The following is a 57,464-nucleotide window of genomic DNA, read 5'->3' as shown; positions in this document are numbered from 1 at the left end:
CGCCCGCTCCGGTGCCGGGGGGGCCGGTGGTGTTCACCGCGCTTCAGGACCGCATCTGGGTCAAGTTCTACGATGGCGCGGGCAAGCAGCTGGTCCAGAAGCTTCTGGCCAAGGGCGAGACCTGGACGGTGCCTGCCGACGCGGTCGATCCCAAGCTGTGGACGGGCCGCCCTGACGCGCTCGGGATCACCATCGGTGGCCAGGCCGTGCCGCGCATTGCCGACAAACAAGGCATCGTGAAGGACGTTCCGGTGAGCGCGGCGGCGCTGCTGGCCCGCCCGGCACCGGGGGGGGCGCCGGCTCCTGCATCTTCTGCCCCTGCTGCTGCTCCGGTGGCCATGGCCAATACCCCGGCGCGGGCGCCCCGGCTTCACCGCCTGTCGCATCGCGCGGCACCGGCCCCTGTCGCGCAGCAGGCTGGCCAGACCGACGGCGCGGCGGCACCCGCCGCGGCGCCGGTTCAGTAAAGCCGGTTCGGCACGTGCTGCCATGGGGGCGATGATCGCGGGCAGATGATGTTTCAGACGGGAGTTATGATGAAAACCAAGTTCCGCATGACCGCATCGGGCACTGGCTCGGGCATTGGCGCGGCTGTTGCGCTGGCCCTTGCCGTGGCGGTCGTTGCTCCGGTGGCGGTGCCCGTGGCCCATGCCCAGCAGGCCGATGGCGCGAGCGAGGCCCGGTTGCGCAAGATCGAGGCCGAAATCCGCGCGCTGCAACGCAAAGTCTTCCCCGATGGCGCGGGCCGCACGTTCGGGCCCGAGATCACCGCCACGCCGCAGCCCAGCGCCCCCGCCGCGCCTGCCGAAGCGACCACGCCGCTGACCGATGTGCTCGCCCGTCTCGATACGGTCGAATCGCAGTTGCGCCAGATCACCGCCTCGACCGAGGAAAACCAGAACCACCTGAGCAAGCTCGACACCCGCGTCAGCGCGCTCGAAAGCGCCGCCGCGCCACAGGCCCCCGCCGATGGCGCGCAGGGCGCAGGGGCGCCTCTGGCCGGCCCGGCGGCTCCGGCCCGTGTCACGAGCACAGCCCAGGCGCCCGCACGCAGCGGCGCGGCCCCGGCTGCCACCCGTCCGGCCCCCGCCGCGGCCACCCCGGCGGCCCGCACGGCCGCTTCGGCCGACCGCGTGGCCGCCGTCGCCGCGATCGAGAAGCCCTCGACCGGCGACAAGGCCGAAGACGAATACAGCTATGGCTTCCGCCTCTATGACGCCAAGTTCTATCCCGAGGCGCAGGCCCAGTTGACGAAGTTCGTCCAGGCCTATCCCAAGTCCAGCCGCATCAGCTACGCGCGCAACCTGCTGGGCCGCGCCTATCTCGACGATGGCAAGCCGGGCACGGCCGCACAGTGGTTCCTCCAGAACTATCTGGGCGACAAGCAGGGCGCCCGCGCCAGCGAGAGCCTGCTCAACCTTGGCGTGGCGATGACCCGCATCAAGGACACCAAGCGCGCCTGCGGCGCCTTTGGCGAGCTGCGCGATACCTATCCAGACGATGTGGCGGGCCGTCTCAAGGGCCAGTACGAGGCCGCGATCAAAGGGGTGAAGTGCAATTGACGCCGTGCTGGCGCGCTTCGCGGACGTTTTCGCCCGCGACTGGAGCGCGCTGAACCAGCCTGACACCGGCCCTGTCGCCCTTGCCGTATCGGGCGGGCCCGACAGTTGCGCGCTGCTGGCGCTGGGCGCCCTCGCGCTGCCGGGTCGGGTGATCGCCGCCACGGTCGATCATGGCCTGCGCCCCGAAAGCGCGGACGAGGCGCGGCAGGTGGCCACGCTGTGTGCTGCGCGCGGGGTGCCCCATGCCACGGTGCGCTTGCAGATGGCCGCAGGCAGCGGGGTTCAGGCGCGCGCGCGCGCGGCGCGCTATGCCGCGCTGGCCGATTGGGCGCGGGCCCATGGTGCCGGGGTTCTGGCCACGGCCCACCATGCCGACGATCAGGCCGAAACGATGATCATGCGGCTCAATCGCGGGGCAGGGGTGCGGGGCCTTGCGGGCATGCGGCCTCTGGGGCAGGTGCCCGGCGATCCGACCCTGCCGCTCGCGCGCCCGCTGCTCGGCTGGCGCCGCGCCGATCTGGCCGCCGTGGCGCAGGCGGCGGGGATGGTGGTGGTCCACGATCCGTCCAATCGCGATTCCCGGTTCGAGCGCGTGCGCGTGCGGCAGGGGCTGGCCGAGGCGGTCGACTGGCTCGACCCCGAGGGGCTGGCGGCCAGCGCGGCCCATCTGGCCGATGCCGATGCCGCGCTCGAATGGATGGCGCAAGGCGCCATGGCGCGCCAGTGGCAGCCGGGCACTGATGGCGAGAGCGGCCTGCTGACCGTGCCGCCGGGCCTGCCGCGCGCGCTTGGCCTGCGCCTGCTCGAACGGGTGCTGGAGGCGCTGGGCGCCGATTGGGCCGCTCCGCGCGGGACGGAGATGGCCCGCTGGTTCCACACCCTCGATGCGGGCGGGATCGCCACGCTGGCGGGGGTGCGCGGGCAGGGGCAGGCCCGCAGCGGGGATCAGGCCCGCACTTGGCGCTTCCGCAAGGCCCCCGCCCACCGCACCTGACGCGCGGGTATGTGGGGGGGGGGCGGGGTTGTTACCGTCCCGCCATGGCCTTGGCCTTGGCCAGATAGGTCCGTCCGATCCGCAGCATCGTGCCGTCGGCCAGTTCGGCGGACCAGACCCCCAGCCCATCATGGCGCAGGCCCTGAATCCGGTCGCGCCGGACGATGGTGGAGCGGTGGAGGCGGATGAAGCGCGCCGGGTCGAGCCGGTCTTCGAGCCGCTGGATGGTGTGCAGCATCAGGTAGCTGCGCTGGCCGACATGGAGCCGCACATAGTCGCGCTCGGCATCGATGCGGTCGATGTCGGTGGCAGCCACGCGGACCAGTTCGCTGCGATGGGGCACCCAGAATTCCTCGATCCACGGCGAGGGGGCGGCAGGCATGTCGGCGGGCGACGGGGCGGGCGACGGGGCAGGCGGGGTCGTGGCCGGGGCACCCGTGTCGCCGTCGCTGCCAGAGGTCTTGCGGGCCAGCGCGCGTTCGACCGCGCGTTCGAGCCGGTCCTGTGCAACGGGCTTGAGTACATAGTCGACCGCCTCGCAATCGAAGGCCTCGACCGCGAAATGGTCGTGCGCGGTCACGAAGATCACTGCCGGGCGCGGGGTCTGGCGGGCGAGCGCGCGGGCCACGCCCAGCCCGTCCAGCTCGGGCATGGTCATGTCGAGCATGACGAGGTCGGGGGCGAGCGCCTCGACCAGACGCAGCGCGGCGGCGCCATCGGCGGCGGTGCCGACCACTTGCAGGGCCGGGATGCGCGCGCACAGGATCTGCATGCGCTCGATGGCCAGGGGTTCATCATCGACGATCAGGGTGCGCATGAGGCTCTTTCAACCGTTATGGGGGGAACCGGCATTGGTGAGGATGGGCAAGGTCAATACGCTGGCATAGCCCCCGGCGGGAAGGGGGCCGCTTTCCACCCGCGCCTGCGCGCCGAAGCGCGCGGCCAGACGGCTGCGGACATTGGCCAGCCCGATTCCGGTGCCGCCTGCCGTGCGGTGGTCGCCCGGCGGCAGGCCGGGGCCATCGTCAGCCACGCTGAGCACCAGCAGATCGCCCACCGCCTGGGCACGGATGCGGATGGTGACCGGGCGCGTGGTGGCCGAGACGGCATATTTGATCGAGTTTTCGACCAGCGGCTGGAGGATCATGCCCGGCACGCAGGCCTGTTCGACATTGGCGGGGACATCGAATTCGACGCGCAGCCGCTCGGGGAAGCGCACCCCCTCGATCGCCAGATAGTGCCGCTGGAGCGCGATCTCGTCGACGAGCGGGACATCGGCGGTGGGATCGGTGGTCAGCGAGTGGCGATAGAAGCTGGAGATCGTCTGGATCATCCGCTCGGCTTCTTCGGCCCGGCCCACCATGACCAGCGCGGAGAGTGAATTGAGCGTGTTGAACAGGAAATGCGGATTGACCTGATAGCGCAGCGAGCGCAGCTCGGCGGCCTTGGCGGCGCGGCGATATTCGGCCTCGCGCCATTCGGCGGCGCGGCGCTGCTGGGCATTGCCGAGCGCGAGATAGAGCGCGGCCCAGGCGATCAGCAGGAAATAGCGGCCCAGCGCGATGTCGGTCAGCTCCTGCCAGAACAGTTGCTGGTCGTCGTGCATGGTCTGGAGCGAGGAGGAATCCGGCGCCTGGCCATGAGGCTGCTTCATGGCCTTGCGGCTGATGATGTGTACGTCCCCGGTGGTGATCTCGGTCACGCCGTTCTCATGGCGCTCGATCCGCACGCCCGAAGAGGGGGGCGTGGGCGGGGTGGGCGGCGATGAAGCCGAAGGCGCAGGCGGAACAGTCGGCGAGGGAGGGGGCGGGGGAGGGGCCACGTCGATCAGGACATTGCCGCCCATGCTCTGGGCCGCCGAGTCGCCGCGCTGGGTCTTGTCCTGCTGGATCTTGGCCTGCCAGGTCTTGTCCCAGTGATCGACGAGCGGGGCAAAGGCTTTCTGGTTGATCGCGGCGAGGAGCACGGCGGCGGGCAGCATGATCACCAGCGCCAGCCCGATCCGCATCCCCATCGGGCGGTCGTCGAAGCGGCGCAGGATCGGCCAGACCATCACCGTCACCGTCACCCCGGCCAGCGTCACCAGCCCGCGACGGCCCAGCAGTTCGAGCCAGATGCCCAGATCGGTTTCCGCAGGGCCGACGACAGCCCAGCGCACCGAGGCGAGCACGTAATAGCACAGCCACAGCGCACTGGCCGACAGCACGACCTGCCGCGCGGTGACCTTCCCGTCATCGGGAGCGGCCAGATCCTCGTCGAAAGAGGGCGGGGGGGAGGGAGTGGCGGACGATGCCCGCGATGAAGAGGCCATGGTGCCCTGCTAGGGCAGGGTGGCCTGTCATGCCAGTGCGGCCAGTCGGACGCGATGGCGTGTTGGTCGATTGAAATGGGGCGGCAGGCAAAAGGAAACCCGGACCGCGTCGGATGCGGTCCGGGTTCCTGTGGGCCCCGGTGAAGGGGCTGCCAAAATCAGATCGTCAGATTCAGGCCGCCAAAATCAGGCCGCCAGAATCAGGCCGAAAGCAGGCCTTCGTCGGCGATCTTCTTCTTCCACACCAGCGGGGCGATCTGGTGGACATTCTGGCCCTCGGAATCGACGGCCACGGTCACCGGCATGTCCTCGACGGTGAATTCGTAGATCGCTTCCATGCCCAGATCGGCAAAGCCCACGACCTTCGATTCCTTGATCGCGCGGGCCACCAGATAGGCAGCGCCCCCCACGGCCATCAGATAGGCCGACTTGTGGTTGGCGATCGACTGGGTGGCCGCCGGGCCGCGCTCGGCCTTGCCCACGCAGGCCAGCAGGCCCTGGTCGAGCATCATGTCCATGAACTTGTCCATGCGCGTGGCGGTGGTGGGGCCCGCCGGGCCGACCACTTCGTCGCGCACCGGATCGACCGGGCCGACGTAGTAGATCACGCGGCCCTTGAACTCGACCGGCAGTTCCTCGCCCTTGGCCAGCATGTCCTGGATGCGCTTGTGCGCGGCGTCACGGCCGGTGAGCATCTTGCCGTTGAGCAGCAGGCGGTCGCCCTGCTTCCAGCTCTGGACTTCCTCGGGGGTGAGGGTGTCGAGGTTGACGCGCTTGGCCGAGGCGTCGGGCGCCCAGTGGACTTGCGGCCATTCGTCGAGCTTGGGGCGTTCGAGATAGCTCGGCCCGCTGCCGTCGAGGGTGAAGTGGGCGTGGCGGGTGGCCGCGCAGTTGGGGATCATGGCGACAGGCTTGCCCGCCGCGTGGCAGGGGGCGTCCATGATCTTGACGTCGAGGATGGTCGACAGACCGCCCAACCCTTGCGCGCCGATGCCCAGCGCGTTGACCTTGTCGAAGATCTCGATGCGCAGGCGCTCGATATCGGTCTGGGGGCCGCGCTGCTTGAGCTGGGCCATGTCGATCGGCTCCATCAGGGCCTTCTTGGCGAGCAGCACGCAGTGTTCGGCGGTGCCGCCGATGCCGATGCCCAGCATGCCCGGCGGGCACCAGCCGGCGCCCATCTGGGGCAGCATTTCCAGAACCCAGTCGACGATCGAGTCGCTCGGGTTCATCATCTTGAACTTCGACTTGTTTTCGCTGCCGCCGCCCTTGGCCGCCACGTCGACGGAGATTTTGTTGCCCTTGACCATGTCGACATGGAGCACGCAGGGCGTGTTGTCGCGGGTGTTGCGGCGGGTGAAGGCCGGATCGGCCAGGACCGAGGCGCGCAGCTTGTTGTCGGCATTGAGATAGGCGCGACGAACGCCTTCATCGACGACCTCTTGCAACGACTTGTCGGATTCGAGTCGGCAATCCTGGCCCCACTCGATGAACACGTTGACGATGCCCGTGTCCTGGCACAGCGGGCGGTGGCCCTCCGCGCACATGCGGCTGTTGGTCAGGATCTGGGCGATGGCATCCTTGGCGGCGGGGCCTTGCTCGGCCTTGTAGGCCTCGCCCAGCGCACGGATGTAATCCATCGGGTGAAAGTAGCTGATGTATTGCAGCGCATCGGCCACACTATCGATAAGATCCGCTTCCCGGATCGTCACCATTTCCGCCATCGCAATTTTGCTCCTGCTACAGCATTCTGCCAATGCCCCTTACGCTCCGACGGACAGCATGCAAGACGCTTGGCGCAAGCTGCTCAATATTCTAGAGAGCTGACGACAGAATGGACGACCGGGGCATGACCATCCGCCAAGGCCGTCTCCGTACCCGACTGATGAGGGAAGAGCGATGAGCGTGGCAGTAGCTGAAGCAGCCGATTTGGTCCGCGAACGCAAGGCAATGATCGACAGTCAGCTCCGTGTGAGCGGCGTGAACGATCCGGCCATTCTGGCCGCCTTTGCTGCCGTGGCGCGTGAGGATTTCGTTCCCGCGGCCCGTCATGGCCTTGCCTATGTCGACCGCGCCGTGCCGCTGGGCGATGGCACCGTGCTCGCCCCCGCGCTTACCCATGGCCAGATGCTGATCGCCGCCGCCCCCCAGGCCGGTGAACGCGCGCTGGTGATCGGCAAGCCGGGCGCCTATCTGGCCGCGCTGCTGCGCGAACTGGGCCTGGTGGTCACGGTCGCCGCGCCGTCGGACGATCTGGCGAAGCTGGGCACGTTCGCCCTCGTGCTGGTCGATGGCGCCATCGGCGCTGTCACGCCCGCGCTGGCGGCCACGGTCGATGTGTCGGGCCGCCTCGTGACCGGCCTGATCGAGCGCCGCGTCGCCCGTCTGGCGCTGGGCCGCAAGGTCGGTTCGGACATCGCCTTCACCACGCTGGGTGAAGCCGATTTCGCCCCGATTCCCGAATTCGCCGCCACCAAGACCTGGAGCTTCTGAGCCCCATGCGCCTTCGCCAGCCCGGTGGGCTGGTCGTGCGGCGCGGTCTGTCGGTGTTGAGCCTGTGTCTGGCGCTCCAACCTGTTGGAGCGCTGGCCGACGACTTGCGCGCTGCGCTGACCGCTGCCTATCAGACCAATCCCGACCTCCTCGCCGCACGCGACAACTTGCGCGCAACCGATGAAAACGTGCCGCTCGCGCGCGCCTCGGCGCTGCCTTCGCTGGCGGGCAGCGTCAACTACAACAACTATATCGAAAAGGGCGGCAGCTCTTACGCGTTCACCAATCCTGACAGGATGCTGTCCGCGACCGTCAACCTGAGCGTGCCGCTCTACAGCGGCGGCTCGGTCAAGAACGGGTTGCGCGCGGCCAAGACCCGTGTCGAGGCTGGCCGGGCGAGCCTGCGCGGCACCGAGTCGAGCGTGTTTACCAACACCGTCACTGCCTACATGGACGTGATCCGCGACGCGGCGATCGTGGGCCTGCAAAAGAACAACGTGCAGGTGCTCGAAATCAACCTCCAGGCCACCAGCGACCGTTTCGAGATCGGCAACGTGACCCGGACCGACGTGGCCCAGTCGCGTTCGCGCCTCGCGCTGGCCCGCGCCAGCCTCCGTCAGGCCGAGGCCAACCTGGTGGCCAGCCGCGAGACCTATGTGCGGGTGGTCGGCCATGCCCCCGGCCTGCTGGAACAGCCCCCGCCGCTGGCGGGCATGCCCGGCGACGTTGACGGGGCCGTCGACTATGCGCTCGACAACAACCCCGACCTGGCCGCCGCGCGCGAGCAGAGCAAGGCCGCCGGCTTCGACGTCAAGGTCGCCGCAGCCAGCCGCAAGCCGAAGGTCTCGGCGGTCACGACCTCGCAGAACGTCAACTATCTGGGCAGTTCAATGGGCGGTGGCCCGAATGCCATCGGAACCCTGGTCAGCGGCGTGACCGCCTCGATTCCCCTGTTCCAGGGCGGCGCTCCGGCTGCACGCGTGCGTCAGGCCGAGGCCACGCAGAGCGCGACGATGGAGCAGGAAATCGGCGCCGAGCGACAGGTGATCGCCACCGTGCGCTCGGCCTGGTCGTCCTGGCTGGCCGCGCGGGAAGTGATCGGCCTGAACCAGACGGCGGTCGATGCCGCCGCGCTCAGCCTCGAAGGCGTGCGTGCGGAAAACACCGTAGGGAATCGCACGATCCTCAACATCCTCGATGCCGAGCAGGAACTGCTCAACGCGCAGGTCCAGTTGGTGACGGCCCAGCGCAACGAATATGTGGCTGGTTTTGCACTGCTTTCGGCCATGGGCAAGGCGCAGGCCCGTGATCTCGGGCTCGATGGTGGCGCGCTTTACGACCCGGCCTCGAACTACGAGCGCGTGCATCACCGCATCTGGGACTGGGACAGCGACCCCGCGCCAAAGGCCCAGGCCACCGCCACGGTTGACACCCCGGCCCAGGATGCGACAATCCCCGACCAGCCATTGCCCTGACCCCGCGCGCATCGCCGCTGTGGGGGGAAGGCGCGGTGTCCAGTCTTTATTGTCATGCGAATCGGGGGTTTCAAAAGATGCGTCAGGCCGGTGAGCCTTCGGTCGAGGACATCCTCGCCTCGATCAAGAAGGTGATCGCCCGCGACAGCCGCGGCGCGGGTCACGAGGCCGCGCGCGCACCGATGTCGCCCGCCGCCGCTGCCGCCGCGATCGCCCCCGCCCTGAATGGGGGGGCAGGGCACGGGGGGCCGCGTTCTCCTGATCCGCGCGGCTATGAGCCCCGCATGCCCGAGCGCCCGGTGGACATCACCGACGTGCTCGACCTGTCCGACATGGCCGCCCAGATCATGGGCGAACATTATGCTCCGGCCGCGCCGCATCACAGCGCCCACAGCGCCGACGACGAGGATGATGGCCTGCTCCCGCAGGAAACCACCGCCTCGATGCGCGATTCACTGGCCGCGCTGGCGATGCTGGCCCAGCCCGGCGCGGCGCCCCAGATCGTCCGCTCGGGCGAGACCTCGCTCGAAGGCATGGTGCGCGAGATGCTTCGCCCGATGCTGGCCGAATGGCTCGAACGCAACCTGCCGGGCATGGTCGAAAAGATGGTCGCCGCCGAAATCGCACGCATCGCGGGCAAGCGCGGCTGACTTTGCAAACTGCGAAGCAACCATGAGCGCCTCGCCTGCCGAGATCACCCGCGCCGAACAGACCCTGTCCAGGCTGGGCGGCTTCGCGCCGCAGCGGCACATCTTCCTGTGCGCCGATTCCGGCAAGGACGAATGTTGCCCCAAGGAAGCCAGCGATGAAGCCTGGTCGTTCCTCAAGAAGCGGCTGGGCGAACTGAAACTGGGCGGCACACGCGGCGTCCTGCGCAGCAAGGTCGGTTGCCTGCGCGTCTGCGTGGCCGGCCCTATCGCCGTCGTCTACCCCGAGGGCATCTGGTACCACTCCTGCACCCCCGCCGTCCTCGAACGCATCCTCCAGGAACACGTCATCGGCGGCACCCCGGTCGAAGCCTTCCGCCTCCACCCCCCCGCGGCCTGAATGACGGAGAAAACTCTATCTTGCGGGTTGGTTGCATGCGCTATGCGCATGGGACAGATCTTGTTGGTTCCTGCTTATCCAGAGCGACGAGGTGGGCATTGCAATATGATGCCGCTCCGCAGAGAGGTTCTCAGAGCCCGATCCGAAACTAAGTTGAGTGGTATCAGTGAGTTAGCTTGACACTAGCCCAAGTCGTTGATTCAGGTAGTTTTGCGAAGACTACCGGAGATCAACGATGTGGACCGCCACCACTCGAGCGGAGTATGCCCGTGCAGACTTGGCTTTGCCAAGTGATTTGACCGACGCCGAATGGGCGCTGCTTGAGCCGTTTTTGCCGCCGCCGTCGCATGTGGGCCGTCCGCGCAAGTGGCCGCTCAGGCGGATTGTCGAGGCGATCCTGTATTTGTTGCGCGGCGGTCTGCCGTGGCGGATGCTGCCACCGTGCTTTCCGCCGGTCTCGACAGTGCGGCGCTGGTTCTACCTGTGGCGGGACAACCGGCTCTGGCTATCGCTCAATCATGCCCTATTGCTGATCGGGCGCGATGCCTCGCCCAGTGCCGGGATCATCGACAGCCAAAGCGTCAAGACCACCGAATCCGGCGGTCCTCGCGCCTATGCTGGCGACAAACTCCGGCAGGCGCTACGCCGGATCGGCAAATGGACCCTCCAGATCGTCAAACGGTCCGATACTGCCAAGGGTTTCGTGGTCCTTCCACGCCGTTGGGTCGTAGAGCGGACGCTGGCATGGCTGAATCGGAACCGGCGCCTCGCCAAGGACTTCGCGCAAACCATCGCATCAGCAACCGCATGGCTGTTCATCGCCTCCATCCAGCTCTTCGCCTGCCGCATCGCAAGGCTATGAATTTGCAAAGGATAATTTCAAATCAGGCTCTAAGAGCGAACGTTCTAGACACATCGCGCAATCCCACATTACAGTGGACACTTGGCGTGATTGGAAGGGAGACCCCGTGTCGTCGATAAATCGCATCTTTGGCTGACCTGCCCCCCGAAAGAACCCTCATTCTGATGTAGAGTCTGCCCACCGGAAGGAGCAGGCGCATGAGGAAGAGCCGTTTCACCGAGGCGCATATTATCGGGATGATCAAGGAGCAGGAGGCAGGTCTGCCGACTGTGGAGGTTTGCCGCAAGCATGGGCTGAGCACGGCCACGTTCTACAAGATGAGGGCCAAGTACGGCGGGTTGGAGGTTTCCGACGCCCGTCGTCTGCGCCTACTGGCGGACAGCATGCTCGACAACGCGATCCTGAAGGACTTGCTGGGAAAAGTCTGACGACACCGAACCAGCGGCGGGACGCGGTGCTGCGGGTGTTGCGCGATTACGAGATCTCGCAACGCCGGGCCTGTGGGCTGATTGGTGTCGATCCCAAAACGGTTCGGCGTGAACGCCCGCCGGACCACAGCGCCATCCGTGACGCCATGAAGGACGTCGCGGGCAAGCGTCGTCGCTTCGGCTACCGGCGGATCGGTATCATGCTCGAGCGCCAGGGGATGATCATGAATCACAAGAAGCTCTACCGGCTTTATCGAGAGGAAGGCTTGTCGGTGCGTCGGCGCCGTGACCGCAAACGGGCGCGCGGCAGCCGCACACCGATGCCTGTGCCGCTGGCGCCGGGGGCACGCTGGTCGATGGACTCCATGTCCGACATCTTCGGCGCCTCGCGCAAGTTCAGGATTCTGGCCATCAATGATGATTGCTGCCGAGAAAACCAGTGCCTGGTGGCCGACACCAGCATCTCGGGCGCCCGCGTGGCGCGCGAACTCGACACGCTGGTGCGTCTCTAAGGCAAACCGAGCTGCATTGTCAGCGATAACAGGACCGAATTTACCAGTCGGGCTATCCTCGAATGGGCGGCCAAAAATCAAATAGAATGGCACTATATCGATCCCGGCAAGCCCCAGCAGAACGGGTTCATCGAGTCCTTCAACGGCTCGTTGCGCGATGGACTGCCCAACGAGGAACTGTTCGACAGCCTGGCCGATGCGCGCCGGAAACTGGCTATCTGGCGCTACGATTACAACCATGCTCGGCCCCACTCGTCTTTGGGAAATCGGACGCCTGCACAAGCGCGTCGTGCGTTCGAGCAGGACGGAGCCATCACGCCCGACGCGCTTGTGCAGGCGCAGGGGCCATCGTATTTAACCGCTAGACTCTCGTTATGACTGAGGGACTGACGGGGGGGCAGGTCAGCATCAGTCGTAACCCAGCGCTGATAGCGGCGGAACACGCTGTTCCACTTGCCATATTCGTCCGGCAGGTGGCGCCATTGCGAGCCGGTCCGCGCTATCCACATCATGCCCTCGAAATAGAGGCGGTTATCCTGCGCCGGTCGGCAGCCGCGACCATGCTCAGACGGCAGAAGCGCGCCGATGATAGCCCACTCGTCGTCCGACAGACCAATCCGCTCGCCTAACGCTGCCTCCAAAAGACAGCTTTGAATCAAGGCGCGAGTCCACTGTCAGCCTTTGTCCACGAAACCTAACAAAGCGGGGCGGATAGACATTTATGCTAACCAGAATTCGCAAAGGCCGTTCAGCGGGCAAAGCGCACACCATGATCAAACATTCACTGCCGCCGCAATCTCGTCGACGAAAGCAGCATTGTTGAATGCCAGGCAATACTTGTAGCCGGCGACGCACGTGTCAAAGTGATACCGCTCCTGATAATTGCACGGCGCGCATGCTGGGTGATGTGCGACAATCACGGGATTGGCGCCTGGGTGCACGATGTTCTCACGCATATCCCGGCTCAGAACCAAAACGAAATCATCGCGCATGAACTGTGCCAGATGCGAGGTAAAGCTGTCTGTCGTCAACAGACTGTCCGCATAGCGAACCAGCCGGAACGTATCCATCAGGTCGCCGATATGCTGCGGCTCAAGCCCGCCTTTCTCGAAGTCGCTGTGCCAAGCGCTGTCATTCTGGACATAGCACGCGAACGTGTCGGCGCCCAAACGTGCATTGACCTGCGCAAGAACATTCGGCGGAATGGTCTGAAACGACTTGCCAGCCGGAAACGCGGCGCGGTGGCGGAATGCCTCGCGATCGGCCTCAGGCGTCGCATTGTCGACATAATCGCCGAAAATGTGACGGACAGCCCCCAGTGACCGCTTCATCTGCGTCATAAATTGCAGCGGATAGACTTTGTGATGCACAGCGAGCGGCAGCCAGACGCGATAGCCAATATACGATGGCGTCGCCTGGACCCAACTGTCACGGCGGAAAAGCACATATTCGGAGACCCGCAGCCTGACGCGCTTGGCGAAAGTCAAGTCTGCCCCATCGCGCGGAAATGTTTTCTGGCGATCGAGGGCCTCCACCCAGTTCATGCGCCAGTCGCGGCCGATATAAGTATCGCGCCATTCGCGCCAATTCTCCGGCGGCAGAGGTGAGTAAATGGGACCAACCGGTTCGTGAGGCGCGCCACGGCGCACTTCGAGGCCGAAGCGACCGAACAGACGCTCCGCCAACTCGGCAAGAATCGGTTGAACATGAATTGCACAGGCCGGCGCGCAGACATCCACACCCATGTCGAGCAGCGTGAATAGGCCAGCCCAGATCATTAGATTGTCGCCCAACCCGACATTCGACAAGTCAATCGTTCTTAGCCGCCGCTCGGGGATCAGGCGTGCCGAAGTCACTTTCTTGGCTAGATAGTATGGCGCTGCAATCGCATGGGCTACCTTCACTGCTATGCGGGTGCGCCTTTTCCGAGGCGGTTGCACCGGGACTGCGCTGGGCAATACGGGTAAGCGCGGCTCGGGAAAGTTCGGTCTGTGGAGGCTCAAAAGGCGATGTCCCAGGAGATCGATCAGGATCTTCATGCTACCGACGTCGGTTGACAACGTTTCCGGCTTTACAGGCCGGCCAGTTTCGATTTCGGCAAAAAGGCGGCCCCAGGCAATGTCCAAATTATCGGCAATAATGTCGCTGACCACTTCACGAGCCTCGGAGCCCAACTTGCGGCGTCGTGCGTGGTTCAGGAGAAGGCCCGCAACCGCATCGGCCATCTCGGCAATCTCGCCTTGCCGGACAACGATATGTCCTTTGCCAGTGCGCAAATATTCTAGTTGCGGCAGATCAAAAAGGACACTTGGAACGCCGTGCGACCACACTTCGCCGAGAACCATCGGATAGCCTTCAAAATCCGAAGTCATCACATGGACCGAGGCCTGTTTGATGTAACGCTCTACCTCGGTCGTGTAGCCGACAAAATGTACCCGTGACCGGATATTGAGCGAATCGGCATACTCCCGCGCCCATTGCAAATCCGGACCACCGCCCACGACAAGCAGTTTGGCGTCCGGAACCTGCTCGAGTAGCAAGGGAAACATTTTCAACAACAGATCCACACGCTTCTGGTGGCGCTCGACGCGAGCGATCCAGACAATGGTGTTGTCAGTCAATGCGGCAGATGTTGCCGGCAAGCTATCGAACGTCAGCGGATTGTGAATCATGCGTGCAGTGATGCCCCAGCGCTCGAACCATACCCGATCAACCTGACTGAGAACCACCATGGCATCTGCATGCTTGTACGACAGAAATCGCAAATACGAAACCGCCAGATCATCAACGCCGTGAATACCGGCATCGAAGCAATTATGCCAGCCGATTACACTGGGAATGCCCAGGCTTTTGGCCACCAGAACATCCCAAATGGTCGACAATTCGTACCACTGATTGGTAACAAAAAGATCCACTTGTTCGCGCACCAGCACATCGGCCAGCGCGCGACCACGCGGCGGGTAGTAATTGTTGAACATCATTCGCTCGGGCAGTACGAAGCGCTGGATGTCTTCGCCATACTCGTAATCGTTGATCGGATCGGGTTCCTGATCAGTCAGCAATATGACGCGATAACCCATCGCGCTCCACATCTGGACCTGTCGAGCGGTTACGCGCTCGGTACCGCCGTTGTTCATCCGCCAATAGTAGATGCCGATTGTACGGATCTTGCGCGGGGCCGGCGCGGGGAATAAGCTGACATCCAGCCGCTGGAAGAAATCGATGTCGTTGAAATATTTTTCACTTGATTTTATTATAAAGTCGAGATCTTTAATAGCCTTCTTTTTGGCAACACGCGCCGCTGCTGCGATCGATCCTGCGGCCTCCATCGGCGGTGCGATGCGGGCCCTGTATTCGGCCGAATTCTGGATTTCGGCCAGTACCCAGACAGGGCTCGCCCCCTTGCGCAGGGCCGCAACGTAGCCGCGTGCTCCCTCGGGATCGGGTTCGCGCCCAAGCATTGAACGGTAAAGACCCGCGACGTAGTCATCGGGCGAGAATTTGATGTTGGCGGACTTCATGAACATTTGCCTCGTTTAATCTCGCCGATGTGTTCCACTAGCGGCCATCGCTTCGGTTTCAGGTACGCGGTTACCCGCCAGAATTTCGGCGACCAGCAAATCCAATCGGTCGCCCGCAAACAAGTGCCCGGCAATGCCCATCGCTGCCGCCGCATCGAGATCGCTGCGACGGTCGCCGACCAGAAAGCTGGCCATCATGTCGGTCGGAAAGCGCATGATTGCTTTGTGCAGCATGCCGGGGCGGGGCTTGCGATCCTCGTGGTCTGCGCGATAGCGTGCGACCGCGGCATGAGCATGATAAGGGCAATAATAAAAGGCATCGATATACCCACCGGCCTGCTCGACTTGGGCGGCCATCCAGATGTGCAGTGCCAGGACATCGGCTTCTTCATAAAGGCCGCGGGCTACGCCGGATTGGTTCGTGACGACTACGGTGCGATAACCTCGGGCCTTGACCAGAGCCAATGCAGCTAACGCGCCGTCAATCCATTCGATCTGCTCGGGGCGATGGGCATAGCCGATATCGCGGTTGAGCACCCCGTCGCGATCGAACAGTGCCATGGGGCGGATTGCATCATCAGACATGATCGGCGGTTTCCGCCATCCGCTCGATCAGTCGCGACGACGATTGACCCGGCGTCAGGTCGGCGAGCAGCACACGACCGCCACGGGCGATCACACAATCAGCGCCGACGACAGTGTCCACGGTATAGTCTGCGCCTTTGATCAGGACATCGGGCTCCAATGCCTTGATCAGGTCCTGCGGTGTATCCTCGTCGAACAGCACCACCAGATCGACTCCCTTGAATGCCCCAATCACCTGCGCTCGGGCAACTTCGTCCTGTACGGGCCGGGTTGCTCCCTTCAGTCGACGGACCGAGGCATCGCTGTTGAGAGCCATTACCAATCGGTCACAGGCGGCGCTGGCCTGATGGATCAGCGAGATATGACCGGGGTGAACCAGATCGAAGCAACCATTCGCGAATCCCACCTTCAGTCCTTGCGCCTGCCACCGACGACACGCCTCCACCGCCGTTGCGCGCGCCACCAACGCACCGTCACGGCCGGGATGAGCGTGTGCGAGAGCATTTGCCTCCATAACTTCGGAAACCGACACCGTGGCGGTCCCCACTTTGCCCACCACCAACCCCGCGGCATCGTTGGCGAAGCAAATCGCATCATCAACCGTCGCGCCGCAAGCCAACATGACCGCCAAGGCGGCCACCACTGTGTCGCCCGCCCCGGACACATCGAAAACCTCGCGCGCGCGCGCCGGCACGTGTAGGATGTCGCCTTCGACAGGATAGTACGACATGCCCTTTTCAGACCGGGTCAACAGCACCGCCGCACCCGACGCCGCTTGTACTGCGGCGACCGCATGATGGGCTTGCGCGTCCGATTCGCAAGGTAGGCCGGTCGCGGCAACCACTTCGGCACGGTTGGGCGTCAGCACGCTCGCCCCGCGATAGGCCGACAGATCACGGCGCTTGGGATCGACTATGACCGGCTTGCCTTCGGCATTGGCGCAAGCAATCACCGCCGACAGCACGGCATCGTTGAGCACGCCCTTGCCGTAGTCGGAGAGCACTAAAATATCAGCGCCCGCCACGGCAGCGCAAGCCCGCGCAATCACCTCCTGCTCAATAGCTGCGTCGAGGGGGTGTAGATCCTCGAAATCAATGCGGACGACTTGTTGGCCAGCCATGATGCGCTGCTTGCGGATTGTGCGGCGCGACGGGTCGACTACAAGGCCCGTCTGGTCCGTAAGACCTCGTGAACGGAGCGCTTCGCGCAGATCATCGCCGTCGGCGCCAATGACGCCAACCACCGCCACTTCCGCTCCGAATGCAAGTACGTTGGCCACAACGTTAGCGCCGCCGCCGGGAACGTGTCGTTCATCGCGGGCGCGGACAACTGGAACTGGCGCTTCGGGAGAAATGCGCTCGATGGCACCGGTGAGGTAGACGTCAAGCATCAGATCACCGACAATCGCAACGCGCGCGCCGGAGATCAGGTCGAAATTTACATCAAGCATGCGCCAGCCACCTTATTACCCGCACAAGAAGTCTCCGTCCCGATCACCGGAGCTAGCGCCGATACGATGTGATAGAGCGAGCTGGCGGGCACGGATTCATTAGAAAACTGGCCCGATCTAGCATCACAGCGCTCGTGCCACAGCCCCTTGACTGGCACGTCGGTAAACCGTCTCAGTTGGGCAAACGCGTGTTTTGCCGAACCACAACCACTTGCTGGCTCATCGAGGCAAGCGCGGAGCCACTCCGTGACCACCCAAATGCGGCACGTCCCGTCAGCCACGCTGCCATCGGCGCGAACCGTGCCAAATGGCAAGCCAGTCTCCTGGGCAAAGCCAAAGGCCTGTGCCGTGGCAGCCAAGGCGCGCGCGACCTCCAGCCCTGCCCCCGACACATCAAGACCTGATCGACGCGCCTTCCCTAACAGCCAGACCCACTCAAAATGATGGCCTGGCTCAAAAACCCGCGTATCCGCATCGTGATGCAGAGATAAGTCATCTTCAAAAAACTCGAACAGCATGAAGCTTGACTTGTCCAAAAATTTGCGCGCGAACAGACCAATCAACTCATGTGCAACACGCGAGAAATGCGAGTTATCAACGCGGGTGAGCCACGCCAAACAAGCCTCGAGCAGATGCATGTGCGGATTTTGTCGTCGGGGCTGCTGCGGCGGCAACCCTTCGGCATAGCCCCCCGCAGGATGCGCCATGCGGTCCTCGATCAGATCGAGGACCGCACAAGCCTCGGTCAGCATCCCGCCATCGCCCGTCAATCGATCAGCCGCTGCCAAAGCGAAGATGACGAAAGCGTGATCATAAAGATCGCGGGTGGTATCGAGCGGTGCGCCAGTGAGCGTCGTCGAGCGAATGAAGCCGCCATCTGGATGGCGCAGACGTCCGAACAAAAAATCAAGCCCGTGCAAAACAGCCTCGCGCGCACCCGTCACACCTGCTTCCGCAAGCTGTGAAAATACGAAAATTTGCCGTGCACATACACGCAATCGCTTGAAATCAGATGAATTTTTCGCACTGTCAAATGTTAACTGATCGAAATATCCACCTGCGGTGCGATCAACGCCACGCTCCAGCCAAAGCGACGCCGCTGGCCCTAGCAGCCATGTCCGGAAAGCCTCCCCATCTGCTTGATCCCAAGTCCGTTCGGCCATAGGCGCCATGAAGTTGCTTCCTGTCATCGACAATGTTTACCCAGCAATCATCTGGACTCCGGCTTTAGGCCATCGCCCTGTGGTGTTGCAAGCCGCGATCATAGCCGTCCGGCCTTGGTCGTGTTGCCAGGTTGATGGGGCATCGCGATGAATGAGCCTTAGAGCCCGATCCGAAAGTTGTTGAGTGATGCCAGTATATTGTGATTCACACCGTCTTTGCGACGAGATGGTGTGAACAATGGCATGGACTGATATCGCTCGGCGCGAACATAGCCGGGCGGGGCTGTGATATCCATCGGATATGATGGACCGGGAATGGGAATTGGTGGCGCGGTTTGTGCCGCCAGCCAAGCATGGCGGCCGGCGCCGGACGACCGACATGCGCGAGGTGATCAACGCGATCCTCTACATCGCAGCGAGTGGAGGCGCGTGGCGAAGATCGTGTCCCACGGGGTGGTGTAGCTGGGGCGTCCCCCGCTCAATTCGGCATCAGTCTGAGCCGGTCATGTGCCGGTCACAGCCGAGAGCATGACGATGGGATTGTCGCTCACCGGCGCCATTGTTTCAAGCGTCATGTAGCGGGCACGCTGGACGGCCCATTCGTCGGACTGCTCCATGAGGATGGCACCGATCAGGCGAGTGATGGCGGCCTCGTTGGGAAAGATGCCGACAACCTCGGTCCTGCGCTTGATCTCTCCATTCAGCCGCTCGATGGGGTTGGTGCTGTGCAGTTTGGCGCGGTGTTCTCTGGGGAAGGTCATGTAGGCCAGCACGTCGGGCTTGGCATCGTCCATCAGGGTCGCCAGCTTGGGCAGTTTGGGGCGCACCTGATCGGCCACGGAGCGCCACTGCCGGCTTGCTGCTTCAGGCGTCTCCTGGGCAAACGCGGTGGCGATGAATGCGGAGACGACGCGCCGGCCGCTCTTGCCGGCATGGGCCAGCGCGTTGCGCATGAAGTGGACGCGGCAGCGTCGCCATGTGGCGCACAGTAGTTTGGAGACGGCCGCCTTGATGCCTTCGTGCGCATCGGAGATGACCAGCTTCACGCCGCGCAGCCCCCGGCGTGTCAGCTTGCGCAGGAAGGCGGTCCAGAAGGGTTCTGCCTCCGAGGGGCCGATGTCCATGCCGAGGACTTCACGGCGGCCGTCGCTGTTGACGCCGACCGCCACGATCACCGCCACCGACACGATCCGCCCGTTCTGGCGCACCTTCACGTAGGTGGCGTTGATCCACAGGTAGGGCCAGTCGCCCTCGATCGGGCGATCGAGGAAGGTGTGGACGCGCTCGTCGATCTCCTCGCACAGCCGGCTGACTTGGCTCTTGGAGATGCCATCCATCCCCAGCGCCTTGACCAGATCATCGACCGAGCGCGTCGAGATGCCCTGGATATAGGCTTCCTGGATCACCGCGGTCAGCGCCCGTTCCGCCATCCGACGGGGTTCCAGGAAGCCGGGGAAATAGCTGCCTTTGCGCAGCTTCGGGATACGCAGTTCGACCGTGCCGGCGCGGGTCTGCCAGTCACGCTCACGGTGGCCGTTGCGCTGGACTTCTCACCATAGCCAGCGCCGGTCAGGTTGCCCACTTCCATCTCCATCAGCCGCTCGGCGGCAAACGAGATCATGTCCCGCAAAATATCCGCGTCAGGGCTCTTCTCGACCAGCGAACGCAGGTCCATCATCGGATCGGTCATCGTGGTTCCTTCCGTCAGGTTCGAGCTTCGCAACCCAAACCTATCCGAAAATCACGGTGACCACCTCAAACCCAGCTACACCACCCCGTGGGACACGATCGGCGCATCAGATCATGGGGTGCATGCCCCCCATGATCTGATGACCAAACTCGCGGCATGACGACACCGGTTTCAGCTTAATTTTGCCGCAAACCTGTCCAAGGAAGCGGGACCACCTCAATGCCCCGATTTATTGCGTTGCAGCGGCAGTTGTGGCAGCGGGAAGAATTGTTGAGTATATGACGTTCACGAACTTCTGAAAATCGGCCAAAGGTGCGTTCGAAACGTAGAGAACGTCCTTGTTATGAATCTGGAAGTTCTGGGCGATGAAGAATGTGGCTGGATCCTTCATGTTTACGCGATATACAACCGGCACTTTGCCATCAGGGGTCAGTTTTGCCGTGGAACGTAGTTCAGGTAAAAGTGCCGCCGGATCTTCAAATCGGAATATGAAGACACCTCGCACATCGGCACGGGAATCCTGCAGACCGGCTACGCGCCCCAAAGCCTGCGTCAGATTGACACCGGTGGCTTCCAGCGGGATTTCCTCATTCTTGCCTGTCGCGCCCAGCGCTACGAAACTGAAGGGCTGGAATAGCACTGTCATCACGTCATCGGGTTGCAGGATCACGTTCTGGCGAGGGGCGCGGATCACTGTTTCGAGGGGCATTGATGAAGTAGATTGGCCGCGCGTGATCTGGATGGTGACTTTGTTTACAGGTTGACGAACCCCGCCAGCGCCAGCCAGAGCATCGAGTACGCGTTCACCCTTCGCGGTTAGAGGAAAGCGCGTGCTGGCCGGAACATCACCAACGACCGTTACGGTGGCTGCTGCATTGCGTACTAAGCGAACGATGACCTGGGGTTGGTGTGCCTTCCCCATCAAGCGCGTAGCAATGTCATGTGAAATTTCTTGCGGGGTATGTCCGGCAGCCAGAATTCGGCCAGCAAAGGGTACCGTGATCCGGCCATCGCTGTCGACCATCTGTTCGGGCATAGTGGTGCCACGCGCGGTCGAACCAGACGATGTCAGTCGTGGATCCCCGCCTGCCGAGCCGAACAGGGCGGCAGGAGGGGCCTCCCAGATGGCAATATCGAGTACGTCGCCTTTGCCTATCGAAGAGCCGATGGCATGTCCTTCGCCCAAGTCACGAGAAAACAGAGCAGGGTGATCCGCAGCCAGAATTTGCCGGGTCACCGGGCCAGTGACATCGACAACTTCGATGATCGAGCCTGCTGCCTTGGCCTTGTCTGACATCTCGTTTTTGATGATGCGGGAACTCGGACCGCTGGCTGGCATGGCGGCGCAAGCCGAAAGCGTCATGGCAATGCAGGCGGCGCCTGTCATTCGAGACCGGAATAACACGTTTTTCATGATAGTTTCAGCTAACTACATAAGGCGGGAAACGGGTGTCAACACAATCGGGGACGGCTATGCCGCAACGGGGAGGGCAGATCAAGAAAACGTCCCTGATGGCGGGGCTTGCCCGCTCGGGCGGCGGCGGACCAGAAAGCGGGTTAGCCAATGTGGGAGCCGCAGGCTTGGATCAGGTTTGACCATCGCCAATACGTTTCCAAATCTGCCGGTCGGTACGATGCCGCGTACCGCGACAATGCATCCGGCAAGCCATGAGGCAGGGATGCAATAGCGCTCATTGTTGGCTGGGGAGGCAAGAATTTTGGTGGTGGAGGCTCGGGATGAAGCATTGTGGCGACGCTTGGAGCCGGTGATGAAGTAAATGTCACGCTCAATGGCGATGTCGCGCCGTCCTTCGTTGTTCTGGTCAAGGTGCAGCGGTGCGGAGATGCGATCATAGATGGCCGTGAGGAGCAAGGCCTGTCGGTCATGGTCGTGCATGGCTACACGCTGTTTTCCGGCCTTGCCAGCGGCTTGCCGGAAGGCTGGTTCCAGGGCCATCCGAGTGATCTGTTTCGCAAGGTCATGCGCATCGCCTGCTGAAAACAGTAGGCCATTGACACCATGCTCAATCAGTTCGGGAATGCCGCCCAGGCGCGAAGCAACCACCGGCACCCCGGCTGCCATCGCTTCCATAAGACACACGGGTTGGTTCTCAGGCCATATGGAAGGAAGTATGACCAGATCGCTGCAGGCATAAATGCCAGGCATGTCTGCGGGGGCAACTTTACCAAGAAACTGAACTCGATTTTCCAGCCCTAGCGTGGTGATCCGTTCGGCATAGACTTTTTGCTCTGGGCCTGTGCCCACCAGTTGCAGGACTGTGTTCGATGTCAGGGCGAGGGCCTCGATCAGGGTAGCCACGCCTTTGTGGGCGCCGAAGTGGCCGGCAAACGTGATGCGTAAGGCGTGCGCGGAGTGCGTCGAGGGTGCCATGCGAGGGTGGCTGAAGCGATTAACGGCAATCCCGTTTCGGATTACGGTGATGCGCTCTTTGGGAAATCCGGCTTCACTGTAGCGACGTGCGACAAAATGGCTCGGGGCGATGAAACAGTCGATTTGGGCCAGAGCTAAGGCTAGGAAATCCTTCCGGGCTTTCATCGGAATGCTGCGTTTGGAGCCATCGTGGATACGCGGTAGGCAGATTTGGCATTCGGCGATGTTCGTGCAAGCACTTGCATTGCTGCGCATTGCTGTATTGCGCAGACAGAAACCCCAGAAATCATGCAACGTGCATACTATGCCAGCTCCTTGCTGCCGGGCGAAAAGCGGAAGTTTGGCCGACAGGCCCATGAGGTTGTGGCAATGTACGATATCGGGTTCGAAATCGGTGAGAATCGAGCAAAAATGGGCTTCGACGGCAGGGTGTAGAAAATTGAGATATTCGGGACTGTAGTCTTCAGGGGTGAGCGCAATTCGGTGGATGCGAATGCCTTCGTAGACATCGTCATGGCGGGAATACCGTTCACGCGGGGCATCCGGGTCGCCTGCAAAAACATGAACCACATAGCCCAGGCGGGTGAGGGCCAGTGCTTGCTCGTGCGCCATCAACTCAGCCCCGCCGACGAAATTGGGGGGGTAGGCATTGGTACAGATCAGGATTCGTCTTGGGCCAGTGCGAGCAGGCATAGATCCCGCAGCCTTGCTCATGCTGCGCAAGGCTCAAGGGCTTGGAGCAACAAGCGTGCAGCGTCTCCCCAGTCACTTTCAGGCCGTGACACGGCAATGAGTCCGGCTTGGGCTTCATCGATCCAATGACGCACTGCGACAGCAAGTGCTTCGGGAGTGGCGGAGGCAGGGAAGAAACGGATTCCATTGCCTTCGTGGATGCGAAAGATGGGAAGATCACGTGCCAGAACCGGCTTGCCACGGCCGAGGGCCTCTATAAGTGGCAGGCCGAAACCTTCCGCATGAGACGCGATGATCATGCCGGTGCAGGCATCGTAGATTTGCACCAGTTCAGGGTCATCAACGTCGTTGAACCAGAACAGTTTACGGCCATACTCAGGGTGGTTGAGGATTTCTTCGCGCAGGGCATCTACCTGCCAGCCCAAGCGCCCTACCAGAACGAGGCGGCCAGAATGTCCTTCCCGCCAGAGGACGTCATAGGCGTGCAGCACATCCTCATGGCCTTTGCGTGGCTCCAGTGTGCCCACCATCAGAGCAAAGGGAGTGCTCATGTCGAAACGGGCATGTGTCGGGCGCGTGGTATCGTTCGTGCCGCCCCCATCGGCAAGGACATAGCCCATGGGCAGAATTTGAGTGCGATAGCCTGTCGACAGGCCGTGGAAGCGGGTCAGGGCCTCGCGCAGATCGTCGTCAGTCTGGCGTGAATTGCACAGGAACCCGTCGGCCACGCGTGAAAGGATCGCTATCCAGGCGCGATAACGCAGGATAGTGTTTTGTGAGAACCATTCGGGTCGGTTTAGCGGCAGAAGATCGTGAACCAGAAACCACAATCTTCCCCCATCACGCCGGAAGCGGGCCAACTGGCGCCGATGCCGCCGTATGGCATCAAGGGAATAGTCAAGACCAAGGAATACATCGCCAGGCCGCGCGCGCATGTCTTGGGGGGCAATCGTCGGATCGGGCATCGGCCAGGCGATGTGATGATAGCTGCGCTTGCGCCGGGCCGAAACGATGCGGACGTCCCACCGCCCCGGTGCTTCAAGCAATGCAAGCGCAAGCGCTCGCACGACGCGTTGGATGCCGGTTCCGGCATCGTTTTGACTGATTACGGCGAGATCGATGTAGAGGCGAGGGCGCTGAGAAGGGGCCTTCTCGCCAGCTTGCCTTCGTTGTGCACTTGATATGCGCCCTAAGCGGGTGCGTACTATGCTCCAAGTTCGAGAATGCAATGCTCGAGCGATCCGATGAGGAAGAAGTTCAAAAAATGTCCGCATGGGGTGCTGGCCGAAAAGGAGCGAAGGAAGGCGTGGGCTAAGGGCGTGGGGCGGTCTATTCAGCCTTCACCGATGTGAAGATTGTGCAAATGGGCTTCATGGGCTTGGTCGAAATCAGGATAGAATACGAGATTTCCATCGTTGAGGACGGCAAAGCGCTGGCAGTGTTTGCGTACATAGTCTAGATCATGAGAGATAATAAGCATTGCACGGTCACGGCGTCTTTCGAATAATTCAATTTCGCATTTTTCGTAGAATTTCGCATCGCCAACAGCAGTGATTTCATCGATAAGATAGCAATCGAATTCGATAATCATAGATATAGCGAATGCCAAACGTGCGCGCATGCCTGACGAGTAATTCCGAACCGGTTCGCGCAAGTATGCGCCCAGTTCTGTAAATTCGTAAACGAAGTCGATATTGTCCTTGGCATGCTGGCGGTAGATGCGGCTTATGAAGCGCACATTATCAAGACCTGTCAGGGTGTTCTGAAACGCTCCGCCAAATGCTAGGGGCCACGAGACTGACATCATGCGGTTGATCTCACCGGATGTCGGTCGTTCGGCCCCGCTCACCAGGCGCACCAAGGTGGACTTGCCTGCGCCGTTACGACCCAGGATGCCCAGTTTTTCCCCTCTGCCGAGTTCGAAAGAGATGTCGTTGAGGATTACCCGACTTCCATCGCGGGTGGGGTAGGTTTTGTTGACGTGGTCTAGGCGTATCATTCCGGTGTAATCTCGCGATTGGCGACCGCGACTTGTGCCAGGGCCAGAATGGTAAAGAAAACGCAGCATCCCACCATGTAAGGGAGATCGTAGCGGGCATGAACTTGGGTGCCGAAGTACCCTTCGCGGACCAGTTCTACGCCGTTGACCATCGGGACGAATAAAATGTATTTTTGAGCCGCAGCAGGCAGGGCATCAACCATGAAGCCTGCTCCTGAGAGCGGGAAGGCAAGATAGGACATAGGGTGCCAGATCTTGTCGACCAACTCGGTTTTTTCAGCAAGGGCCCCCAGGAAGATGGCCAGACTTGATCCGAACCATGCGATCAGAAGCCAGCCTTCGACGATGGTGAGCATATTCTGGGGTGGTTCTAGCCATCCAATATAGATGTAGAAAATGCTTAGTGTAACAAACGAGATAGTCGCTCCGCCTGCTTCGAGGATCAGGCGCGCCAGGAAGATGTCGATCACGCGCACATTGCGGTGAAACATCAGCGACAAATTTGGCTCGATTGCGCCGATGCAGCGCGATGGCATGTTGCGCCAGAGGAGGACCGCAGAATAGCCGGTCAACGCGAAGGCAACGATCGGCAGGTTAGAGCCATGGACTGCCTTGGTGAGCGACCAGATTGTTGTCACCCCGGTTGTGAACAGCATTGGTTCGACGAACAACCACAGGAAGCCGATATTGTGGCGTCCGTAGCGGGTCAGTATCTCGCGCATGAGTAGTGCGTGGATGACCCGCCATTGGATGCCTGCACTGCGGTTCAAAGCGGCAAGGCGCGAGGCCAGCGAGGTTCGAGGGATGGTAGATGCCATCGCGGGGTCCTTCCGCCTCAGTCCTTGTGTTCCAACATTCCGGCAAGCAGCATGCTCAGAATCCCCCAGGCGGCAAGACCCAGCACGAATGTCGTGAAGATTCCGCGCAGGCGGCGCGGTTCGAGAGCGGAGTCCGGAGCGTTGGGCTCGACGATCCGTTCGACATAGGCCTGCTTGCGGCGGGCTTCGTTTCGAGCATCCTCCAGTGAGGTCATGGCGCTGGCCAACTGGCGTTCGGCAAACTGGTTGTCGAGTTGCAGGCGCTGATACTGTGCAGCTTGGGTGGATAGCGAACCGCGTCCACCGGCGACGAGGCCTGTGGCCTCATCGATCTCTGCTGCAATACCCTTTGCGCGAGCTTCGAGAGCTGGAATTTGGGGGTTTTCAGGTGCAAATGTGCGCAATTCACGTAGTTGTGTGCGTGTCACGATCAGATCATCTTGTAATTTCGAGATCATCTGCAATTGAATGGTGGCTTGCTTCTCGGGGTCTACAATGCCTTGTTGGTTGCGGTAGTTGGACAATGCGAGTGCGGCGTCTTGAGATTTTTTGCGAGCTTCGTTGACCTCGGCTTGGGCAAAGCGGATTAAATCCTGACGGCCGCGCTCATTCAACTTGTTGACTGTCTCCTCCGCCATTTCAAGAAGATGTTCGTTAAACCGACGGGCATCACGTGGTGTATAGGCGCGAACAGTCAGGGTAACGATAGAAGACGTGCTGTCGTGATCAACCTCAACTTTTTTGCTATAATATTTGTAAAGATCTTCAAATGTACCAGAAAATCCGGCCGCGTTGTAGCGATCAAACACTGAAACCGAATTATTCCCGTATGATTTTGCAAAATCGTCATGAACGTTGAGGGCTTGCAGGGCGTCACGGGACAGCAGGTAGTTCTGTGCAGCGTAGATCTCATCGCCAGCATTGGCAAAGCCGCTGCTTTTGAGGAGTATGCCCAAGCCGGATTGAGCAGGCTTGTCTGGACTGCGGACGATGAATTCCGATTCTGAAATGTACACATCTGACGCAAAAAGGCCGAAGTACAAGGCTGAAAGGAAAGTTGGGATCAGTACCGTGATCCAGAAAATCGGGCCTCCGGATTTAACCTTATCTAGTACGGTATTGATCATTGTTCGTCACGCTCTAAGTGCCCGTGTTGCTGGTTTCGGATTCGCTTCATCTCAAGGGTGTAGGAATTTATAATTCCTTGCTTTGAAATGATATGTCGTACCACGATCTGCTGCGAAGTGGGCTACCTGCAGCACAGCGGGCTTCTAGCTATCCTCTCGATAAGCGTCCAGCCCGCACTACACCTGTTCGACTTGCGTCCCAGTGTTTCGTACGGTCATCAAATCGGGTTGCTGCTCAGCTCTTAACGGCAGCATCGATGGCCAGGAGTTTGGTCCAGAGGGCTTCGAACTGGGCGAGGGGGAGGGCGTTGGGGCCGTCGGACAGGGCCTGGTCGGGGTCGGGATGGGTTTCCATGAAGACGCCTGCGACGCCCGCGGCGACGGCGGCGCGGGCGAGCAGGGGGACGTATTCGCGCTGGCCGCCCGAGCGTTCGCCAAGGCCGCCGGGTTGCTGGACGGAATGGGTTGCGTCGAAGACCACCGGGCAGCCGGTCTCGGCCATGATCGCCAGGCCGCGCATGTCGGAAACCAGCGTGTTGTAGCCGAACGAGGTGCCCCGTTCGCACAGCAGGAAGGCATCGGGATCGTGGCCGGCGGCCTGCGCGGCGTTGCGGGCCTTGGCGACGACCTGCTTCATGTCGGCCGGGGCCATGAACTGGGCCTTCTTGATGTTCACCGGCTTGCCCGTGGCGGCAACGGCGGCGATGAAATCGGTCTGCCGGGCGAGGAAGGCGGGCGTCTGGAGGACATCGACCACTTGCGCGACGGCTTCGGCCTGGCTGGCCTCGTGCACGTCGGTCAGCACGGGCAGGCCCGTTTCGGCGCGGACCTTTTCGAGGATGCGCAGGCCTTCATCCATGCCAAGGCCGCGAAACGACTTGTCCGAGCTGCGGTTGGCCTTGTCGAAGGAACTTTTGAAGATCAGCGTTATCCCAAGGCGGCGGGCGATCTGTCCCAGGGTTTCGGCAACAGAGAGGGTGAGGGCCTCGCTCTCGATGACGCAGGGCCCGGCAATCGCGAAGAGCCGGGACGTGGGGGTGGTCGTGTGGCCGCAAAGGATCATGGAAAAACCTGATGAGATCGTGGAACCAAATGGGCAATCGCGAATTGTTCAACGCTTGGGTAACAAGCGGTGAACCCGTTCGGTCCGGCTGATCGCTCGGGCAGATCGGTCCGGCGTGGTTCTCTTGGCGGTGAAGCGGTCGTGTGGCAACCTTTTCCGGTTTCGGTCTTTTCCCGGTTTCGGGAAGGCGGCGGCGGTCGGGTCGCACCGGGATGGCGGCAAATTGTCTTGCAAGTTTTTGCATGGGATAACAGTGGAGCCTGAATGAAAAGCGTTTCCCCCCGGACGCGGCATTCCCTGTCGGCGCTCAAGACCCTTGATATTGAACTCGATGCCCTGGCGGCGCTGCGGCTTTCGCTCGAGACGACGGACCTTGGGCGCGAGGTTGATCGCGCGATCGAGGCTCTGGCCAATACGCGCGGGCGCGTGATCGTGACCGGCATGGGCAAGAGCGGGCATATCGCGCGCAAGATCGCCGCGACGATGCGTTCGACGGGCACTTCGGCGCTCTATCTCCATCCTGGCGAGGCCAGCCATGGCGACCTGGGTGTGATTACCAAGCAGGATGTCGTGCTGGCGATCACCTGGTCGGGCGAGACGGCTGAACTGGGGGACATCCTCCACTACTGCAATCACTATGGCGTGACGCTGATTGTCGCCACTTCGCACCCTGACAGCACGGCGGGCCGCGCGGCGGATATCTGCCTGTCGATGCCCCCTGTGCGCGAGGCTTGTCCGAACGAACTGGCGCCCACATCGTCGACGACGCTGCAACTGGTGCTGGGCGATGCGCTCGCGGTTGCGCTGATCGAGGCCCGCGGGTTTTCGCCTTCGGACTTCCGGGTGTTCCATCCCGGTGGCAAGCTGGGCGCGCAATTGACCACCGTGGGCGAAATCATGGGGCTGGGCGAGGCGATCCCGCGGGTGGAGGCCACGTCCTCGCTCAGCGCGGCGACGCTGGAGATGAGCCGCAAGCGCTATGGCTGCACGGCTGTCGTCGATGGGGAGGATCGCCTGCTGGGCGCCTTTACCGATGGCGATTTGCGCCGCTGCATCGCGGTGCACGACCTCAACGATGCGGTTGGCGCGCATATGTCGTCCAACCCGATCACGGTCGAGCCTGAAACGCTCGCCTCCGATGCCTTGCGGGTGCTCAACGAAAACGCGGTCTCTGTGCTGTTCGTCGAACAGGATGGCAAACTGGCAGGTATCGTCCACATGCACGACATCGTGCGCGCCGGAGTGGTCTGAAAGACAGGCTGTCATGCCCGGCCTGGCCAGAGGCACTGCCCTGTCCAAAGCTAATGGGGTGCAGGGGCGATGGCCCCTGCGGTATCCTTGTTCTTCCATAGGTCCATACCCATGCCCCCTGATCTGCCCATGCCCCCTGACCTGATCGTTGTTCCCGCGCGCTATGGCTCGACCCGGCTGCCGGGCAAGCCACTGCTGCCAATTGCCGGGCGCAGCTTGCTCGAACGGGTCGTGGCCGTGGCGCGGGTGGCGGCCGCTCAGGCGGGAAACTGCGCGGTGGTCGTGGCGACCGACGACGCAAGGATCGCCGATCATGCGCAGGCCATCGGCGTGCAGGCGGTGATGACGCCCGAAAACTGCAATTCGGGCTCGTCGCGGGCTTGTGCGGCGGCGCTGGCGCAGGCGGAGAGGCCGGGGCTGGTCATCAACCTTCAGGGCGATGCGCCGTTCGTGCCGCCTGCGGTGGTGGCCGGGCTGATCGCGGTCTTGCGCGAAGGGCAGGCCGATGTGGCGACCCCGGTCTATCCGCTCGACTGGGCAAGGCTCGATGCCTTGCGTGCGCACAAGCAGGCCGCGCCGTTCAGCGGGACGACCTGCCTGCGCGCGGAAGATGGCCGGGCGCTGTGGTTTTCCAAGGTGATCGTGCCCGCGCTGCGCGACGAGGACGCCTTGCGCAAGGCCGCGCCGCTTTCGCCGGTATGGCAGCATCTGGGGCTCTATGGCTATCGGATGGAGGCGCTCGAATGGTTCGGCGCTGCGCCGATGGGCCGGTATGAGGCGCTCGAAGGGCTTGAACAGTTGCGCTTTCTTGAGGCCGGGCGCGCAATTGCCACGCTGCCCATCGATCCGCCGAGCCACGCGATGAGCGGGATCGATACCCCCGCCGATCTCGCGCTGGCCGAAGCGACCATTGCCCGGCTAGGCGATCCGTTCCCGGCCTGATAGGCGCTGGGCCGATGTTTGTGATCGTGCGCCATGGCAATACCTTTGAAAGCGGCGAGCCGCCGCGCCGGATCGGTGCACGCACCGATCTTCCGCTGACCGCCAAAGGGCGCGCGCAGGGCGCGGCGCTGGGCGCGCATTTTGCCGCGCGGGGCTGGGCCTTTGCGCGGGTTCTCGTCTCGCCCTTGCGGCGCACGCGCGAGACGGCGCAGGCGATTGCCGATCACCTGCCCGGAACGCCCGCGGCCCAGCCTTGCGACTGGCTGCGCGAGATCGACCACGGACCCGACGAGAACGCCACCGAGGAGGCCGTGCTGGCCCGGATCGGCGCGCAGGCGCTGGCCGACTGGGACGAGCGGGGGCTGCCCCCGTCCGGGTGGGAGGTCGATGCGCCCGCGCGGTTGGCCGGGTGGCGGGCGCTGTTCGAGGAGCCTCGCGGGGACGACGGGCCGGTTTTGCTGGTGACCAGCAATGGTGCGGCGCGGTTTGCACTGCTCGCGGCGGGTCTGGAGGCGCAGGCGGGGATGAAGCTGCCGACGGGCGGGTTTGGCGTGATCGTGCCGGAACCGGGTGGCTTGCGGCTGGCCTGCTGGGGGGAGCGGCCCTGATGGCGGCGTTCGAGCCCTTGTTGCGCGCGCCGCCGTTTCCCTGGGCGGATGCCGGGGTGAACGGGCCACAAGGGCCTGTGTCAGGCGAGGCTTTGGCGCCCGAGGCGGTTTTCGCGGCGATCCGCGAGGCGCGCATCGGCGGGCGGTTCTGGACCGATCCGGCAGGGCTGGCGCGAGCGCCCGAGCGGGTCGAGCGGGGGAAGACGGGCGAGCGGGTCTGCGTCGACGGGCAGTGGCTGGGGGATGTTGATCCCTGGTCGGCCCTGCCCGGCGCGGGGCTGTTGCGGGCGCATGGCGACGATGAATGGGTGGCCCTTGCGCGGGTGGCGGGGGTGCTGGTGGAGGTTCTCTCTCCCGGACGGTTCGGCCTGCCCGGCGAAGACGGGGCGGCGCTCGATGCGCGGGTGGCCGGGGCGCTGGGGCGGGCGACGTGGCGCGATCCGTTTACCGGCGAGCAGGCGGGGCTTTTGCAAACGATTGCCCTGCTGGGTCTCTGGCGCACGACGCTCGATGCGAATCGGTCGATTGCCGTGGCTTGTGGCATGGCCTGGTGGAAGCGGCCCGAAATCGCGCGGTTTCTCTGGCATCCGGGGCGGCCTTTGGCCTTTGCGCGGCGGCCCGCACGCGCCTTGGCCATCGCGCGCAAGGCGGGGGGAAGCCTTGCGGTCTGGCCCTCGCGGGTGTCGCCACAATTGATTGCGGAAGCCGACGCAGCGGGGGTGCCGCTCGTGCGCGTGGAGGACGGGTTTGTCCGCTCGGTCGGGCTCGGGGTCGATCTCGTGCCGCCCTCTTCGGTCGTGGTCGATGCCAGCGGCATCCATTTCGATCCGCGCGGGGCCAGCGATCTGGAAACGCTGCTCGCCCATGGGGACATGCCCGCAAGCCTGCTGGCGCGGGCGGCGGCCTTGCGCGCGGCCATCGTGGCGGCGGGAATCAGCAAATATGCCGCCGATACCGGGGCCACCGTGCCTGAGCGCAGGGCGGGCAAGCGGCTCGTGCTGGTGCCGGGGCAGGTGGAAGACGACATGTCGGTGCGCGCCGGGGGCGGGGGGCTGACCTCGAACCTCGAACTGGTGCGTCGTGCCCGCGCGCTCGAACCCGAGGCGGAAATCTGGTTCCGGCCCCATCCCGATGTCGATGCCGGGCACCGCAAGGGCAAAGTTCCCGATGCGGCGATCCTCGCCCATGCCGACCGGATCGTGCGCGGCGGGGGCATGGCGCCGCTGCTCGATGCGGTCGATGCGGTGCATGTGCTCACCTCGCTGACCGGGTTCGAGGCGCTGATGCGCGGGCGCGAGGTGGTCTGCCATGGCACCCCGTTCTACGCAGGGTGGGGCCTCACGCGCGACCTTGGCCCGGTGCCTGCGCGGCGGGGGCGCATGCTTTGCCTCGATGCGCTCGTGGCCGGGGTGCTGATCTGCTATCCGCGCTATCTCGACCCGGTGACGGGCCTTCCCTGCCCGCCCGAAGTGCTGATTGCGCGCATGGTCGGCGCGCGCAGCGATGCCGCCTCGATCAACCGCCTTGCCTGGGTGGCGCCGCTGCGCCGCTGGCAGGGCAAGCTGATGAAACTGTTCCGATGACCGTCATTCTCGATATCTCCCGCCTGATCTCGCGGATTCGCCATGCCACGCCTTCGGGGGTGGACCGGGTCGAAATGGCCTATGCGCGCGGGCTGCTGGCCCGCTATGGCGACGCTCTGGCCTTTGTTGCGGTCCATCCGCTGGGCGGCTATGGCCGGGTGCCGCGCGCGGCGGCGCTGGCCTATCTCGACGAACTGGAACGCCGCTGGGCCAGCCACGAGGATGCGCCTGCGCGGCGCTCGCTGCTCTCGGTCCTGCCGCAACTGCTGGCGCTCTGGCCCACGCGCAAGGGGATTGGGGAGGGGATCGGGAACGGGTCTGCCATCTATGTTCAGGCCTCGCCCCATCACCTGACCAAGGGGGCGCTCGTCCGCCGCATCCTTGCGCGCGAAAACGCGCGGTTCCTGTGCCTCGTCCACGATCTGATCCCCATCGAATTTCCCGAATATGCGCGGCCTTCGGGTGCGGCGCTCCACCGGTTGCGGATGGAGGCCGTGGCATCGGCCTGCGAGGCAAGCGGGGGGGGCGCCATCGTCAATTCGGCGGCGACGGGCCGGGCGCTGGCGCCCTGGCTGACGCCGGGAACGCCGGTTCATGTCGCCCTGCTCGGCACCGAGGAACTGCCCCCGGCCGAGCCCGAACCGGGCGCGGACGGGCGCCCCTATTTCGTCTGCCTGGGCACGATCGAGCCGCGCAAGAACCACCTGCTGCTGCTCCATCTCTGGCGCCATCTGGCCGAGACTTTGCCCGCGCACGAGGTTCCGCGTCTGGTCGTGATCGGGCGGCGGGGCTGGGAGAACGAGCAGATCGTCGACATGCTCGAACGCTGCCCGGCGCTGGTCGGCCATGTCGAGGAGCTGAACGGCTGCCCCGATGCGCGTCTTTCGGCGCTGCTGCGCGGGGCACGCGCGCTGCTGATGCCCTCGTTCGCCGAAGGCTATGGCATGCCCGTGGCCGAGGCGCTGTCGGTGGGAACCCCCGTCCTGTCGAGCGACCTGCCCGCCTTGCGCGAGGTGGGCGAGGACGTGCCCGACTATCTCGACCCGCTTGACGGGCCGGGCTGGCGCGCGGCGATCCTCGACCATGCCACGCGCGGGCCGCTCCATCGGGCGCAACTGGCCCGCCTGCCGGGCTGGCACAACCCGAGCTGGGCCGAGCACATCGCCATCGTTGCCGGGGCTATCGAGGATATGCGCAAGGCCTGAGCCGATGGGGAGGGCTCTCAGGTCGGTTGCGGGGTTCCGGCCTTGCGGGCCCCAGATTCGCGGACCTTGGCTTCGCGGACTTTGGCTTCGCGGTCGATCGCCTTGCGGATGTCGGTCACGAAGCGCGAATGGCGCACCGCGCCCAGAAAGATCGTCTGGATCAGGTTGCCCATGAAGCGGCACGGGCGCTTGATCTGGATGAGCAGGATGTACCGGTCGTCCTCGCTCTCGTTCCAGACTTCGTGGTTGAACATGTCGTCGAACAGGAACGATTTGCCGTCTTCCCAGTGGAGGACGTGAAGAGTCTCGCCTTCCTCGAGGTGCATGCGCGCCTTTTCGGTGTCGCGCGGCGCGCGCAGGGCGAGGTGATAGGTCAGCATGCCCTTGGTCATGCCCCAGTGGCGCGGGATGTGGCCGCCGGCTTCCATGACCGAGAAATTGGCAGTGACGAGGCCGGGGACTTTCTCGATCAGCGCGGCGGTGATCGGCGCGCGGGCGGCGTTGCCCGCCATGCGATAGCCATAGCCCTTGAGGAAAAATGTGCGCCAGCGGCGGTCGGCGGCGATGCGGCCATGGTCGAACGAGATATCGCCCAGCGAGGGGATGTCCCGGCCCGGTTGCAGCGCCAGCGCCTCGTCGCGGATGGCTTCCCAGTGGCGCTCAAGCTCGGCGATCCAGGGGAAGAAGGCCTTGTCCTGCACCGCCGCATCGGGGATCAGCGAATTGCGCATGATCACCGCATCGATCTTCGGGCGCAGTTCCTTGCCGATCTGGAACAGCGACTTGTTGATGAAGGGGACTTTCCAGCCCCGCGCATTGACCGTCTTCTGCCAGCTCACGTGCCTACTCTTTCGTTTCTTCCTGCTTGAGCGAAACGATCCGCGTGGCGAACACGCGGTCCCAGAACAGCGCCGAGATCGCATAGTTGGCGTGTTCGTTGATGTGGTGGTGGCGCATGTGGTGGCGCTTGAACATCAGCCCCACAGGCCCGCGCATCGGCCATTGATGGCAGGCGAAATGCAGGCTGTCGTACATCACGTAGCCCATCATGAAGCCCAGGAACGGCCAGGTGCCCATCGGCCCCATCGTCGCCACGCAGGCCAGCCAGATCAGCCCGCCCACCGGCAGGCTCACCGAAAACGGCATCAGCCCGCGCAAGGGGTCGTTGGGGCTTTCATGGTGGTTGCCGTGCATCAGGTAGACGAGCCACCGGGCCGGCGGAATGTTCGTTTCCCAGTGGAACAGGAAACGGTGCATCGCATATTCGAACAGCGTCCAGAAGGCCAGGCCCAGCACGACGGAGCCCAGGACGGTCCATCCGAAGTGGATCATTTCCTGTCCCCCGTGCAGGACGGGGGCGCCGGTGTAAGTCCATCCCGTCCACGCGATCAGCGGCAAAAGAACACCCCAAACCGCCGCGAAGACACGCGGGGAGAGCAAGGTAAGCTTTTCCAGGAGTTCATTTTTGAACAGCCTGATGCGTTGCGTATCGGAAACCGGTTGTTGCATTGGCATCACTTCGGACAGGAGTGAGCCATTCCTGTCAAGCCGAAAAGACCCTGACAGAAAGGCCCGTTTGAACAGGCGCGATGAAATGTGCCCCATGAGACCCGAACCCTGCATGAATAAGCCCTGTGCCGCGTATGTGCCGAGAGTGTGTCAAGTGTGCCGGGTCATCCTTGCCGAAGCGAGGAGAGACTCATGGGGAAAATCCCGTGGCGATGTTTCGATCCCGTGTCCGGAAAATAATCGCCCGCTGCAAGCATGTAGCCGATTGTGTCAAAGTGGACGCAAGAGGCAGGCCGCGCCCGAAGGGCTTTATTCCATGCCGGGGGCGGGCTCCGGCGCTGGTCCCGGCGCTGGTCCCGGTACTGGCCCCAGCACGGCATCGAGCACGGCATGGTGCAGCCCCGCCGGGCTCAGGTCCACCCGGCGGTTTTCGCCCGTGATGGTCTGCCCGTCGGCGCCGATCCGCAGCATGACGTAGGGCGTGTGGCGGCGGCCTTGCGCCCCTTCGGGCGGGGGCACACTCGCGCCCGGAATGCTCGGGCGATGGTCGCCGAAGAAGACCAGCAAGGCCGGACGGCGCAGTGCGGCCAGCCCCTCGCGCAAGGCGGCCAGCATCGCGTCGCCATGGCGGACCAGCCGCATGTAGCCTTCGACCAGATCGGGCTTGCCCCCGCCACGGGCATCGGGTGCCCAGGGACCGTGGTTCTCGATGGTGACGGCATACAGCAGGCCGGGCAGCAGATCGGGGCCGGGCGTGCGGGCGGCCAGATCGAGGATCACTTCGGTCATCGCCGCATCGGTCACGTAACGGCCTTCGCCGGGCCCCGGCGGCGCGAAGTGCTCTTCGCCGACCAGTTCGGCAAAGCCGCCTGCGGGCATGATCGCGTCGCGCCCGTAAAAGCGCATGTCGTGCGGGTGGACGAACCGCGCGTGCCAGCCGGGCAGCCGCGCGGGCAGGGCATAGCTGGCCTCGCCCAGCGCGGTGAGGAACGGGTCGTAGCGGCGAAAGCCGAGCGCTTCCTCCTCGCGCCCGAACAGCACGCCATATTCGGTGCGCATGGTATAGGCGCCAAAACCGCTGACTTCGAGGTTGCCCCACTGGAAGGCTGCCGTGCGGGCGGCTTCGAGAGCGGGCAGGGCTTCTCCGCGGGCGCCGAACAGGTCGCGCGGATCGGCAAAGCTCTCGCACTGGATCACGACGACAAGCTCGGGCGGCGTGGCGGGCGCCGCGCGCGGGGGAAGCGGGCAGGGGGCCGGATCGGCCTCGTCCTGCCAGCGCCACCAATAGAGCAGGATCGTCGGGATCAGGCCCAGCGCGCGCACATCCCCGGCCGCATCGGGCACCCGCGCGAGGGAGCAGGCCGCCGACCGGCTCCACCCCCGCGCCAGCCTGAGCGCCGCGAGCCCGCCTGCCAGCAGGATCAGGCCTGCCAGATGGGCGGCAGGATCGGCACGGGACAGCCAGGCAATCGCCCCGACCAGCACCAGCGCGGCCAGCCCCACCGCCACCCGCTGCCAGACCCGCACCGCCGACAGATAGAACTGGGGATGGCGGAACAGCGCGCCCACCAGTGCCAGATCGGAGAACAGCAGCGGTTCGCCCAGCATCGCATGCTTGGCATTGGAAGCGACCGCGAACAGGCCCTGCAAGGCCAGCGTCAGGGCCATGGCTACTGCGCCATTGCCGGTCAGCGCGAGAAACCCGCCATAGAGCGCGCTGGCCATCGCGGCGAGCAGCGCCAGTCCGGGCAGGCTACGCAGCATGGGCAGGCGGCGCACCATGGGCAGCATCGGAAAACGGCGCGCGCGCGGACGGATCAGCGCGTCGATCAGCCAGACCCCTGCCCATGCGCCCAGCAGGGTGGCCGTTCCTGTCGATCCGTTGAAAGTCACCGTGACGTTGCAGCCTTGTCTGTGGGCAGGGTTTGTGGGCGGGGCTTGTGGGCAGGGGGGCCTGGTCCGATAGTGCCCGGCTCAATAACGGGGCGGCTCGTGCTTGTCATCTCGCAGCGCTCTTGCCCGTGCGGGCCTGCCCGACTAACGCCCTGAAACACCGTCCAACGCGTGGGAGCGCGCCTTTCTTTGTCGATGTCCGAACCGTCCCCCCAGCTTGCTGGCCAACCCGCCATCCTTTCCGGCCCACGCACCGTTCTGCTTCTGCAAGGCCTGATGGGGCCGTTGTTCCGCCGTCTGGGGCAGGAACTGCTGAACGACGGGCACAAGGTCTACAAGGTCAACTTCAACGGGGGGGACCGCGCGTTCTGGCGCCTGCCGGGCGGGATCGAGTATCGCGGCACGCTGGCGCAGTGGCCCGCCTTCTTCGCGCGCCTGCTCGCCGAGAAGGGGATCACCGACGTGGTGCTGTTCGGCGATTGCCGCGATCATCATGCGCCCGCGATTCGCCTGTGCCGCGAGGCTGGCGTGCCGGTCCATGTCTTCGATGAAGGCTATATCCGCCCCGACTGGGTGACGCTCGAACTGGGCGGGGTCAATGGCCACTCGTCGCTGCCGCGCGATCCGGAATGGTTCCGGCAGACCGCCGCCGCGCTGCCCCGGGTGCCGCCCCATGCGCAAGTGCCCTCCTCGTTCCGCCGCCGCGCGCTCGAAGGCCTTGCCTACAACGCCGCCGACGTGCTCACCCGCTGGCGCTATCCGGGCTGGAGCAACCACCGCCCGTGGCATCCGGTGGTCGAGGGGCTGGGCTGGTGGCGCAAGCTGCGTGCGCGCAAGGCGCGCGAGGCGGCTGCGGGCTCCTTGCTCGAACGCCTCACGCGCGAGGATGCGCGCTATTTCATCTTCCCGCTCCAGCTCGATTCCGACGCGCAGATCCGCCTGCATTCGCCCTTTGCCGGGATGCTGCCCGCGATCCATCTGGTGATCGCCTCGTTTGCCGCCCATGCCCCGGCGGGCACGCGGCTGGTGGTCAAGGAGCACCCGCTCGACAACGGCGTGCGCAACTGGGAACAGGAAGTGGCCGACCTTGCCGCGCGGTTTGGCGTGGCCGACCGGGTCGATTACCTCGCCATGGGCGACATCGTGCCGGTCACGCGCGGCAGTCTGGGCATGGTCACGGTCAACAGCACGAGCGGCACGTTCGCGCTGGCCGCCGGGGTGCCGGTGGTGGTGCTGGGCCATGCGGTCTACGACGTGCCCGATCTCACCTGTCAGGACGGCATCGACGCCTTCTGGGGCAACCCGGTCGCCCCGGATGCGGACACCTTCGCCGCCTTCCGCCGCGTGCTGATCGAACGGTGCCTGATTCCGGGCGGGTTCTTCAGCCAGGAAGCCCTCGACAAGGTCGTCCGCCACGCTGTCGCCCGCCTCGAAGGCCGTCCGCTCGTCCCCGAATGAGCGGGAAAATCAGGCGCGCGGGGGCATGCGGCGATAGCCGAGGGCTTCGGCCACATGGACCCGGCCGACCTGATCGGCACCGGCCAGATCGGCCACGGTCCGGGCCACGCGCAGGATGCGGGTATAGCCGCGCGCGGACAGGCGCATCGCCTCGGCGGCCTTGAGCAGCAATTGCTGGCCTGGCGCGTCGGGCGTGGCGTGGCGGTCGAGCAGGTTGCCGTCGAGTTCGGCGTTGTTGCGCCGCCCGGTGCCTTCGAGCCGGGTGGTCTGGCGCTGGCGTGCGGCGGCGACGCGGGCGGCCACTTCGTCCGAGCCTTCGGCGGGCGGCGGCAGGGCAAGGTCGGCGGCGGAAACCGGGTCTACCTCGACATGAAGGTCGATCCGGTCGAGCAGGGGGCCGGAAATGCGCGACTGGTAGTCGGCGGCGCATTTGGGCGCGCGGCTGCATCCCAGCGCCGGATCGCCCAGATGGCCGCAGCGGCACGGGTTCATCGCCGCGATCAGCTGGACCCGCGCGGGGAACGTCACATGGGCATTGGCCCGCGCGACGGTCACTTCGCCTGTTTCGAGCGGCTGGCGCAGCGAATCGAGCGCGCCGCGCTGGAATTCGGGCAGTTCGTCGAGGAACAGCACGCCCAGATGCGCGAGGCTGACCTCGCCGGGGCGCACGCGCAGGCCCCCGCCGGTGAGCGCGGCCATCGAGGCCGAATGGTGCGGGCTGCGATAGGGCCGCGCGCGGCTGATCTGCCCGTCCTCCAGCATCCCCGCGACCGAGGCCACCAGCGAGGCTTCGAGCGCCTCGCTCGGCGTGAGGTCGGGCAGGATGCCCGGCAGGCACGAGGCCATCAGCGATTTGCCGGCGCCGGGCGGGCCGACCAGCAGGAGATTGTGCCCGCCGGCCGCCGCGATTTCGAGCGCGCGCTTGGCGGTTTCCTGCCCCTTGACCTGCCGCAGGTCGGCCTGCCGGAGGGGCGGGCGGGCCTGTCCGGGCTGGGGCGGGGCGAGGGCCTGGGTGCCCTTGAGATGGTTGAGCAGGCTGATCAGGTCGGGCGCGGCGATCACGTCGATGCCCGGCGCCCAGCGCGCCTCGGGCCCTTGCGCCACCGGGCAGATCAGCCCTTTGCCGCATGAGGCCGCGTGAAGCGCGGCGAGCAGGACACCGGGGCTGGCGATGATCCGCCCGTCGAGCGCGAGTTCACCGACGGCCAGATAGTCCCCGACCGTCTCGCGGTCGACGATCCCCATGGCCGCGAGCAGGGCGAGCGCGATGGGCAGATCGTAATGCGCGCCTTCCTTGGGCAGGTCGGCGGGGGAGAGGTTGACCGTGATCCGCTTGGGCGGAAGGCTCAGGCCCAGCGCGGCGAGCGCGGCATGGACCCGCTCCCGGCTTTCGCCCACGGCCTTGTCGGGCAGGCCGACGACCCGGAACGAGGGCAGGCCCGGCGCCACCTGGCACTGCACCTCGACACTGCGGGCTTCGAGACCGAGATAGGCAACCGTGGCAACGAGCGCGACCATGGGCGGCAGAGTGCCCGCGGCCCTTGGCCCTCACAAGAGCCCCGGCGCCGCTCCCGCCAGATCGGAAGCAGTTTACCGACTTACAACCGGGGAAGCGTGACCCCCCGCTGGCCCATGTACTTGCCCGCGCGGTCGGCATAGCTGGTCTCGCACGGCTCGTTGCCTTGCAGGAACAGGAACTGGCACGCGCCCTCGTTGGCATAGATGCGCGCGGGCAGCGGCGTCGTGTTCGAGAATTCGAGGGTGACGTGGCCTTCCCAGCCCGGTTCGAGCGGGGTCACGTTCACGATGATCCCGCAGCGCGCATACGTCGACTTGCCAAGGCAGATCACCAGCACGTCGCGCGGGACACGGAAATATTCGACCGTGCGCGCCAGTGCGAACGAGTTGGGCGGGATCACGCAGACATCGGTCTTGCGGTCGACGAAGGAATTGCTGTCGAAATCCTTGGGGTCGACCACCGCCGAATCGACGTTGGTGAAGATCTTGAACTCGTCGGCCACGCGCGCGTCGTAGCCATACGAGGACAGGCCATAGCTGATGCAGCCATCGCGCCGCTGGTTTTCCACGAAGGGCTCGATTATGCCCTGCGTGAGGGCCTGTTCGCGGATCCACTTGTCGGAGAGAATGGCCAAGGCCGGTCCTTTGCTAGTATCTTGAAAGAGAAGGAAAAGAGGAAATTCAGCCGAGATAGGAAGGCCCGAATGCGCGCGGCAAAAGGGCCGAAAGCGGCTCCTCGATTGCCACGTCGGCGCCCAGGCTGATCACCAGCGGATCGGTGCCACCCAGCGCGGCCTGTTCATGGAGCATCTGGCGGCAACGGCCACACGGGGTGATCGGCTCGCCTTCGGTGCCTTCCGGGCCGCCCGCCACGGCCACGGCCACGAGGCCGCCGCGCTTGCCCGCATGGGCCGCGCTGCCACAGGCCACCGTCTCGGCGCAGAGCGAGAGGCCATAGCTTGCGTTCTCGACATTGCAGCCGCTCACCATGCTGCCATCGGCAAACAGCAGCGCCGCGCCCACGGTGAAGCGCGAATAGGGCGCATAGGCACTTTCGCGCGCGGCGCGCGCGGCGGCGATCAGCGCGGTTTTCCGGGGTTCGTCGAGCGGGCTGTTCATGGTTGCACCACCACCCAGCGCAAGGGGCCCGGCGCGGCCTGGCCATGGAAATGATCGTTGGCGGTCCACATCACGAAAGGCCTCTGCACATAGGAAGGCTGCCAGTAGTTGCGGCGCACCCAGACATTGCGGTCGATCACCGCCGCCAGATGATAGCGGTTTTCCATGTCTTGCGTGAGCATCAGGATGGCGGGCTTGCCCGCGTGCTTTTCGACCTGGTTGAGGAACGTGGTCAACTCGCTCTGCAAGGCGGCCTCGGTCGGCGGCTCGGGGCAACTGCGCGAATCGAGGGAGAGCGCGACCGCCGGGGGCAGCAGCACTGTCTCGCGCGGGACCATCGTGACGAAATTGGCCGCCTGCTCGTCGCCGGGCGCGCACAAGTCGTAGACATGGACCGCGCCGACCTGAAGCCCGGCGGTGCGGGCCTGTTCGAGGCCATCGGTAAAGGCCTCGTCGCGGCGGCGGGGGCCTTCGCTGGCGGTCATGTAGACGAAATCGGCACCATCGCCGCGCAGCAGACGCCAGTCGACCGGCGCATCGTGAACATCGGTCCAGGCCCCCTGGACGGGGAAGGCTCTGGTATCGGGGCGCCAGACATGGCTTTCCCGCCACAGCAGGCCCGCGCCGACCAGCGCCGCCAGCAGCAGCCCTGCCAGCACGCGCCCAAGCGCCTTGTTCCTGCCTCTGGCCATAAAAGAGAGCGCGCCCCCGATCCTGATTGTGGAAAGCGCGCGCCATAGGCCAAGCCGGGGATGACGTCAAAAGGGAGGGGGCGGCGGATTATCCGCGAATGTGCAGCACGCAGATCAGCGTGAAGAGGCGGCGTGCGGTGGCGAAATCGGTCTCGATCTTGCCTTCGAGCCGTTCGAGCAGCATGTCGGCAGCCTCGTTGTGGATGCCGCGCCGGGCCATGTCGATCGTCTCGATTTCCTGCGCGGTGGCGCGGCGAATCGCCTGGTAATAGCTGTCGCAGATCGCGAAGTATTCGCGGATCGGGCGGCGGAAGCGCCCGAGGCCCAGAATCACGCTTTCGAGCGGGGCGCCCGACTCGTCGGCGATGTCGAGGGACAGGCGCCCGTCGTTCACCGAAAGCCGCAGGCGATAGGGGCCCTGATGCCCCGCCGCCTCGGACCGCAGGGGGCGGAAGGTGTTTTCCTCGATCAGATCGAAGATGGCGACGCGGCGTTCCTGCTCGACATCGGCGTTCCGCCAGACGATCGTCGCTTCGTCGAGCTCGATATGCGAGATGCGCAAGTCCGCCATGCGGGCCAAGGTTTGCAACAACCTGGCGCCATCAGCAAGCGCATTCCCCGGCCTTTTGCCTTCTACCTTGGTGTCACGAGGGGGCAAATCGTCCACAGGCTGTGGAAAACGTGGGGAGAGGCGCACCGGGCGCGCGCCTTGCCAGCAGGGGGGGCATGCGCCATTTTCATGGGTATGTCCGCCAGCCAAGCCATCCTCGCCGCCCAGGCCACCGACGTTCGCGCGCTTCCCGCCAATGTCGAGGCCGAGGCCGCCTTCCTCGGTGCGGTGCTGATCGACAACCGCATCATGGAAGAAATGACCGTGCCGCTGCGGCCCGATCATTTCTTCGCCGCTGTCCATGGTCGCGTGTTCGAGCGCATCCTCGCGCTGATCGACCGCAAGGCGGTGGTCACCCCGGTCACCCTCAAGCCCTATTTCGAGAGCGACGAGGGCCTCAGGGAACTGGGCGGCACGGCCTATCTCGCGCGGCTGACCGGCGACGGGCAGGGCCTGCTCGCCCCGCGCGAACTGGCGCAGCAGATCTACGATCTGGCGCTTTTGCGCGAGCTTATCAGCGTGGGCCGCAACCTCGTCGAGGGGGCCATGGACACCAGCGAGACGGTCGAGCCGCTCAAACAGGTGGAACAGGCCGAAGCCGCGCTGTTTTCCGTCGCCGAAGGCGCCCAGACCGGCAACGAGGCGCAGACGTTCGGGCAGGCCACGCGCGCCAGCCTCGAAATGATCGAGAAGGCGCTGCTTTCGGGCGGGCACATCTCGGGCACGACCACGGGCCTGACTTCGGTCAACGAGAAAATCGGCGGCCTGCACGATTCCGACCTTATCATCCTGGCCGGGCGTCCGGGCATGGGCAAGACCTCGCTGGTCACCAACATCGCGTTCAACTGTGCCGACCGCCTGCGCGACGACCTGTCGCGCGGGATCAGCGCCAAGGAATCGGTGGGGGCGGCGGTGGCCTTCTTCAGCCTCGAAATGAGCGCCGACCAGCTCGCCACGCGTATTCTGGCGGAACAGTCGGGGATCAGCTCCGAGTCGCTGCGCATGGGCCGCATCAGCCGCGAGGATTTTCAGCAGCTTTCGTTCGCCAGCCAGCGCCTGGCCGAGCTGCCGCTCTTTATCGACGATACCCCCGGCCTTTCGATCGGCGCGCTGCGCACCCGCGCGCGCCGTCTCAAGCGCCGTCACGACATCGGGCTGATCGTGGTCGACTACCTCCAGCTGCTCTCGGGCACGGGGCGGTCGGACAACCGCGTCAACGAAATTTCCGAAATTTCGCGCGGGCTCAAGACCCTGGCCAAGGAACTCTCGGTTCCGGTGATCGCGCTTTCGCAGCTTTCGCGTGCGGTCGAACAGCGCGACGACAAGCGCCCGATGCTCTCCGACCTTCGCGAATCGGGCTCGATCGAGCAGGACGCCGACATGGTCTGGTTCGTCTTCCGCGAGGACTACTATGTCGCCTCGCGCGAGCCCAAGCGCCCGATCGAGAGCGACGACTCCAAGGTCCACGAGGCCCACGCCGCCTGGGCCGCCGAAATGGAGCGCGTGTTCGGCCTGGCCGAACTGATCGTGGCCAAGCAGCGCCACGGTTCGACCGGCAAGGTGCGCCTGCGCTTCGAGGCGCGGATCACCCGATTCAGCGATCTGGCGCCCGACCAGATGCTCCACGACATGGATGACTGAAGCCCGAAGGGCGATTTCACCACTCTGGTGCGCATGCGGAAGCGTCGGGAAGGGGCCTTTGGGCCCCTTTCTTTTGGCACATTGTCCTTCCCCTTCCGTGTCTTGCCGGGACCGTGCGGCAACCGGCAAGGGACAGGCCATGGGGCGATCATGGCTTTGTGGCAAAAAAGGCAATTCTTGAGCCGAATTTTACACTTGCGACGAAGCGTCGCTGGCATACGCCGGACCGGAGGGTAAACGGGATCTCCCCGCCTTTGCGCACAGGTCACATTGGCATATTCTGGCGCAACGAAATTATAAGATGGGTCGGGGTAATACCTCACGATGGTCGGGATTCAATTCAAGCGCAAATGGCGCCTCGCGGTGGCCGTAATGGCCGCTTTTCCTGCGCTCGCGGCCAGTTCGCCTGCGGTGCAAGGCCGGCCTCCGGCCAATCTCCAGAGCCCGCGCGATCTGGCGACACAGCAGAAGGTGGCCTCGATCATCGCGGCTGCCCGTGGCCGTGTCGGCGTGGCCGCGATGGATCTCGATGGTGGCGGGCAAGTCCTGATCAACGGCGACATGCCGTTCCCGATGGCCAGCACGGCCAAGGTCGCGGTGGCTTCCACCTTCCTCCAGATGGTGGAACAGGGCCGCTACCGACTCGACCAGCCGCTGCCGATGATGATGCCCGTGCCCGAACCGGCGGGGCGGCACAATCTGGTCGCGATGGTCCGTCCCGGCCCGGTCTTCACCGCCCAGACCCTGATCGAACGCTCGATCACCCGCAGCGACAACCACGCTACCGATGGCCTTATCGCGGCGGTTGGCGGAATCGGTGCGGTGAACCGCTTCCTCGTGCAGGCGGGCATTTCGGGCCAGCACCTCGACCACACGATGGCCACGCTGGTTCGCGATGATGGCCGGATCAACCCGGCCCGCGTGATCGATTCGGGCACCACGAGCACCCCGCGCGCGATGATCGCGCTGCTTTCGGCGGTGGATCGTGGTGGCGCGCTCGGACCCCAGGCCCGCGCCGTGCTGCTCGACACGATGACCCGCACCAGCACCGGGCGCAACCGCATCCGGGCCGGGCTTCCGGCCGGTGTCCTGCTCGCCCACAAGACCGGCACGCTCTCGGGCGTGACCGACGACGTGGGGATCGTGCGACTGCCCGACGGGCGCCATCTGGCGATGGCAATCTTCGTGGCGGGCCCTGAAAATCACACGGTTCAGGCGGGCATGATCGCGCGGATCGCCTCGGCGCTCTATCAGGGGTTCCTGCCTCCGCTCGAAAACGGTGCGCTGGCTGGCGAGATTGCGCGCCGCCGCTGACATGAACTGCTGACCGGCCCGCGCCGGAGGCCAGACCGGCCTATCCCGATTCTTGCCCCGCAGGCCCTGCTTGCGGGGCTTTTTCGTGTCGGCCGCCACAGGGGGCTTGCTGGCTCTCAGGCTGCTGGAAGGGCCTTCCTGTGGCCTCTCGTGACCGAATCAGTGGCAAGCCTTTCGCACATGCGGGCTGCCTATGCGGTAACGCACATGCGAAAAGGGGCGCGGCCGCGTGGCCACGCCCCTCTATCCGTAACCTGCCCTTGCGGGCTGGGATTACATCTTCGCGGCAGCGCTCGCGTCAGCGACGGCTTCCGAAGCCGAAGCGCTGGCGTCAGCGGCAGCAGCCGAGGCGTCGGCCGAAGCGTCGACAGCTTCGCTGGCAGCTTCAGTGGCGGTTTCAGCCGGCTTTTCCGAGCAGCCGGCGAGGGCGAAGGCGGTGCCGGCGACAGCGGCGAGGATGAGCTTGCGCATGCGTTACAATCCCTGGATTGAAGTGAACCGCGCCGGGCAAAAACCCGCCGCAAAGCCTACTCCCACGGTAGACTTCGACGTCCCAATTAATCGGCAATTCATCGGCTTGCAAGCACAAGACGACAGCAATGCGACGGGCCGTCGCTATCGCCCTTAGCGGCAAGGGTTTTTTGCGCGACCCGGCCTGCGCCCAAGCGCCCTGTCGGAGCGATGGGCCGTTAAAACCCCATCCGTAGTACACCGCATTTCGTCCCGTTTCAGGAACTGTGCCCTTCTCTCGGGCAAGTCACGCAAAGCGCCGGGGAGATTTGCGGTTTTACCGGGAGGGGCTGTCTGACGGCGCCTGTCCGGGCAGACTTTTCGGGTCTGTTCGCTTTCGCGAGAGAGCGCCAGCGGCTAGAGGCTGATCCCATGGAATCCCGCAAGCACCTCTATCTCGTCGATGGTTCGGCCTATATCTTCCGCGCCTATCACCGCCTGCCGCCGCTCACCAACCCGGAAGGCGTGCCGGTGGGGGCGGTCTATGGCTATACCGCGATGCTCTGGAAGCTGGCCGAGGACCTCCACAAGGCCGATGGCCCGACCCATCTGGCGGTGATCCTCGACAAGGGATCCATCACCTTCCGCAACGCGCTCTACGACCAGTACAAGGCCAATCGTCCGCCCCCGCCCGAGGATCTGCGCCCGCAGTTCCCGCTGATCCGCGACGCCACGCGCGCCTTCAGTCTGCCCTGCATCGAGGAAGAGGGCCTCGAAGCCGACGACCTGATCGCCTCCTATGCCCGCGCCGCCTCGGCACGGGGCTGGGACGTGACGATCGTCTCGTCGGACAAGGACCTGATGCAGCTGGTGGGCACGAGCGCTGTCGGCGGCGGCCATGTCGACATGCTCGACACGATGAAGAACCAGCGAATCGACATTCCCGAAGTGGTCGAGAAGTTCGGCGTGCCGCCCGAACAGGTGGGCGACGTGCTGGCGCTGATGGGCGATGCGGTCGACAACGTGCCGGGGATTCGCGGAATCGGCCCCAAGACCGCGACCAAGCTCATTCAGGAGCATGGCGGGCTGGAACAGGCGCTCGCCGCCGCGCCCGAAATGAAGAAGAGCAAGCTGCGCGAAAGCCTGATCGAGCAGGCCGACATGGCGCGTCTTTCGCGCCAGCTCGTCGCGCTCAAGGAAGATGCCGCGCTGCCGCTGCCGCTCGAAGACTTCGAACTCGGCCCGATTCCGCCCGAGCCGCTGGGCGCCTTCCTTGCCACCCATGGCTTCACCAGCCTCCAGCGCAAGCTGGCGAGCGCGGCCACGCTGCACATCCCCGAGGCCCTGGCCGGGGCCGTCTCGGCGGGCGCACAGCATGGCGGCGAACAGCATAGTGGCGGGGAATCCGGTTCCGCCCCCGCCCCGGCCAGCACCCGCCAGCCCCTGCCCGACTGGCCCGCGATCGACCGCGAGGCCTATGCCTGCGTCCAGACGATGGAGGATCTTCAGGCCTGGATCGCCCGCGCAGAGGCGGCGCGACTCGTGGCCATCGACACCGAGACATCCGCGCTCGATTCGATGCGCGCCGATCTGGTCGGCGTCAGCCTGTCGACCGGCGCGGGCGAGGCCTGCTACATTCCGCTCGGCCACCATGGCCTCGACATGTTCGCCGAAGTGCCCTTGCAGATCCCGCGCGAGGAAGCGCTCGCCGCGCTCAAGCCGCTGCTCGAAAGCGATGCGGTGCTCAAGGTCGGGCAGAACATCAAGTACGACCTGACCGTGCTGGCCCGCCACGGCATTGCCGTTGCGCCCATCGACGACACCATGGTCATGAGCTTCTGCCTCGACGCCGGGCGCGGCGAAGTGGGCCTGGGCGGGCATGGCATGGATGAACTGGCCAGCCGCCATCTGTCGCACACGACGATCCTGTTCAAGGACGTGTGCGGCACCGGCAAGAAGCAGGTCTCGTTCGCGCAAGTGCCGCTGGCCGATGCCACGCGCTATGCCGCCGAGGACGCCGAAGTGACCTGGCGCCTGCACCAGCTGTTCGCCCAGCGCCTGTCGGACGAGGGCGGCACGCGCATCTACCAGCGCGTCGACCGTCCGCTCGTGCCGGTCGTGGCCGGGATGGAGCGCGCGGGCATCCGGGTGGAGCGCGAGCAACTGGCCACGCTCTCGACGCGCTTTGCCGCCGAGATTTCGCGACTCGAGGCCGTGATCCACGAAAAGGCGGGCGGGCCCTTCCTGATCGGCAGCCCCAAGCAGCTGGGCGAAGTCCTGTTCGACAAGCTGGGCTACAAGGGCGGCAAGAAGGGCAAGAGCGGCCAGTATTCGACCGACCAGTCCGTGCTCGAAACGCTGGCCGGACAGGGCGCGGAAGTCGCCACCCTCGTCCTCGAATGGCGCCAGCTGTCCAAGCTCAAGAGCACCTATACCGATGCGCTTCAGGCCGCGATCAACCCGGATACGGGCCGCGTCCACACCAGCTACAGCCTTGTCGGCGCGCAAACCGGGCGGCTTTCGTCGAACGATCCCAACTTGCAGAACATTCCGATCCGCACCGAGATCGGGCGCCAGATTCGCGAGGCTTTTGTCGCCGCGCCCGGCCATGTCCTGCTGAGCGCCGACTATTCGCAGATCGAACTGCGTCTGGCCGCGCACATGGCCGATGTCGGCCCCTTGCGGGAGGCCTTCGAACAGGGCGAGGACATCCACGCGCGCACGGCGCAGGAACTGTTCGGCGAGGTCACCCGCGACACCCGCAGCCGCGCCAAGACGATCAACTTCGCCATCCTCTATGGCATCAGCCGCTGGGGTCTGGCCGGGCGTCTGGGCACCAGCGCCGACGAGGCGCAGGCGATGATCGACCGCTATTTCGAGCGGTTCCCCGGCATCCAGCGCTATATCCACGACACCCTCGAAAGCGTGCGGGCGCGCGGCTATTCGGAAACGCTGTTCGGGCGCAAGACGTGGTTCCCGCGCATCGCCTCGGGCACCCAGGCCGAGCGGCAGGGCAGCGAACGCGCCGCGATCAACGCGCCGATCCAGGGCACGTGTGCCGACATCATCAAGCGCGCCATGGCCCGCATGGAACCCGCGCTCGCGCAAGCGGGTCTTTCGCGGGTGAAAATGCTGTTGCAGGTCCACGACGAACTCGTGTTCGAACTGCCCGAGGAAGATGTTGCGGCGGCAACCCCGGTCATTCGCGCCGTCATGGCTGAGGCCGCGCAGCCCGCGATCACGCTGAGCGTGCCGCTCGGCGTCGAGATCGGCACCGGGCCGAGCTGGGGGGCTGCACACTGAAAAACACGAAAGATAAGGGGATTATTCCGGGGGCCATCGCCCCCGGACCCCCGGAAACTGGTGTTGGTTGCCATGTCCGGCGTGGCCGCTGGCGCGGTCCTGTCCAGAGTTAATGGGGTGAAGGGGGCCTTGCCCCCTTCGTCATCCCTTTTGTGGCCTCTTTCCCGGTAAAAAGAGGATGGTGCGGGCGGCCGGACTTGAACCGGCACGAGCAAAGCCCAACGGATTTTAAGTCCGGTGCGTCTACCGATTCCGCCACGCCCGCACGATCATGCGCCGCTCGGGACGCGGAGGCGCTATAGAAGCGCGGCAGCCAGCCGCCAAGGGGAAAACCCGGATGCAAGAAGGCTGGCGCAAGACAGATGCCCTGCGCCAGCCTTCTGGTTTGGTGTCGTTTTTTCGCAGGCCTGCCTTGCTCCGCGACAGGCCGGCATGCCCGATGCCTATTCGGCGTGCTTATTCGGCATTCAGGCGGACCCGCATTTCCTTGCCCGGCTTGAAATAGGGCACGCGCTTGCCCGGCACATCGACGGATTCGCCGGTGCGCGGGTTGCGGCCCTTGCGGGCATCGCGTTCGCGGGTGGAAAAGGCGCCAAAGCCGCGCAGTTCGACGCGGCCGCCATCGGCCAGACGCGCGGCGATTTCGTCGAAGAAGACGTCGACCACGCGCTCGATCTCTTCGGCGCGCAGACCGGGGCTTTCCTTGCTCAATGCTTGCAACAATTCGGATCGGATCATGTCATTCCCCTCCTGTGGGTGCCCCCCGGCACCGATTGTGAAGATGGTTTCTGTCCGCAAGGCCCCCCAAGCGGACATGCCTGCATGGGCGCCGGACCAGATATGGCGGTACAGCTTGTCAAACGCTTATACAGGCATCCGGATAATGCGCCAAGAGTTCGAAAGTACAAGACAATATCTCATTTCAGAGCATCCATGCCGGGTAAATCGGCCAGGGTGAGGCCCAGCCGGTACATCCGCGCGGCAACTTGCGGCCATTCCTGCGTCAGGAAACGGGTGCGTTCTGCCTCGCGCAGCCGTCGGGCGGCGCCGGGCAGGGCCATCATCCCGATTCCGCGCAGGGCCACCACCAGCCCCTCGTCCTGAAAATGCTGATAGGCCTTGGCCACCGTCAGCGGATTGGCGCCCTCGCGCGCGGCCAGGGCCCGGACCGAAGGCAGCAGCGCGGATTGTGCAGGATCTTCGGGTGGCTGGTCCGTGGCGAGGATTGCCGCCACGATGGCCTCGTGCAGGCGTGCGGCCAGCGAGCGTGAAAACGGGGAGGGCGGGGAACCGGACACGGTGTTATGCTGGCATAATACACCCGTCTTGCGCAAACGCTCTTCTCATTTCTGCAATCATGCAGGGGGCTTGCGTGAAACGAATGCCCAGTTGGCGGGGGCTGGCGCGAATATTCGTTGCAAAGCCTGCCTTCCGCGGAATTAGCGCCTTTCCAAAGCGTGCAATCGCGTTAGTTTCCGCCGAAACTGAACAAGCCCGTAACCATTTCATGCGGGCCCTTGCGGAGCCCTTCCACGCATGACCGAGGCGACGACGCCCCCTTCTTCAGCCCCTCAGCCCGCCTCCTGGAACGATACCGGCTGGTTTGGTCATCCCCGCCAGCTCGCCCGGCTGTTCACCACCGAGATGTGGGAGCGCTTCGGTTTCTATGGCATGCGGGCGCTGCTCACGCTCTATCTGACCAAGCACTTCCTGTTCAGCGACACCACCACCAATGGTCTTTACGGCGGCTTTGCCGCGCTGGTCTATCTCACCCCGCTGATCGGCGGGCTGATCGCCGACCGCGTGCTCGGCTCCAAGCGCTCGGTCAAGTATGGCGCGATCCTGATGTCGCTGGGCTATTTCGTGCTCTGCTTCGGGGGACAGACCGCGCGGCCCCATGCCGATATTGCCGGGCAGCACTATGAAGTCATCAGCGAGAACGCGGTGGACCGGCCGACGTCGAGCGGGCTGGAAAAACGCTATATCGTCGATCATGGCCAGCGTTTGCAGATCAAGGGCAACGAGGATGGCAGCGTGGCCCTGCTCGCGCCCGACGGGCATGTCGCGCGCACGGTGCCCGGCGACCAGTTCACCACCGGGGGCACGCGTTCGTCGGCCTATGTCCTGCTGATGCTGCTGGGCCTGAGCCTGGTTGCGGTGGGCAACGGGTTCTTCAAGCCCAATCTGGCGACCGTGGTGGGCGAACTCTATGCCCCCGGCGACCGCCGCCGCGATGCGGGCTTCACGATCTTCTACATGGGGATCAACCTGGGCTCGCTGTTCTCGCAGCTGTTGTGTCCGTGGCTGGCCGATACGGTCGGCTGGTGGGCCGGGTTCCTGCTGGCTGCCATCGGCATGGCGGTGGCCTGGACGCTGATCCAGTTCGATGGCGGGCGCCTCGCCGGTTATGGTGAGCCGCCGGTCCAGAAGGGCCGCGACCTGACGATCCCGATCTATCTGGGGGCGCTGGTCGCCGTGGGCGCGGTCATCCTGCTGTTCCAGAACCTGATCGATGCGCGGCCCGTGGCAGCCGGATCGAATATCCTGGCTTATGTCATCGCGTTGCCGCTGCTGGGCAAGATCCTGTTCGCCAGCTTCCTGATCGGGGTGCCTGCGATCCTCGTCTATGCATGGCGCAGTGGCAGCCGCGCCGAATTCCAGATGATGGTGGCAGCGATGATCCTGACCACCTTCAACACCGTGTTCTGGACCCTGTTCGAACAGGCGGGCTCCTCGCTCACGCTGTTTGCCGACCGCAACACCGATCTGTCGGTCTTCGGCCTGTTCAGCATGTCGGCGGGGCAGATGCAGTTCTTCAACGCGCTGTTCATCGTCACGCTGGCGCCGCTGCTGACGATTTTGTGGGGCAAGCTGGCCTCGCGCGGGCTCGAACCTTCGATTCCGATCAAGTTCGGCGTGGCGCTGATGGGCGTGGGCGCGGGCTTCCTGTTCCTCGTCTGGGGGACGCGCTTTGCCGGGCCGGATTTCAAGGTCTCGATCTGGTGGCTGGCCGGGCTCTACCTGATCCACTCGCTGGCCGAACTGTGCATCTCGCCGGTGGGCATGAGCATGATCACCAAGCTCTCGCTCACGCGGATCGTCGGGCTGATGATGGGGGTCTGGTACCTGTCGATTGCCATGGCGCAATATGTGGCCGGGATCGTGGCCCAGGTTGCCAGCGTGGCGACGGTGGGCGGCGAGGTGACGAACCTCAAGCTCAGCCTCGATACCTATACCGGCGTGTTTACCGTGATCGGCTGGATCGCCGTGGCGATCGGCGTGGTCCTGCTGGCGCTCTCGGGCGTGCTCAAGAAACTGATGCACGGCGTGCGCTGAGGAAGGACGAAGGGGGCAAGGCCCCCTTCCGGTTGCCATGCCCGGCCTGGCCAGTGGCACTGCCCCATCCAAAGATAATGGGGTGCAGGGGGCCCTGCCCCCTGCGGTATCTCTTGTTTTTCCTCAGGCGCGGGCTTCGTTCACACCCGCGCTGTTGTGGCGCAGGGCCTTGAGCACGGTGTCGACGATATGCGGGGCGTTGAGGCCGGCTTCGTCGTACTGGGCGTCGGGCTTGTCGTGGTCCTGGAAGATGTCGGGCAGGCGCATCGTGCGGATTTTCAGGCCGGTGTCGGTCAGCCCCTCGTCGCTGGCCATCGTCAACACATGGGCGCCAAGGCCGCCGATGGAGCCTTCCTCGATGGTGATCACCACTTCGTGGGTGGCGATCAGGCGGCGGATCAGGTCGTCGTCGAGCGGCTTGACGAAGCGCAAGTCGGCGACGGTCGTCGACAGGCCGCGCGCGTCGAGCTGGTCGGCAGCCTTGAGCGCCTCGCCCAGACGGGTGCCGAGCGAGAGGATCGCCACCTTGGAGCCTTCGCGCACGACCCGGCCCTTGCCGATTTCGAGCAACTGGGGCGTCTCGGGCAGGGCCACGCCCACGCCATTGCCGCGCGGATAGCGGAAGGCGATCGGGCTGCTGTCGTGGCGGGCGGCGGTGTGGGTCATGTGGACCAGTTCGGCCTCGTCCGCCGCGGCCATGACGACCATGTTGGGCAGGCTGGCCAGATAAGTCACGTCGAACGACCCCGCGTGGGTCGCCCCGTCGGCGCCGACGAGCCCGGCGCGGTCGATGGCAAAGCGCACCGGCAGGTTCTGGAGCGCCACGTCGTGGACCACCTGGTCGTAGGCGCGCTGGAGGAAGGTCGAATAGATCGCGCAGAACGGGCGCATCCCCTGCGCGGCCATGCCTGCGGCAAACGTCACCGCGTGCTGTTCGGCAATGCCGACATCGAACAGGCGATCCGGGTAGGCCTGCGCGAACTTGTCGAGGCCGGTGCCCGTGGGCATCGCGGCAGTGATCGCGCAGATCGTCGGGTCGGCCTCAGCCTCGGCCAGCAGGGCCTTGGCGAAAACGGACGTGTAGCTGGGCGGGCCCGCCGGGGCCTTGGCCTGCTCGCCGGTCACCACGTTGAACTTCTGCACGCCGTGATACTTGTCGGCCGCCTGTTCGGCGGGGGCATAGCCCTTGCCCTTTTGCGTGACGACATGGATCAGGATCGGGCCTTCACCGGCATCGCGCACGTTTTCGAGCACGGGGACCAGCGTATCGAGGTCGTGCCCGTCGATGGGCCCGACATAGTAGAAGCCCAGTTCCTCGAACAGGGTGCCGCCCATGGCCATGCCGCGCGCGAATTCGTCGGTTTTCTTGGCCGCTTCCTGCAAGGGGCGCGGCAGGATGCGGGTGAGGCGGCGGGCAAGGTCGCGCAGTTCGAGGAACGGGCGCGAGGACACCAGCCGGGCCAGATAGCCCGAGAGCCCGCCGACGGGCGGGGCAATCGACATGTCGTTGTCGTTGAGGATGACGATCAGGCGATCCCCGGCCATTTCGGCGTTGTTCATGGCCTCGTAGGCCATGCCCGCGCTCATCGCGCCGTCGCCGATCACGGCAATGCCGCGCCCCGGCGCGCCCTTGATCTTGTTGGCCATGGCAAAGCCGAGCGCCGCCGAGATCGAGGTCGAGCTGTGGGCGGTGCCGAACGGATCGTATTCGCTTTCCGACCGCTTGGTGAAGCCCGAAAGCCCGCCACCCTGACGCAGGGTGCGGATGCGGTCGCGGCGGCCGGTGAGGATCTTGTGCGGATAGGCCTGATGGCCCACGTCCCAGATCAGCCGGTCTTCGGGGGTGTTGAACACATAGTGCAGCGCCACGGTCAGCTCGACCACGCCGAGCCCGGAGCCCAGATGTCCGCCGGTGTGGCCGACGACCGAGATCATCTCGGTGCGCAGTTCATCGGCCAGCTGGCGAAGCTGGTCGGGCTGAAGGGCGCGCAAGTGGGCGGGGGTATCGACAGTGTCGAGCAGGGGCGTCGCCGGGGTCGCAGTCATCGCATCCCCTTACACCTCCGCGCCCCGGCTGTCGAGAAACGGCAAATGTCCTGATGCTCTGTAAAATCGTTGTGTGGCAAGTGTGTGGCAGGACTGTTTCAGTTTGGGCGCACCTGCCAGATGGCGATGTGGGTCTTGTCGGCGCCGGGTTGGGGCAGGGGGCGCAGCCAGACAGGCGGTTTGCCTGCCAGCAGGGCGGCGGCCAGACCCTGGGGTGCTTCCTTTTGATATCGCTTCATTTCCGGCATGGTCGTGCAGATCACGACCAAAGTGGCGTGGTGCTTGCGGACATAGGCTTGCGCCTGATCGGGGCGGGCCAGAAAGGCATGCATGACATCGCCGATGGCCGCCACGCCGCGATGGTGGCCGGTGGCGACCACACGTTGCCGGGTTCGCAGCAGAATCTGGGGGCCTATGTCGATCGGTTCGAAAATGTCGGTGACGGGCATCGCGTTCAGGGGCGCCAGTCCCTCGATATAGCCACAGGTGTCGTCCTCGTCTTTCCCGTCCTTCTTCGCCCCGTCCTTTGCAGCCAGCCTGTTCCATGCGGCACTGGCGGCCAGGGCGGTGATGGTCGGGTAGATCGTCAGGATCGTGAGCAGGGTGATGCCCAGCCGCGCCCATGTCGAGGACTGGCGGACGGCGATCTGGCGCCACCGGTAGACGAGGGCCGAGGCGGGCAGGATGGCCAGCGCGGCTGCCGCGCCCATCGCGCGCGCCATCACTGTGCCAAGCGCCACCGCGCCGACCAGAACGAGGCCATGTTCGAGCCAGCGCCAGCGCTCCTCGCCCTGCGACGTGCGGATCAGCCACCAGCAGCCCCACAGGCCGACCGGAATGCTGCTGATCACGCCGGCCATCGTGATGAGCGGATAGTGCCAGAGCGGCTGGCTTTCGGCGACGTTGTCGAGCCATTCGCGCCGGACGAAGGGATCCATGCCGCCAAAGGCGCCGCCGGCGCATTGCGGGGCGGCGACCAGGGTGATGGCCGCCCCGCCCAGCGCGGCAAGCGTCAGGATGGCCAGCGCGGGGAGCCATGGGCGCGCCAGTTTTGCCGTGTTCAGGCGTGCCAGCACGCCGCAGCACAGTGCAATCCAGACCAGCGCCGCCATGTGCATGGGCGAGACCTGATCGCAATGCTCGGCCAGATCGCCGATAGCGCGCGTGGCGAGGAACAGGACCACCAGCCCCAGCGCGAGGGCCTGTGTTGCGCGGGCCAGATCGGTCCACCGGCCGCTGCGCAGGCCCCGCAGCGCCAGCGCGCCCATGAACAGCACCGCCACTGGCAGGCCTTCGAGCGAGATGGTCAGTTCCACGGCCAGACACAGGCCCACCACCCATGCGCCGAGACGGGAAGTACGCGCATGAAGTGCGGCCATGGCGCCCAGCGCGGCCAGAATCTGCCATCCATGATGATCGATTCGCAGCGGCTGCATCTGCGACAGGATCGGCGCGCACAGGCCCACCAGAATCCCGGCTGTTACCGCGGTGTCGCGCCCGAACAGGCGATAGCTCACGCTCATCAGCACGGCCAGCGTGCCCAGCAGGGTGAGGGCCGGGATGATCACCATCGTCGCCAGTTCGGCGGCATGGGTGCCCACCAGCGGGCGCAGCGCCACGATGAGGGCCGCCAGCGGCAGGTCGACCAGCCGCGACCAGTGCATCAGGATGCCTTCGGGCGCCATGATGCGATACTGGTGAAGGTCGAACCAGCCTTGCCCGCCGAGCAGATCGCGCACCTGGACCAGCCGCAGCGCATCGTCGGTGTCCCGGACTTGCATGCCCGGAATGCTGCGCCACCAGATCGAGAGCATCAGCATCTCGATCAGGGCCCAGACCGTGAGCACGAGGCGCCAGGGAATGCCGGACGCAGGAGCGGGGGCGGAAAGGGGCTCTTGGGCGTGCATACCGGACATCAGCGGAACACCAGACGACGGCGCAGCAGCCAGCTGGCGGCAAAGCTGAGCACGATGGCGATCAGCTTGGCCCCGCGCGGGTCAAGGCCGAGCCGGGCGAGCCCCCCCACGACGAACGTGGTGAGCGCGAGGCCAAAGAGGGCCGTGGCCAGAAACAGGGCTTGCTGGCGCCGCCGGGCTGCGCCCGCAGGGGCCAGATCCCGGTGGAAGACAAGGCGGCTCGACAGCAGCCAGTGCGCCACGATGCCCAGCCCATAGCCGAGCGCCGAGGCGCTCACCGCAGGCGCGCCCAGCGCCAGCAGCAGCAGGAAACTGCCCATGTCCACGGCCAGCGCGCCCACGCTGACCAGCGTGTAGCGGATCAGCGTCTGGTCGCTCAGGAGCCGCGCCTGTCGGCGCAGATGGGGGATGACCATCGCGATCATTCAGATCCTTGCCATGACGGGCCAGAGAGGGGACGGGCGGTCAGGCGGCCTTGGCCGGCTTGATCGGTGTCGGCACCGCGCGCAGCGAGGCAAGGGCCGCAGCCTGATCGGCGCTCGGTGTTCCATGAGGGGGCGCGATATGGGGGGCGCGGGTTTCGGGGAGGCCCGCAGCGTCGCCTTCCGAGCCGGCCTCGTGATATTCGGCGTCTTCGTTGACGCACCAGATGTCGTAGACGCGCGCCTGCGCCACGATGTTTTCCACCGTGAGCATGGCGGTCATCATCGCGTGGTCCTGGTTGTTGTAGCGGTGCATGCCGTTGCGCCCGACCATGTGCAGCGTGGGGTGGGTACTTTCCAGCTCGGCGCGCATGGCCGCGACATTGGCGGCATAGGCATCGTCATAGACCGGATAGGCCTTTTCCTGCCGCACGACCACGCCGCCGATCACCTGATCGGGGCG

General features: G+C 64.7%; 47 protein-coding genes, 1 tRNA gene and 4 pseudogenes (2 of these 52 only partly in view). 20 read left to right on the top strand and 32 right to left on the bottom strand.

What is annotated here, in order from left to right; genetic code table 11:
- The 3 genes from SBI20_RS10930 to tilS form a co-directional block, all read left to right on the top strand.
- Positions 1–467: the 3' end of a helix-turn-helix domain-containing protein gene (locus tag SBI20_RS10930; RefSeq protein ID WP_317975059.1), read on the top strand. It extends 571 nt beyond the left edge of the window; the window shows 467 of its 1,038 coding nt (coding positions 572–1,038); its start codon lies off the left edge, out of view; the stop codon is at positions 465–467.
- Between the two features lie 66 nt (positions 468–533).
- A complete protein-coding gene (locus SBI20_RS10925; protein WP_317975058.1) occupies positions 534–1,562 on the top strand; it encodes a tetratricopeptide repeat protein in 1,029 nt (342 codons plus the stop codon).
- A gap of 4 nt (positions 1,563–1,566) precedes the next feature.
- A complete protein-coding gene (gene tilS, locus SBI20_RS10920) occupies positions 1,567–2,556 on the top strand; it encodes a tRNA lysidine(34) synthetase TilS (RefSeq protein ID WP_317975057.1) in 990 nt (329 codons plus the stop codon).
- Positions 2,557–2,587: 31 nt separating this feature from the next.
- On the opposite strand, the gene SBI20_RS10915 is transcribed toward tilS, so the two are convergent.
- From SBI20_RS10915 to SBI20_RS10905, 3 genes are all read right to left on the bottom strand, one after another.
- Positions 2,588–3,373 (bottom strand): LytR/AlgR family response regulator transcription factor, encoded by a 786-nt coding sequence (locus SBI20_RS10915; protein WP_317975056.1) that lies wholly within the window; start codon positions 3,371–3,373, stop codon positions 2,588–2,590.
- A 9-nt stretch (positions 3,374–3,382) separates the two neighbouring features.
- Positions 3,383–4,867, bottom strand: a complete 1,485-nt coding sequence (locus SBI20_RS10910; protein WP_317975055.1) for a sensor histidine kinase — start codon at positions 4,865–4,867, stop codon at positions 3,383–3,385.
- Positions 4,868–5,067: 200 nt separating this feature from the next.
- Positions 5,068–6,591, bottom strand: a complete 1,524-nt coding sequence (locus SBI20_RS10905; RefSeq protein WP_317975054.1) for a fumarate hydratase — start codon at positions 6,589–6,591, stop codon at positions 5,068–5,070.
- Between the two features lie 175 nt (positions 6,592–6,766).
- Here SBI20_RS10905 and SBI20_RS10900 point away from each other — a divergent pair, with 175 nt between their 5' ends.
- From SBI20_RS10900 to SBI20_RS10875, 6 genes and pseudogenes are all read left to right on the top strand, one after another.
- On the top strand, positions 6,767–7,360 hold the full coding sequence (locus tag SBI20_RS10900; RefSeq protein ID WP_317975053.1) for a protein-L-isoaspartate O-methyltransferase family protein: 594 nt from the start codon (positions 6,767–6,769) through the stop codon (positions 7,358–7,360).
- A 5-nt stretch (positions 7,361–7,365) separates the two neighbouring features.
- Positions 7,366–8,835, top strand: a complete 1,470-nt coding sequence (locus tag SBI20_RS10895) for a TolC family outer membrane protein (protein ID WP_317975052.1) — start codon at positions 7,366–7,368, stop codon at positions 8,833–8,835.
- A gap of 77 nt (positions 8,836–8,912) precedes the next feature.
- On the top strand, positions 8,913–9,485 hold the full coding sequence (locus SBI20_RS10890) for a DUF2497 domain-containing protein (protein WP_317975051.1): 573 nt from the start codon (positions 8,913–8,915) through the stop codon (positions 9,483–9,485).
- A 22-nt stretch (positions 9,486–9,507) separates the two neighbouring features.
- Positions 9,508–9,882 (top strand): (2Fe-2S) ferredoxin domain-containing protein, encoded by a 375-nt coding sequence (locus tag SBI20_RS10885; protein ID WP_317975050.1) that lies wholly within the window; start codon positions 9,508–9,510, stop codon positions 9,880–9,882.
- Between the two features lie 235 nt (positions 9,883–10,117).
- Positions 10,118–10,744: a transposase gene (locus SBI20_RS10880; RefSeq protein ID WP_317975049.1), complete on the top strand. Its 627-nt coding sequence runs from the start codon at positions 10,118–10,120 to the stop codon at positions 10,742–10,744.
- A gap of 197 nt (positions 10,745–10,941) precedes the next feature.
- Positions 10,942–12,062 (top strand): annotated as a pseudogene (locus tag SBI20_RS10875) (IS3 family transposase).
- Positions 12,063–12,103: 41 nt separating this feature from the next.
- Here SBI20_RS10875 and SBI20_RS10870 read toward each other — a convergent pair.
- The 5 genes and pseudogenes from SBI20_RS10870 to SBI20_RS10850 form a co-directional block, all read right to left on the bottom strand.
- Positions 12,104–12,325 (bottom strand): annotated as a pseudogene (locus SBI20_RS10870) (transposase); the annotation flags it as partial.
- Positions 12,326–12,457: 132 nt separating this feature from the next.
- Positions 12,458–15,205, bottom strand: a complete 2,748-nt coding sequence (locus SBI20_RS10865) for a glycosyltransferase (protein WP_317975048.1) — start codon at positions 15,203–15,205, stop codon at positions 12,458–12,460.
- Between the two features lie 15 nt (positions 15,206–15,220).
- On the bottom strand, positions 15,221–15,766 hold the full coding sequence (locus SBI20_RS10860) for a D-glycero-alpha-D-manno-heptose-1,7-bisphosphate 7-phosphatase (protein ID WP_317975047.1): 546 nt from the start codon (positions 15,764–15,766) through the stop codon (positions 15,221–15,223).
- Between the two features lie 16 nt (positions 15,767–15,782).
- Entirely contained in the window at positions 15,783–17,240 is a 1,458-nt protein-coding gene (gene rfaE1, locus SBI20_RS10855) for a D-glycero-beta-D-manno-heptose-7-phosphate kinase (protein WP_317975046.1), read from the bottom strand.
- Positions 17,228–18,412: an AGE family epimerase/isomerase gene (locus SBI20_RS10850; RefSeq protein WP_317975045.1), complete on the bottom strand. Its 1,185-nt coding sequence runs from the start codon at positions 18,410–18,412 to the stop codon at positions 17,228–17,230. The genes rfaE1 and SBI20_RS10850 overlap by 13 nt, the downstream gene beginning before the upstream one ends.
- A gap of 229 nt (positions 18,413–18,641) precedes the next feature.
- Between SBI20_RS10850 and SBI20_RS10845 the strand changes: the two are divergent.
- A pseudogene (locus tag SBI20_RS10845) lies at positions 18,642–18,935 on the top strand (transposase).
- Here the strand turns inward: SBI20_RS10845 and SBI20_RS10840 are convergent.
- The 8 genes and pseudogenes from SBI20_RS10840 to kdsA form a co-directional block, all read right to left on the bottom strand.
- Positions 18,907–20,093, bottom strand: a pseudogene (locus SBI20_RS10840) (IS256 family transposase). The pseudogenes SBI20_RS10845 and SBI20_RS10840 sit on opposite strands and share 29 nt — an antisense overlap.
- Before the next feature lie 229 nt (positions 20,094–20,322).
- On the bottom strand, positions 20,323–21,507 hold the full coding sequence (locus tag SBI20_RS10835; protein ID WP_317975043.1) for a polysaccharide biosynthesis/export family protein: 1,185 nt from the start codon (positions 21,505–21,507) through the stop codon (positions 20,323–20,325).
- An 81-nt stretch (positions 21,508–21,588) separates the two neighbouring features.
- Entirely contained in the window at positions 21,589–23,178 is a 1,590-nt protein-coding gene (locus tag SBI20_RS10830; RefSeq protein WP_317975042.1) for a glycosyltransferase family 4 protein, read from the bottom strand.
- Positions 23,179–23,195: 17 nt separating this feature from the next.
- Positions 23,196–24,452: a glycosyltransferase gene (locus SBI20_RS10825; RefSeq protein WP_317975041.1), complete on the bottom strand. Its 1,257-nt coding sequence runs from the start codon at positions 24,450–24,452 to the stop codon at positions 23,196–23,198.
- Positions 24,453–24,511: 59 nt separating this feature from the next.
- Positions 24,512–25,177 (bottom strand): ABC transporter ATP-binding protein, encoded by a 666-nt coding sequence (locus SBI20_RS10820; protein WP_317975040.1) that lies wholly within the window; start codon positions 25,175–25,177, stop codon positions 24,512–24,514.
- Positions 25,174–25,995, bottom strand: coding sequence for an ABC transporter permease (locus tag SBI20_RS10815; protein ID WP_317975039.1), 822 nt, complete (start codon positions 25,993–25,995; stop codon positions 25,174–25,176). Before SBI20_RS10815 ends, SBI20_RS10820 begins: the two co-directional genes overlap by 4 nt.
- Positions 25,996–26,012: 17 nt before the next feature.
- Positions 26,013–27,122 (bottom strand): hypothetical protein, encoded by a 1,110-nt coding sequence (locus SBI20_RS10810; protein ID WP_317975038.1) that lies wholly within the window; start codon positions 27,120–27,122, stop codon positions 26,013–26,015.
- A gap of 235 nt (positions 27,123–27,357) precedes the next feature.
- Positions 27,358–28,185 carry a 3-deoxy-8-phosphooctulonate synthase gene (gene kdsA / locus SBI20_RS10805; protein WP_317975037.1) on the bottom strand — a complete coding sequence of 276 codons (828 nt, stop codon included), beginning with the start codon at positions 28,183–28,185 and terminating at the stop codon, positions 27,358–27,360.
- A 264-nt stretch (positions 28,186–28,449) separates the two neighbouring features.
- Between kdsA and SBI20_RS10800 the strand changes: the two genes are divergently transcribed.
- The 5 genes from SBI20_RS10800 (at position 28,450) to SBI20_RS10780 (ending at position 33,774) form a co-directional block, all read left to right on the top strand.
- The gene (locus tag SBI20_RS10800) at positions 28,450–29,436 is read left to right on the top strand and encodes a KpsF/GutQ family sugar-phosphate isomerase (protein ID WP_317975036.1); all 987 of its coding nucleotides are present in this window, start codon (positions 28,450–28,452) and stop codon (positions 29,434–29,436) included.
- 111 nt (positions 29,437–29,547) lie between these two features.
- Positions 29,548–30,378, top strand: a complete 831-nt coding sequence (locus SBI20_RS10795) for a 3-deoxy-manno-octulosonate cytidylyltransferase (protein ID WP_317975035.1) — start codon at positions 29,548–29,550, stop codon at positions 30,376–30,378.
- Positions 30,379–30,392: 14 nt separating this feature from the next.
- On the top strand, positions 30,393–30,986 hold the full coding sequence (locus SBI20_RS10790; protein ID WP_317975034.1) for a histidine phosphatase family protein: 594 nt from the start codon (positions 30,393–30,395) through the stop codon (positions 30,984–30,986).
- A complete protein-coding gene (locus SBI20_RS10785) occupies positions 30,986–32,569 on the top strand; it encodes a capsular polysaccharide export protein, LipB/KpsS family (protein WP_317975033.1) in 1,584 nt (527 codons plus the stop codon). Before SBI20_RS10790 ends, SBI20_RS10785 begins: the two co-directional genes overlap by 1 nt.
- Positions 32,566–33,774, top strand: coding sequence for a glycosyltransferase family 4 protein (locus SBI20_RS10780; RefSeq protein WP_317975032.1), 1,209 nt, complete (start codon positions 32,566–32,568; stop codon positions 33,772–33,774). Before SBI20_RS10785 ends, SBI20_RS10780 begins: the two co-directional genes overlap by 4 nt.
- Before the next feature lie 17 nt (positions 33,775–33,791).
- Here the strand turns inward: SBI20_RS10780 and SBI20_RS10775 are convergent, their stop codons facing one another.
- From SBI20_RS10775 to SBI20_RS10765, 3 genes are all read right to left on the bottom strand, one after another.
- Positions 33,792–34,613 (bottom strand): aspartyl/asparaginyl beta-hydroxylase domain-containing protein, encoded by an 822-nt coding sequence (locus tag SBI20_RS10775; protein WP_317975031.1) that lies wholly within the window; start codon positions 34,611–34,613, stop codon positions 33,792–33,794.
- Positions 34,614–34,617: 4 nt separating this feature from the next.
- Positions 34,618–35,106 carry a sterol desaturase family protein gene (locus tag SBI20_RS10770; protein WP_317975030.1) on the bottom strand — a complete coding sequence of 163 codons (489 nt, stop codon included), beginning with the start codon at positions 35,104–35,106 and terminating at the stop codon, positions 34,618–34,620.
- Between the two features lie 486 nt (positions 35,107–35,592).
- Positions 35,593–37,176, bottom strand: a complete 1,584-nt coding sequence (locus tag SBI20_RS10765; RefSeq protein ID WP_317975029.1) for an LTA synthase family protein — start codon at positions 37,174–37,176, stop codon at positions 35,593–35,595.
- A 276-nt stretch (positions 37,177–37,452) separates the two neighbouring features.
- Between SBI20_RS10765 and SBI20_RS10760 the strand changes: the two genes are divergently transcribed.
- Entirely contained in the window at positions 37,453–38,634 is a 1,182-nt protein-coding gene (locus SBI20_RS10760; RefSeq protein WP_317975028.1) for a capsule biosynthesis protein, read from the top strand.
- A gap of 9 nt (positions 38,635–38,643) precedes the next feature.
- On the opposite strand, the gene SBI20_RS10755 is transcribed toward SBI20_RS10760, so the two are convergent.
- The 5 genes from SBI20_RS10755 to SBI20_RS10735 form a co-directional block, all read right to left on the bottom strand.
- The gene (locus SBI20_RS10755; protein WP_317975027.1) at positions 38,644–40,152 is read right to left on the bottom strand and encodes a YifB family Mg chelatase-like AAA ATPase; all 1,509 of its coding nucleotides are present in this window, start codon (positions 40,150–40,152) and stop codon (positions 38,644–38,646) included.
- Positions 40,153–40,232: 80 nt separating this feature from the next.
- Complete coding sequence (gene dcd, locus SBI20_RS10750; protein WP_317975026.1) at positions 40,233–40,787, bottom strand: dCTP deaminase; 555 nt, start codon at positions 40,785–40,787, stop codon at positions 40,233–40,235.
- 46 nt (positions 40,788–40,833) lie between these two features.
- Positions 40,834–41,271 carry a cytidine deaminase gene (locus SBI20_RS10745; RefSeq protein ID WP_317975025.1) on the bottom strand — a complete coding sequence of 146 codons (438 nt, stop codon included), beginning with the start codon at positions 41,269–41,271 and terminating at the stop codon, positions 40,834–40,836.
- The gene (locus tag SBI20_RS10740; protein ID WP_317975024.1) at positions 41,268–41,930 is read right to left on the bottom strand and encodes a glycoside hydrolase family 25 protein; all 663 of its coding nucleotides are present in this window, start codon (positions 41,928–41,930) and stop codon (positions 41,268–41,270) included. Before SBI20_RS10740 ends, SBI20_RS10745 begins: the two co-directional genes overlap by 4 nt.
- Positions 41,931–42,051: 121 nt before the next feature.
- Positions 42,052–42,534 carry a UPF0262 family protein gene (locus SBI20_RS10735; protein ID WP_317976112.1) on the bottom strand — a complete coding sequence of 161 codons (483 nt, stop codon included), beginning with the start codon at positions 42,532–42,534 and terminating at the stop codon, positions 42,052–42,054.
- A 174-nt stretch (positions 42,535–42,708) separates the two neighbouring features.
- Here SBI20_RS10735 and SBI20_RS10730 point away from each other — a divergent pair, with 174 nt between their 5' ends.
- Both SBI20_RS10730 and SBI20_RS10725 read left to right on the top strand, forming a co-directional pair.
- Entirely contained in the window at positions 42,709–44,214 is a 1,506-nt protein-coding gene (locus tag SBI20_RS10730; protein WP_317976111.1) for a replicative DNA helicase, read from the top strand.
- Between the two features lie 372 nt (positions 44,215–44,586).
- On the top strand, positions 44,587–45,528 hold the full coding sequence (locus SBI20_RS10725; RefSeq protein ID WP_317975023.1) for a serine hydrolase: 942 nt from the start codon (positions 44,587–44,589) through the stop codon (positions 45,526–45,528).
- 273 nt (positions 45,529–45,801) lie between these two features.
- On the opposite strand, the gene SBI20_RS10720 is transcribed toward SBI20_RS10725, so the two are convergent.
- On the bottom strand, positions 45,802–45,999 hold the full coding sequence (locus tag SBI20_RS10720; protein WP_317975022.1) for a hypothetical protein: 198 nt from the start codon (positions 45,997–45,999) through the stop codon (positions 45,802–45,804).
- Positions 46,000–46,410: 411 nt separating this feature from the next.
- Between SBI20_RS10720 and polA the strand changes: the two genes are divergently transcribed.
- On the top strand, positions 46,411–49,281 hold the full coding sequence (gene polA / locus SBI20_RS10715; protein ID WP_317975021.1) for a DNA polymerase I: 2,871 nt from the start codon (positions 46,411–46,413) through the stop codon (positions 49,279–49,281).
- Positions 49,282–49,460: 179 nt separating this feature from the next.
- Here polA and SBI20_RS10710 read toward each other — a convergent pair.
- The 3 genes from SBI20_RS10710 to SBI20_RS10700 all read right to left on the bottom strand — a co-directional run bounded on the left by SBI20_RS10710 (position 49,461) and on the right by SBI20_RS10700 (position 50,579).
- A tRNA-Leu gene (locus SBI20_RS10710) sits at positions 49,461–49,546 on the bottom strand.
- A 191-nt stretch (positions 49,547–49,737) separates the two neighbouring features.
- Positions 49,738–50,019, bottom strand: a complete 282-nt coding sequence (locus SBI20_RS10705) for an integration host factor subunit beta (RefSeq protein WP_317975020.1) — start codon at positions 50,017–50,019, stop codon at positions 49,738–49,740.
- 179 nt (positions 50,020–50,198) lie between these two features.
- On the bottom strand, positions 50,199–50,579 hold the full coding sequence (locus tag SBI20_RS10700) for a GntR family transcriptional regulator (protein WP_317975019.1): 381 nt from the start codon (positions 50,577–50,579) through the stop codon (positions 50,199–50,201).
- 238 nt (positions 50,580–50,817) lie between these two features.
- On the opposite strand from SBI20_RS10700, the gene SBI20_RS10695 reads away from it, so the two are divergent.
- Positions 50,818–52,617 carry a peptide MFS transporter gene (locus SBI20_RS10695; RefSeq protein ID WP_317975018.1) on the top strand — a complete coding sequence of 600 codons (1,800 nt, stop codon included), beginning with the start codon at positions 50,818–50,820 and terminating at the stop codon, positions 52,615–52,617.
- 123 nt (positions 52,618–52,740) lie between these two features.
- On the opposite strand, the gene dxs is transcribed toward SBI20_RS10695, so the two are convergent.
- From dxs to SBI20_RS10675, 4 genes are all read right to left on the bottom strand, one after another.
- Positions 52,741–54,663, bottom strand: coding sequence for a 1-deoxy-D-xylulose-5-phosphate synthase (gene dxs, locus SBI20_RS10690; RefSeq protein ID WP_317975017.1), 1,923 nt, complete (start codon positions 54,661–54,663; stop codon positions 52,741–52,743).
- Positions 54,664–54,761: 98 nt separating this feature from the next.
- Positions 54,762–56,579 (bottom strand): hypothetical protein, encoded by a 1,818-nt coding sequence (locus SBI20_RS10685; RefSeq protein WP_317975016.1) that lies wholly within the window; start codon positions 56,577–56,579, stop codon positions 54,762–54,764.
- Entirely contained in the window at positions 56,579–57,004 is a 426-nt protein-coding gene (locus SBI20_RS10680) for a GtrA family protein (protein WP_317975015.1), read from the bottom strand. The genes SBI20_RS10685 and SBI20_RS10680 overlap by 1 nt, the downstream gene beginning before the upstream one ends.
- Before the next feature lie 40 nt (positions 57,005–57,044).
- Positions 57,045–57,464, bottom strand: the final stretch of a protein-coding gene (locus tag SBI20_RS10675; RefSeq protein WP_317975014.1) for an NAD(P)/FAD-dependent oxidoreductase. It continues 1,197 nt past the right edge of the window; only the last 420 of its 1,617 coding nucleotides appear in the window; the start codon falls outside the window, past its right edge; the stop codon is at positions 57,045–57,047.

The sequence above is a fragment of the Novosphingobium sp. IK01 genome (assembly GCF_033242265.1).
GTDB lineage: Bacteria > Pseudomonadota > Alphaproteobacteria > Sphingomonadales > Sphingomonadaceae > Novosphingobium > Novosphingobium pituita.
The sequence above is the reverse complement of the archived record's forward strand: the minus strand, read 5'-3'. Positions and strand labels throughout refer to the sequence as shown.

Excerpts from the sequence above, each read along its gene's own strand:
- SBI20_RS10925 (WP_317975058.1), top strand. The coding sequence starts at position 534 with ATGATGAAAACCAAGTTCCGCATGACCGCATCGGGCACTGGCTCGGGC.
- SBI20_RS10915 (WP_317975056.1), bottom strand. The coding sequence starts at position 3,373 with ATGCGCACCCTGATCGTCGATGATGAACCCCTGGCCATCGAGCGCATG.
- SBI20_RS10910 (WP_317975055.1), bottom strand. The coding sequence starts at position 4,867 with ATGGCCTCTTCATCGCGGGCATCGTCCGCCACTCCCTCCCCCCCGCCC.
- SBI20_RS10905 (WP_317975054.1), bottom strand. The coding sequence starts at position 6,591 with ATGGCGGAAATGGTGACGATCCGGGAAGCGGATCTTATCGATAGTGTG.
- SBI20_RS10900 (WP_317975053.1), top strand. The coding sequence starts at position 6,767 with ATGAGCGTGGCAGTAGCTGAAGCAGCCGATTTGGTCCGCGAACGCAAG.
- SBI20_RS10895 (WP_317975052.1), top strand. The coding sequence starts at position 7,366 with ATGCGCCTTCGCCAGCCCGGTGGGCTGGTCGTGCGGCGCGGTCTGTCG.
- SBI20_RS10890 (WP_317975051.1), top strand. The coding sequence starts at position 8,913 with ATGCGTCAGGCCGGTGAGCCTTCGGTCGAGGACATCCTCGCCTCGATC.
- SBI20_RS10885 (WP_317975050.1), top strand. The coding sequence starts at position 9,508 with ATGAGCGCCTCGCCTGCCGAGATCACCCGCGCCGAACAGACCCTGTCC.
- SBI20_RS10880 (WP_317975049.1), top strand. The coding sequence starts at position 10,118 with ATGTGGACCGCCACCACTCGAGCGGAGTATGCCCGTGCAGACTTGGCT.
- SBI20_RS10865 (WP_317975048.1), bottom strand. The coding sequence starts at position 15,205 with ATGAAGTCCGCCAACATCAAATTCTCGCCCGATGACTACGTCGCGGGT.
- SBI20_RS10860 (WP_317975047.1), bottom strand. The coding sequence starts at position 15,766 with ATGGCACTGTTCGATCGCGACGGGGTGCTCAACCGCGATATCGGCTAT.
- rfaE1 (WP_317975046.1), bottom strand. The coding sequence starts at position 17,240 with ATGCTTGATGTAAATTTCGACCTGATCTCCGGCGCGCGCGTTGCGATT.
- SBI20_RS10850 (WP_317975045.1), bottom strand. The coding sequence starts at position 18,412 with ATGGCGCCTATGGCCGAACGGACTTGGGATCAAGCAGATGGGGAGGCT.
- SBI20_RS10835 (WP_317975043.1), bottom strand. The coding sequence starts at position 21,507 with ATGAAAAACGTGTTATTCCGGTCTCGAATGACAGGCGCCGCCTGCATT.
- SBI20_RS10830 (WP_317975042.1), bottom strand. The coding sequence starts at position 23,178 with ATGCCTGCTCGCACTGGCCCAAGACGAATCCTGATCTGTACCAATGCC.
- SBI20_RS10825 (WP_317975041.1), bottom strand. The coding sequence starts at position 24,452 with ATGCGGACATTTTTTGAACTTCTTCCTCATCGGATCGCTCGAGCATTG.
- SBI20_RS10820 (WP_317975040.1), bottom strand. The coding sequence starts at position 25,177 with ATGATACGCCTAGACCACGTCAACAAAACCTACCCCACCCGCGATGGA.
- SBI20_RS10815 (WP_317975039.1), bottom strand. The coding sequence starts at position 25,995 with ATGGCATCTACCATCCCTCGAACCTCGCTGGCCTCGCGCCTTGCCGCT.
- SBI20_RS10810 (WP_317975038.1), bottom strand. The coding sequence starts at position 27,122 with ATGATCAATACCGTACTAGATAAGGTTAAATCCGGAGGCCCGATTTTC.
- kdsA (WP_317975037.1), bottom strand. The coding sequence starts at position 28,185 with ATGATCCTTTGCGGCCACACGACCACCCCCACGTCCCGGCTCTTCGCG.
- SBI20_RS10800 (WP_317975036.1), top strand. The coding sequence starts at position 28,450 with ATGAAAAGCGTTTCCCCCCGGACGCGGCATTCCCTGTCGGCGCTCAAG.
- SBI20_RS10795 (WP_317975035.1), top strand. The coding sequence starts at position 29,548 with ATGCCCCCTGATCTGCCCATGCCCCCTGACCTGATCGTTGTTCCCGCG.
- SBI20_RS10790 (WP_317975034.1), top strand. The coding sequence starts at position 30,393 with ATGTTTGTGATCGTGCGCCATGGCAATACCTTTGAAAGCGGCGAGCCG.
- SBI20_RS10785 (WP_317975033.1), top strand. The coding sequence starts at position 30,986 with ATGGCGGCGTTCGAGCCCTTGTTGCGCGCGCCGCCGTTTCCCTGGGCG.
- SBI20_RS10780 (WP_317975032.1), top strand. The coding sequence starts at position 32,566 with ATGACCGTCATTCTCGATATCTCCCGCCTGATCTCGCGGATTCGCCAT.
- SBI20_RS10770 (WP_317975030.1), bottom strand. The coding sequence starts at position 35,106 with ATGATCCACTTCGGATGGACCGTCCTGGGCTCCGTCGTGCTGGGCCTG.
- SBI20_RS10760 (WP_317975028.1), top strand. The coding sequence starts at position 37,453 with ATGGGGCCGTTGTTCCGCCGTCTGGGGCAGGAACTGCTGAACGACGGG.
- SBI20_RS10755 (WP_317975027.1), bottom strand. The coding sequence starts at position 40,152 with ATGGTCGCGCTCGTTGCCACGGTTGCCTATCTCGGTCTCGAAGCCCGC.
- SBI20_RS10745 (WP_317975025.1), bottom strand. The coding sequence starts at position 41,271 with ATGAACAGCCCGCTCGACGAACCCCGGAAAACCGCGCTGATCGCCGCC.
- SBI20_RS10735 (WP_317976112.1), bottom strand. The coding sequence starts at position 42,534 with ATGGCGGACTTGCGCATCTCGCATATCGAGCTCGACGAAGCGACGATC.
- SBI20_RS10730 (WP_317976111.1), top strand. The coding sequence starts at position 42,709 with ATGTCCGCCAGCCAAGCCATCCTCGCCGCCCAGGCCACCGACGTTCGC.
- SBI20_RS10725 (WP_317975023.1), top strand. The coding sequence starts at position 44,587 with ATGGCCGCTTTTCCTGCGCTCGCGGCCAGTTCGCCTGCGGTGCAAGGC.
- SBI20_RS10720 (WP_317975022.1), bottom strand. The coding sequence starts at position 45,999 with ATGCGCAAGCTCATCCTCGCCGCTGTCGCCGGCACCGCCTTCGCCCTC.
- polA (WP_317975021.1), top strand. The coding sequence starts at position 46,411 with ATGGAATCCCGCAAGCACCTCTATCTCGTCGATGGTTCGGCCTATATC.
- SBI20_RS10705 (WP_317975020.1), bottom strand. The coding sequence starts at position 50,019 with ATGATCCGATCCGAATTGTTGCAAGCATTGAGCAAGGAAAGCCCCGGT.
- SBI20_RS10695 (WP_317975018.1), top strand. The coding sequence starts at position 50,818 with ATGACCGAGGCGACGACGCCCCCTTCTTCAGCCCCTCAGCCCGCCTCC.
- dxs (WP_317975017.1), bottom strand. The coding sequence starts at position 54,663 with ATGACTGCGACCCCGGCGACGCCCCTGCTCGACACTGTCGATACCCCC.
- SBI20_RS10685 (WP_317975016.1), bottom strand. The coding sequence starts at position 56,579 with ATGTCCGGTATGCACGCCCAAGAGCCCCTTTCCGCCCCCGCTCCTGCG.
- SBI20_RS10680 (WP_317975015.1), bottom strand. The coding sequence starts at position 57,004 with ATGATCGCGATGGTCATCCCCCATCTGCGCCGACAGGCGCGGCTCCTG.